Source organism: Micromonospora rosaria, from assembly GCF_001567585.1.
GTDB lineage: Bacteria > Actinomycetota > Actinomycetes > Mycobacteriales > Micromonosporaceae > Micromonospora > Micromonospora rosaria.
The window spans coordinates 1-57,671 of record NZ_LRQV01000018.1 but is presented as its reverse complement, the minus strand read 5'-3'; the positions used below and the strand labels follow the sequence as shown (position 1 = coordinate 57,671).

At 74.5% G+C, this 57,671-nt stretch carries 46 protein-coding genes and 1 riboswitch (1 of these 47 running past the window's edge); of the genes, 20 read left to right on the top strand and 26 right to left on the bottom strand.

All coding sequences use genetic code 11. From position 1 onward, the window contains the following. The 5 genes from AWW66_RS08095 to AWW66_RS08075 all read right to left on the bottom strand — a co-directional run. On the bottom strand, positions 1 to 737 hold the 5' portion of the coding sequence (locus AWW66_RS08095; protein WP_245648020.1) for a creatininase family protein. Its footprint begins 106 nt before the window's first position; the window shows 737 of its 843 coding nt (coding positions 1–737); it begins with the start codon at positions 735 to 737; its stop codon lies beyond the left edge, outside the window. Next, a complete protein-coding gene (locus tag AWW66_RS08090) occupies positions 734 to 2,521 on the bottom strand; it encodes an ABC transporter permease (RefSeq protein ID WP_067362115.1) in 1,788 nt (595 codons plus the stop codon). Before AWW66_RS08090 ends, AWW66_RS08095 begins: the two co-directional genes overlap by 4 nt. Further along, complete coding sequence (locus tag AWW66_RS08085) at positions 2,518 to 3,591, bottom strand: ABC transporter ATP-binding protein (protein ID WP_067362051.1); 1,074 nt, start codon at positions 3,589 to 3,591, stop codon at positions 2,518 to 2,520. Before AWW66_RS08085 ends, AWW66_RS08090 begins: the two co-directional genes overlap by 4 nt. Before the next feature lie 147 nt (positions 3,592 to 3,738). After that, positions 3,739 to 4,794, bottom strand: coding sequence for an extracellular solute-binding protein (locus tag AWW66_RS08080; protein ID WP_067362048.1), 1,056 nt, complete (start codon positions 4,792 to 4,794; stop codon positions 3,739 to 3,741). A gap of 48 nt (positions 4,795 to 4,842) precedes the next feature. Beyond that, entirely contained in the window at positions 4,843 to 6,006 is a 1,164-nt protein-coding gene (locus AWW66_RS08075) for an ROK family protein (protein WP_245648018.1), read from the bottom strand. 401 nt (positions 6,007 to 6,407) lie between these two features. Between AWW66_RS08075 and AWW66_RS08070 the strand changes: the two genes are divergently transcribed. Then, the gene (locus tag AWW66_RS08070; RefSeq protein ID WP_067362045.1) at positions 6,408 to 9,122 is read left to right on the top strand and encodes a sugar-binding protein; all 2,715 of its coding nucleotides are present in this window, start codon (positions 6,408 to 6,410) and stop codon (positions 9,120 to 9,122) included. A gap of 100 nt (positions 9,123 to 9,222) precedes the next feature. Here AWW66_RS08070 and AWW66_RS08065 read toward each other — a convergent pair whose 3' ends face one another. From AWW66_RS08065 to AWW66_RS08050, 4 genes are all read right to left on the bottom strand, one after another. Then, complete coding sequence (locus AWW66_RS08065) at positions 9,223 to 11,508, bottom strand: hypothetical protein (protein WP_067362042.1); 2,286 nt, start codon at positions 11,506 to 11,508, stop codon at positions 9,223 to 9,225. Continuing rightward, positions 11,505 to 12,512 carry a glycosyltransferase family 2 protein gene (locus AWW66_RS08060; protein WP_281179573.1) on the bottom strand — a complete coding sequence of 336 codons (1,008 nt, stop codon included), beginning with the start codon at positions 12,510 to 12,512 and terminating at the stop codon, positions 11,505 to 11,507. Before AWW66_RS08060 ends, AWW66_RS08065 begins: the two co-directional genes overlap by 4 nt. A 93-nt stretch (positions 12,513 to 12,605) precedes the next feature. Continuing rightward, positions 12,606 to 14,384, bottom strand: coding sequence for a glycoside hydrolase family 3 protein (locus AWW66_RS08055; protein ID WP_083978317.1), 1,779 nt, complete (start codon positions 14,382 to 14,384; stop codon positions 12,606 to 12,608). 102 nt (positions 14,385 to 14,486) lie between these two features. Then, the gene (locus tag AWW66_RS08050; RefSeq protein ID WP_067362039.1) at positions 14,487 to 14,978 is read right to left on the bottom strand and encodes a DUF3145 domain-containing protein; all 492 of its coding nucleotides are present in this window, start codon (positions 14,976 to 14,978) and stop codon (positions 14,487 to 14,489) included. A 329-nt stretch (positions 14,979 to 15,307) separates the two neighbouring features. Here AWW66_RS08050 and AWW66_RS08045 point away from each other — a divergent pair, with 329 nt between their 5' ends. The 6 genes from AWW66_RS08045 to surE all read left to right on the top strand — a co-directional run bounded on the left by AWW66_RS08045 (position 15,308) and on the right by surE (position 22,648). Beyond that, positions 15,308 to 15,637, top strand: coding sequence for a hypothetical protein (locus AWW66_RS08045; RefSeq protein WP_067362036.1), 330 nt, complete (start codon positions 15,308 to 15,310; stop codon positions 15,635 to 15,637). Between the two features lie 346 nt (positions 15,638 to 15,983). Further along, a complete protein-coding gene (locus AWW66_RS08040) occupies positions 15,984 to 18,101 on the top strand; it encodes a HelD family protein (protein ID WP_067362033.1) in 2,118 nt (705 codons plus the stop codon). Between the two features lie 305 nt (positions 18,102 to 18,406). Beyond that, positions 18,407 to 19,321: a cation diffusion facilitator family transporter gene (locus AWW66_RS08035; RefSeq protein WP_067362104.1), complete on the top strand. Its 915-nt coding sequence runs from the start codon at positions 18,407 to 18,409 to the stop codon at positions 19,319 to 19,321. A 154-nt stretch (positions 19,322 to 19,475) separates the two neighbouring features. Then, positions 19,476 to 19,608, top strand: a riboswitch (cyclic di-AMP (ydaO/yuaA leader). Between the two features lie 3 nt (positions 19,609 to 19,611). Continuing rightward, positions 19,612 to 20,733: a coiled-coil domain-containing protein gene (locus tag AWW66_RS08030; RefSeq protein ID WP_067362030.1), complete on the top strand. Its 1,122-nt coding sequence runs from the start codon at positions 19,612 to 19,614 to the stop codon at positions 20,731 to 20,733. 134 nt (positions 20,734 to 20,867) lie between these two features. Beyond that, positions 20,868 to 21,845 carry a PfkB family carbohydrate kinase gene (locus tag AWW66_RS08025; protein WP_067362101.1) on the top strand — a complete coding sequence of 326 codons (978 nt, stop codon included), beginning with the start codon at positions 20,868 to 20,870 and terminating at the stop codon, positions 21,843 to 21,845. Continuing rightward, positions 21,842 to 22,648, top strand: a complete 807-nt coding sequence (gene surE, locus AWW66_RS08020) for a 5'/3'-nucleotidase SurE (RefSeq protein ID WP_067362027.1) — start codon at positions 21,842 to 21,844, stop codon at positions 22,646 to 22,648. Before AWW66_RS08025 ends, surE begins: the two co-directional genes overlap by 4 nt. Positions 22,649 to 22,697: 49 nt before the next feature. On the opposite strand, the gene AWW66_RS08015 is transcribed toward surE, so the two are convergent. Continuing rightward, positions 22,698 to 23,060 carry an STAS domain-containing protein gene (locus tag AWW66_RS08015; protein WP_067362024.1) on the bottom strand — a complete coding sequence of 121 codons (363 nt, stop codon included), beginning with the start codon at positions 23,058 to 23,060 and terminating at the stop codon, positions 22,698 to 22,700. 628 nt (positions 23,061 to 23,688) lie between these two features. On the opposite strand from AWW66_RS08015, the gene AWW66_RS33520 reads away from it, so the two are divergent. Together AWW66_RS33520 and AWW66_RS08010 are read left to right on the top strand one after the other, a co-directional pair. Next, positions 23,689 to 23,838, top strand: coding sequence for a hypothetical protein (locus AWW66_RS33520; protein WP_157527263.1), 150 nt, complete (start codon positions 23,689 to 23,691; stop codon positions 23,836 to 23,838). 159 nt (positions 23,839 to 23,997) lie between these two features. After that, the gene (locus AWW66_RS08010) at positions 23,998 to 24,405 is read left to right on the top strand and encodes a hypothetical protein (RefSeq protein WP_067362021.1); all 408 of its coding nucleotides are present in this window, start codon (positions 23,998 to 24,000) and stop codon (positions 24,403 to 24,405) included. A gap of 308 nt (positions 24,406 to 24,713) precedes the next feature. On the opposite strand, the gene AWW66_RS08005 is transcribed toward AWW66_RS08010, so the two are convergent. Further along, positions 24,714 to 25,790 carry a TetR/AcrR family transcriptional regulator gene (locus AWW66_RS08005; protein WP_067362097.1) on the bottom strand — a complete coding sequence of 359 codons (1,077 nt, stop codon included), beginning with the start codon at positions 25,788 to 25,790 and terminating at the stop codon, positions 24,714 to 24,716. A gap of 100 nt (positions 25,791 to 25,890) precedes the next feature. Between AWW66_RS08005 and AWW66_RS08000 the strand changes: the two genes are divergently transcribed. After that, positions 25,891 to 27,075 (top strand): cytochrome P450 family protein, encoded by a 1,185-nt coding sequence (locus AWW66_RS08000; protein WP_067362018.1) that lies wholly within the window; start codon positions 25,891 to 25,893, stop codon positions 27,073 to 27,075. 60 nt (positions 27,076 to 27,135) lie between these two features. On the opposite strand, the gene AWW66_RS35920 is transcribed toward AWW66_RS08000, so the two are convergent. The 3 genes from AWW66_RS35920 to AWW66_RS07990 all read right to left on the bottom strand — a co-directional run bounded on the left by AWW66_RS35920 (position 27,136) and on the right by AWW66_RS07990 (position 31,844). Then, entirely contained in the window at positions 27,136 to 27,444 is a 309-nt protein-coding gene (locus AWW66_RS35920) for a cellulose binding domain-containing protein (RefSeq protein WP_281179572.1), read from the bottom strand. Then, positions 27,411 to 29,870, bottom strand: a complete 2,460-nt coding sequence (locus tag AWW66_RS07995) for a WD40/YVTN/BNR-like repeat-containing protein (protein WP_281179571.1) — start codon at positions 29,868 to 29,870, stop codon at positions 27,411 to 27,413. The genes AWW66_RS35920 and AWW66_RS07995 overlap by 34 nt, the downstream gene beginning before the upstream one ends. A gap of 258 nt (positions 29,871 to 30,128) precedes the next feature. Continuing rightward, entirely contained in the window at positions 30,129 to 31,844 is a 1,716-nt protein-coding gene (locus AWW66_RS07990; protein WP_245648024.1) for a hypothetical protein, read from the bottom strand. Positions 31,845 to 32,212: 368 nt separating this feature from the next. On the opposite strand from AWW66_RS07990, the gene AWW66_RS07985 reads away from it, so the two are divergent. Further along, positions 32,213 to 32,761, top strand: coding sequence for a DsbA family protein (locus AWW66_RS07985; RefSeq protein ID WP_067362015.1), 549 nt, complete (start codon positions 32,213 to 32,215; stop codon positions 32,759 to 32,761). A 107-nt stretch (positions 32,762 to 32,868) separates the two neighbouring features. On the opposite strand, the gene AWW66_RS07980 is transcribed toward AWW66_RS07985, so the two are convergent. Continuing rightward, positions 32,869 to 35,760, bottom strand: coding sequence for a winged helix-turn-helix domain-containing protein (locus AWW66_RS07980; RefSeq protein WP_083978316.1), 2,892 nt, complete (start codon positions 35,758 to 35,760; stop codon positions 32,869 to 32,871). A gap of 183 nt (positions 35,761 to 35,943) precedes the next feature. Here AWW66_RS07980 and AWW66_RS07975 point away from each other — a divergent pair, with 183 nt between their 5' ends. From AWW66_RS07975 to serS, 5 genes are all read left to right on the top strand, one after another. Further along, a complete protein-coding gene (locus tag AWW66_RS07975; protein ID WP_067362009.1) occupies positions 35,944 to 36,405 on the top strand; it encodes a hypothetical protein in 462 nt (153 codons plus the stop codon). Further along, positions 36,405 to 37,589, top strand: a complete 1,185-nt coding sequence (locus tag AWW66_RS07970) for a zinc-binding dehydrogenase (RefSeq protein WP_067362005.1) — start codon at positions 36,405 to 36,407, stop codon at positions 37,587 to 37,589. Before AWW66_RS07975 ends, AWW66_RS07970 begins: the two co-directional genes overlap by 1 nt. 90 nt (positions 37,590 to 37,679) lie before the next feature. After that, positions 37,680 to 38,852 carry a saccharopine dehydrogenase family protein gene (locus tag AWW66_RS07965; protein ID WP_067362002.1) on the top strand — a complete coding sequence of 391 codons (1,173 nt, stop codon included), beginning with the start codon at positions 37,680 to 37,682 and terminating at the stop codon, positions 38,850 to 38,852. A gap of 149 nt (positions 38,853 to 39,001) precedes the next feature. Then, on the top strand, positions 39,002 to 40,171 hold the full coding sequence (locus AWW66_RS07960) for a DNA polymerase III subunit beta family protein (RefSeq protein WP_067362094.1): 1,170 nt from the start codon (positions 39,002 to 39,004) through the stop codon (positions 40,169 to 40,171). Positions 40,172 to 40,322: 151 nt separating this feature from the next. Further along, positions 40,323 to 41,606, top strand: a complete 1,284-nt coding sequence (serS, locus tag AWW66_RS07955) for a serine--tRNA ligase (protein ID WP_067361999.1) — start codon at positions 40,323 to 40,325, stop codon at positions 41,604 to 41,606. On the opposite strand, the gene AWW66_RS35915 is transcribed toward serS, so the two are convergent. From AWW66_RS35915 to AWW66_RS07935, 5 genes are read right to left on the bottom strand one after another with little or no spacing between them, the layout of a single operon-like run. Then, on the bottom strand, positions 41,593 to 41,718 hold the full coding sequence (locus AWW66_RS35915) for a hypothetical protein (RefSeq protein WP_281179570.1): 126 nt from the start codon (positions 41,716 to 41,718) through the stop codon (positions 41,593 to 41,595). The genes serS and AWW66_RS35915 overlap by 14 nt on opposite strands. Beyond that, positions 41,715 to 42,623 (bottom strand): cytochrome c biogenesis CcdA family protein, encoded by a 909-nt coding sequence (locus tag AWW66_RS07950; protein ID WP_157527261.1) that lies wholly within the window; start codon positions 42,621 to 42,623, stop codon positions 41,715 to 41,717. The genes AWW66_RS35915 and AWW66_RS07950 overlap by 4 nt, the downstream gene beginning before the upstream one ends. Before the next feature lie 10 nt (positions 42,624 to 42,633). After that, on the bottom strand, positions 42,634 to 43,194 hold the full coding sequence (locus tag AWW66_RS07945; protein WP_067361997.1) for a TlpA family protein disulfide reductase: 561 nt from the start codon (positions 43,192 to 43,194) through the stop codon (positions 42,634 to 42,636). Between the two features lie 17 nt (positions 43,195 to 43,211). Next, positions 43,212 to 44,675 carry an NADH-quinone oxidoreductase subunit NuoF family protein gene (locus AWW66_RS07940; RefSeq protein ID WP_067361994.1) on the bottom strand — a complete coding sequence of 488 codons (1,464 nt, stop codon included), beginning with the start codon at positions 44,673 to 44,675 and terminating at the stop codon, positions 43,212 to 43,214. 2 nt (positions 44,676 to 44,677) lie between these two features. After that, positions 44,678 to 46,180 (bottom strand): ferric reductase-like transmembrane domain-containing protein, encoded by a 1,503-nt coding sequence (locus AWW66_RS07935; RefSeq protein WP_083978315.1) that lies wholly within the window; start codon positions 46,178 to 46,180, stop codon positions 44,678 to 44,680. A 263-nt stretch (positions 46,181 to 46,443) separates the two neighbouring features. Between AWW66_RS07935 and AWW66_RS07930 the strand changes: the two genes are divergently transcribed. Then, positions 46,444 to 47,343, top strand: a complete 900-nt coding sequence (locus AWW66_RS07930) for a L,D-transpeptidase (RefSeq protein ID WP_067361988.1) — start codon at positions 46,444 to 46,446, stop codon at positions 47,341 to 47,343. 547 nt (positions 47,344 to 47,890) lie between these two features. Here the strand turns inward: AWW66_RS07930 and AWW66_RS07925 are convergent. Then, complete coding sequence (locus tag AWW66_RS07925; RefSeq protein WP_211271867.1) at positions 47,891 to 48,691, bottom strand: leucine-rich repeat domain-containing protein; 801 nt, start codon at positions 48,689 to 48,691, stop codon at positions 47,891 to 47,893. A 241-nt stretch (positions 48,692 to 48,932) separates the two neighbouring features. Between AWW66_RS07925 and AWW66_RS07920 the strand changes: the two genes are divergently transcribed. After that, positions 48,933 to 50,072 (top strand): site-2 protease family protein, encoded by a 1,140-nt coding sequence (locus AWW66_RS07920; protein WP_067361980.1) that lies wholly within the window; start codon positions 48,933 to 48,935, stop codon positions 50,070 to 50,072. Between the two features lie 36 nt (positions 50,073 to 50,108). Here AWW66_RS07920 and AWW66_RS07915 read toward each other — a convergent pair whose 3' ends face one another. After that, positions 50,109 to 51,416, bottom strand: a complete 1,308-nt coding sequence (locus AWW66_RS07915; RefSeq protein ID WP_083978314.1) for a D-arabinono-1,4-lactone oxidase — start codon at positions 51,414 to 51,416, stop codon at positions 50,109 to 50,111. Positions 51,417 to 51,482: 66 nt separating this feature from the next. Here AWW66_RS07915 and AWW66_RS32535 point away from each other — a divergent pair, with 66 nt between their 5' ends. Continuing rightward, positions 51,483 to 51,725 carry a hypothetical protein gene (locus AWW66_RS32535; RefSeq protein WP_211271866.1) on the top strand — a complete coding sequence of 81 codons (243 nt, stop codon included), beginning with the start codon at positions 51,483 to 51,485 and terminating at the stop codon, positions 51,723 to 51,725. 45 nt (positions 51,726 to 51,770) lie between these two features. On the opposite strand, the gene AWW66_RS07910 is transcribed toward AWW66_RS32535, so the two are convergent. Beyond that, positions 51,771 to 52,700: an LLM class F420-dependent oxidoreductase gene (locus AWW66_RS07910; protein WP_067361976.1), complete on the bottom strand. Its 930-nt coding sequence runs from the start codon at positions 52,698 to 52,700 to the stop codon at positions 51,771 to 51,773. A gap of 246 nt (positions 52,701 to 52,946) precedes the next feature. On the opposite strand from AWW66_RS07910, the gene AWW66_RS07905 reads away from it, so the two are divergent. After that, positions 52,947 to 54,827, top strand: a complete 1,881-nt coding sequence (locus AWW66_RS07905; RefSeq protein ID WP_067361973.1) for a carbohydrate-binding module family 20 domain-containing protein — start codon at positions 52,947 to 52,949, stop codon at positions 54,825 to 54,827. 112 nt (positions 54,828 to 54,939) lie between these two features. Here the strand turns inward: AWW66_RS07905 and AWW66_RS07900 are convergent, their stop codons facing one another. The 3 genes from AWW66_RS07900 to AWW66_RS07890 all read right to left on the bottom strand — a co-directional run. Then, complete coding sequence (locus AWW66_RS07900; RefSeq protein WP_067361970.1) at positions 54,940 to 55,977, bottom strand: hypothetical protein; 1,038 nt, start codon at positions 55,975 to 55,977, stop codon at positions 54,940 to 54,942. Continuing rightward, a complete protein-coding gene (locus AWW66_RS07895; RefSeq protein ID WP_067361967.1) occupies positions 55,977 to 56,246 on the bottom strand; it encodes a hypothetical protein in 270 nt (89 codons plus the stop codon). Before AWW66_RS07895 ends, AWW66_RS07900 begins: the two co-directional genes overlap by 1 nt. Positions 56,247 to 56,394: 148 nt before the next feature. Continuing rightward, positions 56,395 to 57,671 (bottom strand): amidohydrolase family protein (locus tag AWW66_RS07890; protein ID WP_157527259.1); only part of this gene is annotated, 1,277 nt, incomplete at its 5' end.

Sequence of the window (57,671 nt, the reverse complement as noted above, 5' to 3'; positions counted from 1 at the left end):
AGCCGGGCCCCGGCGACCTGCCGGACCCGGTCCCCGGCCGGCACGCTGGCCAGGGAGATGTGCCCGGACCAGCCCTGCCACGGGTCGGGCCGGGACTCCACCAGCACGTACGGGTGGGCCACCGGCAGCTTCGGCTTCGGCGGCAGGTCGGTGACCGCGTCGAGGCGTACCGCGTCGGGGTCGAACCCGAGCACCCCGGAGGTCTCGTACGCCCCGCCGTGGCCGCGCGAGGGCAGCTCGCCGTAGATCTCGCCGGTCTCCGTCGGGGTGACCAGCTGGAACCAGTTGACCAGCAGCAGGCTGGCCTGCCGGCGGCCGGAGACCCACTCCATGGCGGCCCGGACGGTGGACATGTTGGCGTCGTGGCCGTTGACGATCAGCAGCCGGCCGAACCCGGCGGCGACGATCCCCTCGATCACGTCGGCGAGGTAGCCGACGGCGATCTCCGGGCGGATCGCCACGGTGCCGGGCCAGGGCCGGGTCTGCCCGGGGCAGGCCGCGTACGGCACGGCGGGGAAGAGCACCCCGCGCGGGCCGCCGGGGCTGCGCCCGCTCTCGGCGGCGAAGCCCTCGGCGAGGATCAGGTCGGTGCCGAGCGGCAGGTGCGGGCCGTGCCACTCGACCGCCCCGACGGGCAGCACCGCGAAGTCCGCCCGCGCGGCGACCTCCGCCAGTTCGCCCCCGGGTACCCGGGTGACGGGCAGCAGTCCGCCGGCCTGCGGCCAGGTGGCGGTCACGCCGACCACCTCGCCGCTTCCCGGGACGCCGACCGGCCGTTCTGGAGCCGGCCGGAGATCACCATCACCACGAAGATCAGCACCACCTGGAGCATGCCGTACGCGGCGGCGGTGCCGATCTCGAACGAGTACATCCGGTTGTTGATCTCGACGGAGATCGGCGCGGTCTGCGAGGTGTAGATCAGCACCGAGGCGACGAACTCGCCGACCCCGTTGACGAAGGCGAGCAGCGCGCCGGCCGCCACGCCGGGCAGCATCAGCCGCAGGGTGACCGTGCCGAACGCCCGCCACCAGGAGGCGCCGAGGTTGCGGGCCGCCTCCTCCAGCGACGGGTCGATCTGGGCCAGCGTCGCCGAGCTGGAGCGGAACACCAGCGGCAGGAACCGCACGAAGTACGCCAGCGGCATGATCCAGAAGGTGCCGATCAGCACCTGCCCGAAGCTGAACGCGTTGCCGGTGCTGAACGCCGAGATCAGGTTGATCGCCACCACCGTGCCGGGCAGCGCCCAGGCCAGCATGACCGCCACGTCCAGCAGCGCCCGGCCCCGGAAGTCCAGCCGGCGCACCGCGTAGGCGATCAGCACGCCGACCACCACGCAGCCGACGGTCGCCAGCAGGCTCATCTGCAACGAGTTGAGGATCGGCTGGAACGCCTTCGGGTCAGAGAAGATCGTGACGAAGTTCTGCCAGGTGTACGCCGACGGGATCACCTCGGTGGTCCACGAGCCGTCCGCGCTGAACGCGACCAGGGCGATGGTGCCCACCGGGGCGAGCAGCACCACGGTGGCCAGGATCGAGGCGGCCAGCGCGGCCCACTTGCCGAACGGGTTGGTGATCTCCCGCCGGTGCGCGGCGACACCCTTGGACTGCGAGCGGTAGCTGCGCCGCCCCTCGTACCAGCGCATGCCGAGCAGGAACAGGATCGACACCACCGCCAGCACCGAGGCGTAGGCGGAGGCCATCGGCAGGTCGCCGTTGGTGCGGTTGATGTAGATCTGCATGGTCATCGTGCGGTCCACCCCGAACAGCAGCGGGGCGGTGTACGACGCCAGCGAGGTCATGAAGACCAGCAGGGACGCCGAGACCAGCGCCGGGGTGAGCATCGGCAGCAGCACCGTGCGCCAGACCCGTACCCGGCCCGCGCCGAGGTTGTAGGCGGCCTCCTCCACCGAGGGGTCCATCCCCGCCAGGGCGGCGGAGGCGGCCAGGTAGAAGAACGGGTACATGGTGAAGGTGTGCACCACCAGCACCCCGGCGATGCCGGTGAACGGCAGCACCGGGTTCTCGGTGCCGAAGAGCTGCTGGAGGCCGCGCGGCAGGATGCCGGTCTCGCTGTAGAGGAGCTGGAACGAGATCGCCCCGATCAGCGGGGGCAGCGCCGCCGGCACCAGGATGATCGCCTCGATCAGCCGGCGGCCGGGGAACTGGAAGCGCTTGAGCAGGAACGCCATCGCCACGCCGACGATGCCGCAGAGCAGCACGCTGGCCGCCGAGATGAGCAGGGAGGTGAGCAGCGAGGAGCGGGCCACCCCCTCGCCACTGAGGAACTCGGTGTAGTTGGCCACCCCGTCCACCCCGACGCTCTCGGCGAAGGTGGCGAACATGGGCTGGACGACGTACCCGAAGAGGATCAACGCCAGCGGGAAGACCAGCACGTACGGGAACCAGCGCGAGCTGGCGCCCCCGGAGAGCCGGTCGGCGAGGCGGGGCCGGCGGTCCCGCCCGGAGGGGGTCGGTTCCCCGGTGACCGGGGGGACGGTGGCGGCGGTCGGGGCGGCTGTCACGGTCGCACCACCCACATCCGCTCCCGGGTCAGCCGCAGCCCGACCTGGTCGCCGACGGCCAGCCCGGCCGGTACGTCGATCGCGGCCACCTGCACCGACTCGCCGGCCACGTCCACGATCAGGTTGGTGGCCATGCCGGTGAACTCCAGCTCGGTCACCCGGCCGGGCAGCGCCCCCGGCTCGGTGGTCGAGGTGAGGCCGATGTGCTCGGGGCGGACCGACACCAGCGCGGTCTCCCCGGCGCGCAGGCCGTGCCCGACCGGGGCGGCGACCACGGTCTCGCCGCCGTCGGGCAGCCCGACGGTCACGCTGTCGTCGGTGCCGCCGGTCACCGGCAGGGAGAGCACGTTGCTGCGGCCGATGAAGCGGGCCACGAAGGCGGTCGCCGGCCGGTGGTAGATCTCCCGGGGGGCGCCGATCTGCTGCACCCGGCCGGACTCCATCACCGCGATCCGGTCGGACATCGCCATCGCCTCGGCCTGGTCGTGGGTGACGTAGATGGCGGTCGTGCCGCTCTCCTTCTGGATCCGCCGGATCTCCGTGCGGGTCTCCTCGCGCAGCTTGGCGTCGAGGTTCGACAGCGGCTCGTCGAGCAGCAGGGTACGGGGCCGGATGACCAGGGCGCGGGCCAGCGCCACCCGCTGCTGCTGGCCGCCGGAGAGCTGGTCGATGCGCCGCCCGCCGTACCCGGCGAGGTGCACCTGGCCGAGCGCCTCCTCGACCCGCCGCCGCGCGTCGGCCCGGCCCACCTTGCGGATCTTCAGGCCGTACGCGACGTTCTGCGCGACGCTCATGTGCGGGAAGAGGGCGTAGTTCTGAAACACCATGCCGGTGTCGCGCTTGTTCGGCGGGCGCCGGGTGACGTCCTCCGCGCCGAACCTGATCCGCCCCGACGTGGGGAAGTAGAACCCGGCGACCATGCGCAGGGTGGTGGTCTTGCCGCAGCCGCTCGGGCCGAGCAGGGTGAAGAACTCACCAGCGGCGATGGTGATGTCGACGTCGTCGACGGCCGCGGTGTCGCCGGCGCGGGCGAACCGCTTGCTCACCGACTCCAGCGTGACATCGATCATGATGTCCTCCTTCGTGTGCTGCCGGCGACTGGAAGGAAGGGCACCTTCTTAACGCCTCCGGTCGAGAAGGTGCCCCTTCTCACGTGGTCAGGCCGTCGGATGACGCCGGGTGCGCGGCGGTCGGCCCCGCACCCGGCGTCGCTCCGGTCAGCCCTTGTTCTTGATCTGGCTGTTCCAGTGGTTGATCCACTCGGTCTCGTTCTTGGCGATGACGTCCCAGTCGACGTTCATCGGCTTGAGGTCGAGCTGGGCCAGCCACTCGGGCTGGTCGGCGATCTCCACGGCCGGGATCTGGTAGTAGTCCTTGGCCAGGTCGGCGCGGAGCGTGTCGTCGAAGAGGAACTCGATGAACTTCTGCGCGCCCTCGCTGTTGCCGCCCTTGACCGCGGCGAGGCCGTCGACCAGCACCGGGGCGCCGGAGGCCGGCATCACGAAGCCGAACGGCATGTTCGACTGGTTGGCCTGCAGCAGCACGTCCTGGAGGTTCCAGGCGCTGAGCACGCCCTGCTCCCGGGAGAGCTTCAGGTACAGGTCGGCCGGGTTGGCCGCGTACGAGCCGGTGTTGGCGTCGAGCCGCTTCAGCCAGTCGTACCCGGGCTGCGGGTTGCTGCCGTCGGGCGACAGGCGCTGGATCATCGAGGCGTAGATCGACCGCATGGTGCCGGACGCGGCCACGTCCCGGATGATGATCTTGTCTTTCCACTGCGGGTCGAGCAGGTCGTCCCAGTCCTTCGGCGCCTGCTCCGGGGTGAGCGCCTTGTTGTTGTACATGATCACCTCGGGGAGCAGGATCTCCCCGAACCAGCGACCCTCGGGGTCCTTGTACTGCGCGTCCATCTTCTCGGCGAAGGACGGCTGCCACGGCTCCAGCAGGTCCTCGGCCGCGCCGGAGGCCAGGCCCTGCTGGGTGCCGCCCCACCAGACGTCGGCCTGCGGGTTGGCCTTCTCGGCCCGGACCCGCTCCAGGATCTCCTGGGCGCCGATGTTGAGGATCTCGACCTTGCCCTGGTACTCGGGGTACTTCGCGGTGAACTTCTCCACGACGAAGTCGGCGACCTTCTTGTCGCGCGCGGTGTAGATGGTGATCTGCTCGGCGCCGCCGCCGTTGCCGCTGGCCGCGTCGTCCGAGTCGCCCGTGCCGCAGGCGGTGCCGGCGGCGAGCACGGTGGCGAGGGCTCCGGCGAGGAGAATCCGACGTCTCATGGGTGGTACCTCCGAGGGGAAAGGGGTCGTTCAGGGGCTGGGAAAGACTCAGGGGCTGGGCAGCAGGGCGGGCAGGCCGGCCGCCGCCGCGGCCAGGGCGTAGCTGACCGCGCCGTGCAGCACCGCCCGGTCGCCGAGCACCGCCCGGCGGACCTCGGTGGCGGCCGGCGCGGTCGCGGTGACCAGGGTCTGGAGGCGGTCGACGGCGGCGTCGTCGAGGTCGGCGGCGGCCCCGCTGAGCAGGACCCGGCCGGGGTCGATCACGCAGACGCAGGAGACGATCAGCCGGGACCAGGCGGCCAGCACCTCGTCGAGGTACGCCGCCGCCCGCCCGTCGGTGCGGGCCAGCTCGACCAGGGCGGCCACCGGCGCGTCCGGCCGCCGCCCGGGGGCCAGCGCGACGACCCGCTCGGCGACGGCGTTCTCCGACCAGCGGGCCTCGAACGGGCCGATCCCGTCGTGCCCCCGGTCGGCCGGGTCCAACGGCAGGAAACCGACCTCCCCGGCGGCCCCGCCGGAGCCCCGGCGCACCTGGCCGTCGAGGACCAGCCCGGCGCCGATGCCGTCGGCGACGTGCAGCAGGAGCAGGTCGGCGACGTCGCTGCCGGCCCCGGCGGCGTGCTCGCCGGCGGCCATCAGGTTCACGTCGTTGTCCACCACCACCGGCACCCCGAGGTGCCGCTGGACCGACTCCCCTATCGGCCGCCCCTCCACCAGCCCCACCGAGGGGGCCAGGCGGACCGCGCCGCCGGAGGAGACGCCGGGCGCCGCGATGGCGACCCCGCGCAGCGCCGGCAGGCCGTCGCCGGCCAGTTCGGGTACGGAGCGGCAGATGGTGTCGACGATGTCCCCGGCGAGACGGATGGTCCGGTGCGCGACGACCGTCCCGTCGCTGTCGGCGATCTCGCAACTGATCCGGGCCGGCTCCAGCGAGACGGCGGCGACCAGTTCGGCGCGGGGGTTGAACTCCAGCATGGCGCGGGGCCGGCCGGCGCGGGAGGTGCCGGGGCCGCGTTCGATCAGGTACCCCTCGGCGATCAGCTCCCGCACGAGGGGGGTGAGCGTGGCGGGGCTCAGCCCGGTGAGCTCGGTCAGCTCGGCGCGGGAGAGCACCCGCACCTGGCGGGCGGTGGAGATCACCGAGAGGCGCTTGATCTCCTTCGACCGCTCCCGGCTCACCGGGCTCGTTGGTGGCATCACCACGTCAGTCACACTTCCTTCCTACGGCGAACGAACTATCGAGTCAAGTAACGAATGGGTCTCGGATCTTCGCCAGCACGGCACTGAGCAGCGGAAACATCGAGGGAGGCCGAGCCCCAGCCCCGGAGGGCGGGAGGGTCAACCCACCGATCCGGCCGGGATTTATTTCTTCTGCGAATGAAGAAAAACGGAAAAGAGCATTGACGAGCGGCCTTGATCATCCCTAGCGTCACCGGGCGAAGGCCTTCCAGTGTGTACGGACTCCCGTACCGCTGCGTACCCGGCCGGGCGCTCCCACGCGGTGCGCCCGGCCGGTCCCGTCAGCGATCCGACCACCCCACCACGGCGGCTCGCGCCCTGCCGCGACCGTCCACCGTGGACGCTGATCGGACCTCGCACCCGGAAGGATCTGCATGCGAACACCGAGATTCCTCCTACCCGTGGCCCTGGCCCTGACCCTGGCCGCGACCCCCGGCACCGCCCTGGCCGCGCCGGCCGCCCAGGCCGAGCGTCCCCGCGACGCCGTCGACCTCGACGTGCTCTTCGTCAGCGCCCACCCCGACGACGAGGCCTCCAGCCTCGCCACCCTCGGCCAGTGGAAGGAGAAGCACGGCGTCAAGGCCGGCGTCGTCACCATCACCCGGGGCGAGGGCGGCGGCAACGCCATCGGCCTGGAGGAGGGCCCGCCGCTGGGCATCATCCGCGAGCGCGAGGAGCGCACCGCGATCGGCCGGGCCGGCGTCGAGCACCTCTACAACCTGGACCGGGTCGACTTCTGGTACACCGCCTCGGCGCCGCTGTCCGAGCAGATCTGGGGTCACGACGAGACCCTGGCCCAGATCGTGCGGATCATCCGGACCACCCGGCCCGAGATCATCATGACGATGAACCCGTCCCCCACCCCGGGCAACCACGGCAACCACCAGCAGGCCGCCCGGTTCGCCGCCGAGGCGTTCCACGCCGCCGCCGACCCGAAGGCCTTCCCGGAGCAGTTGCACCAGGAGGGGCTGAGCCTGTTCCGGCCGGCGAAGTTCCTGCGTACCGGGGGCACCGGCACCTCCTCGACCGGCCCGGGCTGCGCCACGAGCTTCCGCCCGACGGTCCCCACCGACCAGGTCTTCGGCATCTGGGAGGGCACCCCGAGCGCGTCCGGCAAGACCTGGGCGGAGATCGAGGTCGACGCCCGCCGGGACTACGTCACCCAGGGCTGGGCGAACACCGCCGCCGCCCCGACCAACCCGGCGAACATGCGCTGCGACTTCTACACCCTGGTCGACAGCCGGGTCCCGTACGACCCGACGGACACCTCGCCGGAGGCGATCCTGCGCGGCTCGGTCCTGCCGTCGGTCAAGGGCGGGCTGCGCCGGGGCACCGAGCTGTACCTGACCACCGACCGGTTCGACGTCGCCCCCGGCCAGACCATCGAGGTGACCGCCCACGTCCGGTCGGCCGCCGACCAGACGATCGAGGTGCCCCGGGTCGCGCTGCGCGCCCCGGACGGCTGGACCGTCCGTACCGTCACGGGCGTCGGCGCGTCCGTCCCGGCCGGCAAGGTCCGCAAGGCCGTCTTCAGCGTCACCGTGCCCGAGGGCGCCGACACCGGCGTGCAGAAGCTGCTCACCGCCACCCTGACCACCAAGGGCCAGGGCACCGGCACCACCGACGAGGCGGTCCGGGTGGTCGCCGACGTGCGGGGCACCCTGGAGGCGCTGCCCGAGGTGGGGCTGTTCCGCACCTGGGCCGCCGAGGGCGGGTACGGCCAGCTCGACACCCTGATCAAGCCGGTGCTCACCGTCGGCTCCGGCGGCAGCCGGGAGGTCACCGTCGACCTGCGCAACCACGGCACGACCCCGCAGAGCGGCACGGTCACCCTGGGCCTGCCGGAGGGCTTCACCGCCGACGCCGCCACGAAGAGCTACACCGACCTGGCGGCCGGCGCCACCGGCGCGGTCACCTTCACCGTGACCAACAGCGACGACACCCTGCCGACCGCGAACGAGGGTGGCGTCAACGGTGACTACGACCTGACCATCACCACCACCAGCAGCACCGGCAGCACCGTCGAGACCGGCGCGCTGGAGATCGTGCCGACCACCGAGATTCCGCACGCCGGCCACAACCACGCGGTGGACGGGGTGGCGAGCGAGGGCGAGTACCCGGGCGAGGAGCTGGACTTCTCCCGGATCTGGGAGGGGCAGGCGGTCACCCCCGCCGACGCCTCGGCCAAGGGCCGCATCGCCTGGACCCAGGACGCGCTGAAGGTCTTCGTCGAGGTCACCGACGACGTGCTCGGCCGCAAGGTGGTCCCGCAGGACTGCAAGCGGCAGCGCCGGACCGACAGCATCGAGATCATCGTCGACCCGAAGGGGAACTCCTCGGACACCTCGACGGTGTTCAAGGCGGGCATCTTCCCGATCACCGACGACCCGGCCAACGGCAACCCGCCGTGCTGGCAGCGCGACGCCGACAACCGGCAGGGTCCGGGCGAGCAGACCGCACCCGGCATGCAGGTGGTCAGCAAGGTCAGCGAGCCGTACACCGGGTACACCATCGAGGCGAGCATCCCGTTCGACGTGCTGCCCGACGCGGTGGACCCGCAGCGGATGGGCTTCAACGTGCTGGTCTACGACTCCGACACGCAGGACCTGTCGTCGCAGTCCCGGCTCGGCTGGTCGACCTTCACCGGCGTCCGGGCCGACCCGTACCGGTACGGCCTGGCCACGCTGCCCGGGTACACCCCGCCGCAGCGGGAGCCGAGCGCCCCGGTCTTCCCGGACACCGCCGCGCGCAGCGTGCACAGCCCGCAGACCCTCGCCCAGTCGGCGCTGGACGGGGTGGCTCCGGCCGCGGTCCGGAAGCTGCCCGCCGGTGCCCTCACCGTGACCGGGGTCCGGACGGTCAGCGGCGGGATCGAGGTGACGGTGAGCGCCGACCGGCGCGGCACCGCGTACCTGTACGCCTGGGACGGTGACACCTCGCGCGGCAGCCGCAGCGTCGACCTGCGCACCGACCGCCCGGTCAACGTGCTGATCCCGGTGGACGGGGGCAACCCGGCCCGGGTGCTGGCCGCCTTCGAGGCCGGCAACGGCAGTGGCGCCCTGGCTCAGCAGGTGATCGTGCGCCGCTGACCCGGCACCGGGCGGGACGGTGGTGGCGGACGGGACCAGCCGCCGCCGTCCCGCCCGGCCGGTCCACGCCGCCCCCGCCGCCGGCGGGGGCGGCTGCGGTTCAGCGCAGCCGGTAGACGGCCATCCGGGTGGTGTCGTACCGCAGGTCGGCCAGCTCGGGCAGGTCCGGCGACTCCAGCTCCACCGAGCGGTCCACCACCAGCCAGCGCACCCCGTACCGGTCGCGCAGGTCGGCCAGGCCCGCCTCGGTGGGCGCGGTGAACGCGGCGTCGTTGGCGCGCAGCCGGTCGGGGTCCCAGAACGCCGCGTACGGGCCACCGGGCCGGCCCACCATCCGGGGCGCGAACGCCCACCCCTCCACCAGCACCGACCGTTCGGCGTACCCGCTGAGCCAGAACGAGCGGGCGTCGCACCACCGGTCGTCCACCACCCGCCAGCAGTGCACGTTGGTGGCGAGCACGTCCCCGGGCGCGCTGTGCGCCCGGACCCAGCGGGCCGCCTCCACCCGTGACGCCGGCATCGGCACCACCGCGTACGCCCCGCCGTTGGGGTAGGTGCGGGCCGCGGCGGCGTCCAGCACCAGGCCGGGGGCGCCGGCCACCAGGACGCCGGTGAGCAGCACCGCCCCGCCCCGACCGGCCAGCCCCGGCCAGCGGCCCACCAGCGCCGGCCAGCCCAGCGCCAGCAGCAGCGCCAGCAGGGTCAGCACCGCCGCCCAGACCAGCAGCGGCAGCACCCCGCCGTACCCCTGGGTCGGCCCGCTCGCCGGGAACCGCCACTGGTACGCGGTGAGCAGCACCGCGAAGCCGGCCGCCGCCCCGACGAGCAGCAGCCGCCCGCGCCGCGCCAGCCCGGCCCGGTCCACCACCTCCGCCCAGCCCCAGGCGGAGAGGATCACCCCGAAGGTGAACCCGGCCCGCAGGAAGTACTGGTTGCTGCTGCCCGGGTGGGCGACCAGCAGGTACACCGCCGGCCCGGCGAGCGCCCCGCCGAGCAGGAACACCTGCACCGGCTCCGGCCGCCAGCGGCGGTACCGCAGCACCGCCACCGCGCCGGCCAGCCGGAGCTGGAGGTTGAGCAGGAAGGCGACGAGGACCACCAGCCAGAGCAGCCCGGTCACCGCCGCCGGGCGGTCGACGCCGTCGCCGACGTACCCGCGCAGGCCGGCGAGGGGCTCGACGGTGACCCCGTGGCTGACGAAGGCGAAGAGCACAGCGGTGGCGAAGAGCTGCGCGGCCAGGGTCAGCCCGGCGGCGGCGAGCACCGCCCGGGGCAGCCGCCGCCGGGTCGCCGTCAGCACCACCGCGACCAGGCCGAGCGCGGCCAGCACCACCGGCACCGAACTGGCCTTCGCCCCGGTCGAGGCGGCCAGGAAACCCGCCGCGAGCGCCCACGCCCCCCGCCCCAGCGGCGGGACGGTCACCCCCCGGGCCCGGCCGACGACCTCCCCGAGGGCGGCGAGCAACGGCAGCAGCAGCACCCAGCTGTACGTCATCGACGGGCTGCCCCAGACGATGAAGGTGACCTGGGTGCCGAAGAGCTGCCGCAGGCCGTTCTCGTAGCCGAACTCGCCGACGGCGAACATCAGCACGGCGGCGGCCACCCCGGCGTACGGCCGGCCGGTGATCCGCCAGCCGACCACCGCGACCAGCACCACGGCCAGCGCGCAGAGCGCCGGTACGGCCAGCCGGAAGAAGACCGTGGGCAAATCGACGCCGCTGACCAGGCTGCTCGCCGCGAGGTGGGCGAAGCCGAACCAGTGGTAGTGCAGCGGCTCGCCGGCCACCTGCGGCACCTGCGGCGGCATCTGGTGGGTCGCCGCCCCGGCGATGGAGAGCTGGAACGCCAGGTCGATGTACTGCGCCTGACCCTCCTCGGTGGGCAGCACCGGGTTGACCCGCAGGAACGACTCGACCAGATAGAGAGTGAACCCGGCCAGCACCGCCGTCACCGACCAGGCCCAGCCGGCCGGCACCCGGGCGTACCCGGTCGGCCGCCAGTGCCGGCGCAGCCCGGGTACCGCCGCGAAGGGCAGCACCACGGCCAGCGGCCAGAGCCGCAGCCAGCCGGGCGCGCCGAGGCCGACGGTCACCGCCCAGGCGGCCAGTTCCAGCACCAGCCCGAACGCCGCCCCCATGGCCAGGTCCTCGACCAGGGTGTGCGGGCGGCGACGCAGCGCCCGGTAGACGAGGGTGCCGGGCAGGAGAACGGCCAGCAGCGCGTACCCGGTCCACCGGGCCAGCGCCACCGGCGGCGTGCCGGTGGCCAGCAGGGCGGTGGCGACCACGGCGTACCCGACGAGGGCCGGCGCCCAGCGGACCGGGCCGGGCCGGGGCCGGGCGGCGGTGGTCGGGCCGGGGGCGGCCCCGGTGGCGAGCGCGGTCACCGCAGGCTGTCGGCCAGCTCGACCGGGGAGCCGCTGGCCCGGTCACCGACGGTGTCGCCGGCCTGCTCGTCGGCGGTGTCGCCGGCGACCAGGTACGCGGGGCGGGCCTGCACGGCGGTGTAGATCCGGGCCACGTACTCCCCGAGCAGCCCCAGGCAGAGCAGTTGCACCGCGCCGAGGAAGAGCACCGCCACGTAGAGCGAGGGCCAGCCGGTCACCGTGGCCCCGGCGGCCCAGGCGGCCACCGCCACCACCAGCAGCACCCCGCAGACCGCCACCCCGGCCAGCCCAAGCCAGGTGGCGACGCGCAGCGGCGCGGCGGAGAAGCTGGTGACGCTCTCGGCGGCCAGCCCGGCCATCCGGGACAGCGGGTACTTGGTCCGCCCGGCGGCGCGTTCGGCCCGCTGGTAGGTGACCTCTCCGCTGGGGAAGCCCAGCCAGGGCACCACCAGCCGGAGCACCGGGGCCCGCTCGGGCAGGTCCCGCAGCGCCGCCACCACGGCCCGGCTGAGCAGCCGGAAGTCGCCGGCCTGGGCGGGCACCTGCTTGCCGACCAGCCGCCGCATCAGGCGGTAGTAGCCGGTCGCGGTCCAGCGTTTGAACACGGTGTCCCGGCTGCGGTCCGCGCGGACGCCGTAGACCACGTCCAGCCGCTCGGCGCGGGCCCGGCGCAGCATCTCCGGGATCACCTCGGGCGGGTCCTGGAGGTCGGCGTCGAGGCTGACCACGTACGCCCCCCGGGCCCGGAACACCCCGGCGAGCAGGGCCGCCTGGTGTCCACTGTTGCGGCGCAGCCGCAACACCCGTACCTGGGGCCAGTCCGCCCGCAGCCCGGTCAGCCGGGCCGGAGTGCCGTCGGTGCTGCCGTCATCCACCGCCACCACCTCGTACGGCTCGGCCAGTCCGTCCAGGGTGGCCCGCAGCCGGTGGGCGAGCAGCGGCAGCACACCCTCCTCGTTGAACATCGGGATCACCACGGAGAGCGTCGGCTCCGGTCCGGTCACGGCGCTCGCCCCCCGGTTCGGCTGGCTGGCGGACAGCCGAACGCTACCAGCGGGCCCGGCGTCGCGGCGGGTCCCGCGCCGGCCCCGCGCCGGTCAGTCGCCGCAGGTGGTGGCGGGCAGGCCGGCGACCTTCACCGGGGACCGTCCGGTCGGCTCCGCCTTGCCGGCCAGCACCCGGGCCAGCCCGGTCATCGACGCCCGGCTCGACGAGTACGTCGCCAACAGCACCGGGGACGTCGCCCGCGCCAGCAGGTACGGAGTGTCCATGGCGACCGTGACCGCCGCGCCGGAGCGCAGGTCAGCGGTCCCGTCGCCGTACCCGACCAGGTGCACCACCCGGCCGCCCCGGGGCACCACCTCGACCCCCGCCGCCGTCAGCGCCTCGGTGAGCACCCGCCGGGTGCCGTCCCGGCCGCCGGAGGAGGTGACGGTGACCGGGCCGAGCACGGGTGCCGGGCCGCACGGGCCGCGCAGCACGGTGACCGCGGCGGTGGCGAGCTTCTCGGCGGCCTGCCGGTGCGCCGGGGCGTTCAGCGTGTCGAGGGCCGGGGTGGGGCGGTCGGCCAGCCGGAACTTCATGGTGAGCACCCGGGTGGCCGCCTCGACCAGGCGGTCCCGGGGCAGCGATCCGTCGCGCAGCGCGGCCAGCAGCCCGTCGTACGCCTTGGTGACGTTCGGCGGCATCAGGATGAGGTCGTTGCCGGCGGTGAGCGCCCGGACCGCCGCCTCCCCCGGCGACCACTTCTGGGCCGGCGCCATGTTCATCCCGTCGGTGATCACCACGCCCTGGAAGCCGAGCTGGCCCCGGAGCACGTCGGTGAGGACCGTGCGGGAGAAGGTCGCGGCGGTGCCCGGGTCCACCGAGCGGACATCGAGGTGGGCGGACATCACGGCGAGCGCACCGGCGTCGATGCCGGCGGTGAACGGCGGCCAGGCCTCCTTCGCCAGCTTCGCCTTGCTCTGCCCGAGCACCGGCAGCTCCGTGTGCGAGTCGTCGGCGCTGTGCCCGTGGCCCGGGAAGTGCTTGACGGTGGCCCCGACCCCGGCCGACTGCAACCCCCGCACGGCCGCGCCGACCTGCTTCGCCGCCCGCTGCGGGTCGGCCCCGAAGGACCGCGAGCCGATCACCGTGCTGCGGCTGACCAGCACGTCGGCGACCGGGGCGAAGTCCAGGTTGATCCCCATCGCGGCCAGCTCGGTGCCGGCGGCCCGCCAGGCGGCCTCGGTCAGCGCCGGGTCGTTCGCGGCCCCGGCGGCCAGCGCGCTGGGCAGCAGGGTCACCCCCTGGGTGACCCGGGTGACCACGCCGTACTCCTGGTCGGTGCCGATGAGGAAGGGCGCCGCGCCGGCCGGCAGCTTCCCCGCCGCCGCGCGCAGCCCGTCGGTCAGCTCGCGGACCTGCTTCGGGTTGTCGACGTTGGTGGTGGCCTGGTTGCCGGCGGTGGGGTCGTCGGCGGTGAAGCCGACCAGGATCAGCCCGCCCAGCCGGTACTTGGCGATCATCTCGGCCGGGGTGTCGACGCCGGCCAGCGCGCGGTTGCCGGCCGCCGAGCCGGCGGAGACCGTGGTCGCCGAGTCGCCGTAGGCGTACGCCATCAGCACCTGCCCGACCAGGTCCTCGTCACCGAGCGTGGCGACCAGGTCGGCGGCCCGGCCGGCCGGGTCGGCGGCGGCGTCCGGGGTGGGGGTCGCCGCCGCCGACGACGAGGTCGGCTCCGGTGACGGGGCGGCAGGGCGGTGCCGCTCCCCCGCGCAGCCCGTGGCGAGCAGCAGCGTCAGGGCGACGAACGCGACCCCGAGGCGGCGGGGCAGGGCGGGGCGGGTGGCGGGCGGCGGGGTGGCGTGGCGCGGGGAGGTCGACACGCCACCCATCCCAACAGCTCATCCCTTATCGGGGCAAGTCACCCCCGGCACCGGGGACGCGGGTGAGCCGACCCCGGCGAGCACGGGGAACGCCCCACCGGGCGGGGCGACTCAGCCGACCCGGGTGAGCAGGGTCACCGGGGCCCCGTCCCCGGCGTGCCGGTACGGCTCCAGTTCGGCGTCCCAGGCGGTGCCGAGCGCCTTGTCGAGGGCGTGGGCCAGCCCCTCGGGGGCCCGGACGGTCGCCATGATGCTGCGCAGCCGGTCCTCGCCGAGCTGGATGTCCCCGGCGGCGCCGACGGTCGCCCGGAACAGCCCCCGGCCGGGCACGTGCATGAACCGCTCCCCGTCGGCCCCCGGACTCGGCTCCTCGGTCACCTCGAAACGGATCATGGGCCACTGCCGGAGGGCAGCAGCCAGTTCGGCGCCCGTCCCCGGGCGACCGGTCCACCCGCACTCGGCGCGCCGGGCGCCGGGGTCGACGGGCTGGGCTGTCCACTGCAGGTTGACCGGCGCGGCAAGGACGCGCGCGATCGCCCACTCGACGTGCGAGCACACGGCGAGCGGGGTCGAGTGGACGTATACGACGCCACGCGTTGGCACGGTGACCTCCCGGAGAGCGAGGTGCGTCTTCCCCTACGACCTCGCGTCCACCGAATGGTCTGCGAAGACATGATGACTGCTGTGACGGATGGTGCGCCAGGGAATCGGAAAATTCGCGGTCCGGAATAGTCCCACCCGACGGGGTGGTTACGCACGTTTGGGACAGGCCGTGGGGACCGTCCGGGGTCCACGGTCGTGTAGAGTTTCCTCGGCGGTTTATGCCGCCGCACATCTTCGGTGGGTCGAGGTCCGGGCTCCTCCCGGGCGTCACGCGCCGTAGCCCCCGGACGACGTCCCGTCCTCCCGTACGTCTCACAAGGAGCACCTCCGTGGCGAGCAACACCTCAAAGACCGCGCGCGCGTCCGTCCGGGCCGGCCAGGCTGGCCAGGGTGGCGCCCTCAGCGTGCTGGGCGAGTTCAAGTACCTCATCCCGCTCAACGGCGGCAAGCACGCCTACGTCCGGAACCTGACCAACGGCAAGACCGCGCACCTGCGGACCGACTCCGAGGCCTTCGTCGAGGAGATCCGCACGCTGGCCACCGCCGGCCACGCCGCCAAGATCCGCGCCGAGATCGCCACCCTCGCCGCCGCCCACCCGGGCCACGGCTGGGACGACACCGAGAAGCGCCTCGTCGAGGCCGGCGTCTTCGAGGGCTGAGCCCTCCCGGGGGCGTCCCCGCCCTCACCCGCACCGCCCCAGTACCGCCCGTCGGCCGCGCCGGCGGGCGGTACTGTCGTGCCCGTCCGGGGCGGGGACGCGCCCGGCTTCCGGCCACGGGGGCACGGCCCCGGCCCGGCGGGCGGCACACCGCGGAGGTGTTCCTGACGGGTGTCCCGCTCGGCCGCAGGACGTCCACCCACCGATGTCCCGGGTGTTCCGGGCCGCCGACCGGCAAGGCCGTGACATGCGCCGGGGGCGCTGCCCGTAGTCTCACCCGGTCGCCCGGCACACCGCCGGCGCGCCCACCGCGGCTCCGGCCGCCGTGCCACGGGAGCTTGCTGCGTTGACCGACCACACCAGCCTCGACCGGGAGATCGCCGTCGAGCAGCGGCAGCTTGACCGGGTGTACGCCCGGCTGGCCGAGCTGCGCCGGGCGGCGGCCCGCGCGGAGCGCGACGGGTACCGGCTGGCCCGGGTCGGCACCTTCGGCGCGCTTGTCGAACGGGACGCGATGGTGTTCCACGCCGCGCAGCGCCGGCACCTGCTCGACGCCGAGCACGAGGGGCTGGTCTTCGGCCGGCTGGACCTGCGCGAGGGCCAGACGCTGTACGTCGGGCGGCTCGGCGTCCGCGACGAGAACGCCGAGACGCTGGTGGTGGACTGGCGGGCCCCGGCGGCCGAGCCGTTCTACCGGGCCACCCCGGCGGCTCCGCTGGGCGTGATCCGGCGGCGGACGATCCAGTCGTCGGACGAGCGGGTCACCCGGATCGAGGACGACCTGCTCGACCCGTCCGCCGCCCCGGCGGAGATGACCGTGGTGGGCGACGGCGCGCTGCTGGCCAGCCTGTCGAAGGCGACCGGGCGCGGGATGCGGGACATCGTCGCCACCATCCAGCGCGAGCAGGACGAGGCGATCCGCTCCCCCGGCTCCGGGGTGACCATCGTGTCCGGCGGCCCCGGCACCGGCAAGACGGCGGTCGCCCTGCACCGGGCCGCGTACCTGCTCTACTCCGACCGCAACCGGTACGCCGGCGGCGGCATCCTGGTGGTCGGCCCCTCCTCGGTCTTCGTCGAGTACGTCGCGTCGGTCCTGCCGTCGCTGGGCGAGGAGAGCGCCACCCTGCGCTCGCTGGGCACGCTCTTCACCGGTCTGACCTCGACCCGGACCGACCCGCCGGACGTGGCGGCGGTCAAGGGGTCGCTGCGGATGCGCCGGGTGCTGGAACGGGCCGCCCGGGACGCGGTGCCGGACGGCCCGACCGAGCTGCGCCTGCTCTACCGGGGCGAGCTGCTCCGGTTGACCCGGGCGGAGCTGGACGCCATCCGGGACCGGGCGCTGCCCCGGGGCGCCCGCCGCAACGAGGTGCGCCGGGCCGGGTTCGACGGGATCTTCGCCGCGCTCTGGGCGCAGGCCCGCAAGCTGCGCGTCGGCCGACTGCCGGAGCAGCGGGCCTTCGAGGACGAGATCGCCGAGCGGCCGGAGTTCCGGGAGTTCCTCAAGGCCTGGTGGCCCCGCCTGCACCCGAGGCACGTGCTCGGCTGGCTGGCCCGGCCGGAGCGGCTACGCGGGTACGCGGGTGGGATCTTCTCCCGCGCGGAGATCCGGCTGCTCGACGCGGCCTGGCGCACCCTGGACACCGAGGGCCTGACCATCGCCGACATCGCCCTGCTGGACGAGCTGGACGCGCTGCTGGGCAAGCCGGTGCAGCCGGCCCGGCGCACGCGGGACCCGTACACGCTGGCCGGTGGGGTCCGCGAGCTGAGCACCCACGCCGACCGGCAGCGCGCCGCCCGGGCGGCGGCCCGGCAACGGCCGGAGGACTACCGGGAGTACGCCCACGTGGTGGTCGACGAGGCACAGGACGTCTCGCCGATGCAGTGGCGGATGATCGGCCGCCGGGGCCGGCTGGCGTCCTGGACGGTGGTCGGCGACCCCGCCCAGACGGCCTGGACGGGTGACCAGGCGGAGCTGTCCCGGGCCCGGGACCAGGCGTTGGGCCGGCGCAGGCAGCACCGGTTCACGTTGACCACCAACTACCGCAACCCGGCGGAGATCTTCGCGGTGGCGGCGGCGGAGATCCGCCGGGTCGACCCGGACCTGCCCCTGCCCACCGCCGTGCGCTCCACCGGGGTGGAGCCGGTGCGCCAGGTGGTGCCGGCGGCGGAGCTGGCGGCGGCGACCGTCGCGGCGGCGGAGGCGCTGCTGGCCGAGGTGCCGGGGACGGTCGGGGTGATCACGCCGGTGCCGCGCCGCGACGAGGTGGCCGGCTGGCTGGGCGAGCGGGGCGGGACCCGGCTCCAGGTGGTGACCAGCCTCCAGGCCAAGGGCATGGAGTACGACGGGGTGGTGCTGGTCGCGCCGGGCGAGATCCGGGCCGATCCGGGCTCCGGCGTCCGCACCCTGTACGTCGCGCTCTCCCGGGCCACCCAGCGCCTGATCACGCTCGACATCACCGGCTGAGCCACCGGCCCCGGCCCGCCCCGCGACCCGCCGGCCCGCCCGCCGACGGCCCACCTACCCACCCGCCCGCCGACGGCTCATCCACCGGCCGGTCCGAGCCCGCCGGCCCGCCGGGTGACCGGCGGGCTGACCGGCCGTGTCCCGGCGGGCTCGGCCCGGCGGGTCCGGTGGTCTGATCCGCCGTGTCGCACCCGGGCCGACCTGTCACCCATCGCTCACCGGCCGAATACCGACAGTTTACTTGCACACATAGCGATGTGAGCATATGTTGGACCGGGTCCGGACGACAGGCGGAGGGTGTGGACGTGGGCGCAGGGCATGATCACCAGGCCACGGTGGCGAACGCCGCACACCGGCACCGGGGGCGACTCTGGGCCGCGCTGGTCATCCTGGCCGCTTTCACGGTTGTGCAGACCGTGGGCGCCTTCGGCACCGGATCGCTGGCGCTGCTCTCCGACGCCGGGCACATGTTCACCGACGTCCTCGGCATCGGGCTGGCGCTGGCCGCGATCACCGCCACCCGCCGGGCCACCGCCGACCCGCAGCGCACCTTCGGCCTCTACCGCCTGGAGGTGCTCGCCGCCCTCGCCAACGCGCTGCTGCTCAGCGGGGTCGCGGTCTACGTGCTGATCGAGGCGGTCCGCCGGCTCGGCGAGCCACCGGAGGTGCTCACCGGCCCGATGCTCGTCGTGGCGCTGCTCGGCCTCTTCGCCAACGTGGTCGCCTTCGCGCTGCTGCGCAAGGGCGCCGAGGAGAGCATCAACCTGCGCGGCGCGTACCTGGAGGTCCTCGCCGACCTGCTCGGCTCGCTCGGCGTGATCGCCGCCGCGCTGGTGATCATGGTCACCGGCTGGTGGTGGGCCGACCCGCTGGTGGCGGTCGCCATCGGCGCCTTCATCCTCCCCCGGACCTGGCGGCTGGCCCGCGCCGCGCTGCGGATCCTGGTCCAGGCCGCCCCGGAGCACCTCCAGGTGACCGAGGTGCACGACCGACTCTCCGCCGTCCCCGGCGTGGCCGAGGTGCACGACCTGCACCTGTGGACCCTCACCTCGGGCATGGAGGTCGCCTCGGCGCACCTGACCACCACCCCCGGCGCCGAGGTCGGCACGGTCCTCGCCGCCGCCCGGACGGCCCTGCGCGAGGACTTCCACATCGAGCACGCCACGTTGCAGATCGAGCCCGGAGCGTCACCGGGGGCGTGCGGGGCGGTTGGTTGGTAATTAGCGCACCCTTAAATCTGGGCGTGTATTGTCCGGTTCATGCCGAGTTAACTGGTGTCCCTCCGGACGTCAGCGGTCACGGTGACTGCAGTAGTCACACCCGCACCGGTAGGCTCGGTCCCGGCCTCCGCCAGGCGGCGCCCACCGGCGCCTGCGGTGGCCGTCGCCTAATCGCCACGGTGGCGAGCCGGGGAACCACGTCCGTGGGGTGCATCCGCGTCAGCGCGGTAGGGATCTTCCGTCCCGAACCCGTCAGCTAACCCGGTCGGCGGCTGACGGAAGGACATGTCTTGGCAGTAGTGGCATCACCGCGACGTATCACCGCCCGGCTGGCGGCCGTGCTCGTCACCGCGCTCGCCGTCGGCACCGCCATCGCGCCGGTCACGCCGGCGTCCGCCGCCACCCGGGCCGGCCTGCTGGCCGCGCCGGACGACGACCCCGAGGGCGGCACCCCGGCCCTGCGCAACCAGCTCGAAGCGGCCAGCAAGGGTTGGCTCGACGCGAAGGCCAAGCTGGAGAAGTCGGCCAAGCGGCAGCAGGACCTCACCAGCCAGCTCAAGACCCTGGAGGCCGACCTGGCGGTCCGCACCGGCAAGGTCGGTGAGATCGCCCAGGTGGCGTACCGCACCGGCCGGCTCGGCGCGGCGAACGCCCTGCTCAACGCGAACTCGCCCGAGGGCTTCCTGGACCGCGCCGCCGCGCTCGACCAGGTCGCCGCCAGCGAGGAGCGGGAGCTGCGCAAGCTGCGCGAGACCCGCGACTCGTCCGCCCGCACCAAGCTCGCCCTCGACGGCGAGGTCCGCGAGCAGCGCAAGCAGGTCGCGACCATGGCCAAGCGCAAGGAGCAGGCCGAACAGGCCCTGGAGGCGTCCATCGCGCGGGATGCCCGCGAGGCGGAGGAGCGTCGCCGGCAGCAGGCGCAGCAACGCAGCAACGCCGGGTCCAGCGGGTCCAGCGGGCCGGGCGGGACGAGCACCAAGACCGCCAAGGCCGCGCCGCGCAACTCCGACGGCTCCTGGCCGCGCGAGTCGTGCAGCGTCAACGACCCGACCCCGGCCAACGGCTGCATCACCCCCCGCACGCTGCACGCGCTCAACCAGGCCAAGGCGGCCGGCTTCACCCGGTACGTCTCCTGCTACCGGCCGGGGGGCTCCGGTGAGCACCCCAAGGGCCGGGCCTGCGACTTCGCGGCGCAGAAGAACGGCTTCGGCGGCGACGCCACCGGCGGGGACCGGACGTACGGCAACAACCTGGCGGCGTACTACGTCCGCAACGCCGACCGGCTCGCCGTGCTGTACGTGATCTGGTACCGGCAGATCTGGCTGCCCAGCAGCGGCTGGAAGGCGTACAGCGGGGCGAAGGGTGACCCGTCCAGCGACCACACCAACCACGTGCACCTGTCGGTCTACTGACCGTACGCCGACCGCCCGGTGCCCGCCGTCACGGCGGGCACCGGGCGTTTTCGTCCGCGCCGGACCGTGCCCGCGACGCCGTACCGGGGGTTATCAGGTGAGCGACCCGGCGTGGAGGACGAGAGGTGGTCACGATGGACGGGCACGTGATGGTCTTCGCCCCGACCCCGCTGCTGACGGTCACCGTCGACCAGCCCGGTGACGAACCGGAACTGCACCTGCACCCCGGCGGGCAGGGGGTCTGGCAGGCCCGGATGATCTCCTCCCTCGGCGTGCCGGTGGTGCTCTGCGCCAGCATCGGCGGCGAGATCGGCCAGGTGCTGGAGCCGCTGCTGAGCAGCGAGGGGGTGGACCTGCGCACGGTACGCCGGCACTCCACCAACGGCGGGTACGTGCACGACCGCCGCGACGGCGTCCGGCACGAGGTCGTCGACGTACCCGGCCACGCGCTCACCCGCCACGAGCTGGACGAGCTGTACAACCTGGCGCTCGGCGAGGGGCTGCGCGCCCCGGTCAGCGTGCTCAGCGGCCCCAACCAGCCGTCCCTCGTGCCGCCGGAGGTGTACCGGCGGTTCGCCGCCGATCTGGGCGACAACGGCAGCCGGGTGGTGGTCGACCTCTCCGGGGAGCACCTCACCGCCGTCCTGGACAGCGGGGTCTTCTTCTGCAAGATCAGCCATGAGGAGCTGCTCCGCGACGGGCTGGCCCGCGACGACAGTACCGAGGAGCTGACCGGCGTGCTCTACGACCTGCACCACGCCGGCGCCCAGACGGTGCTGGTCAGCCGGGCCGACGAGCCGGCGCTGGCCCTGGTCGACGGGGAGGTGTTCGAGGTGGAGATGCCCCGCCTCCAGGCCGCCGACCCGCGCGGTGCGGGCGACTCGATGACCGCCGGGGTGGCGGCGGTGGTGGCCGTCGGCGGGGACATCCGGACCGCGATCCGCACCGGCGCGGCGGCCGGCGCGTTGAACGTCACCCGGCACGGGCTGGGCACCGGCCGGCTCGACTCGATCACCGGCCTGGTGGACCGGGTCCGCCTCGTCCCGGCCGGCTCCCGGCCGCAGGAGCGGACCACCCCGGACGACCTGGCCCACCGGGTGGTCGAGCGATGACGCTACGGGTACTGGTCACCAACGACGACGGCATCGCCGCCCCGGGCCTGGCCGAACTGGCCCGCGCGGCGGTGGACCGGGGGCTGGACGTGGTGGTGGCCGCGCCCCGGGAGGAGGCGAGCGGCAGCAGCGCCGCGATGACCGCCGTCGAGGAGGACGGCCAGGTCGTGGTCCACCACCAGAGCCTGCCGGACCTGCCCGGGGTGCCGGCGTTCGCGGTCGGCGGCTCCCCCGGCTTCATCACGCTGATCGCCCTGCACGGCGCGTTCGGGCCGGCGCCGGGCCTGGTGCTCGCCGGGATCAACCGGGGCGCGAACGCGGGCCGCGCGGTGCTGCACTCCGGCACAGTCGGCGCGGCGTTCACCGCCGCCGCCAACGGCTGCCGCGCCCTGGCCGTCTCCCTCGACGTGCTCTCGGCCGCCGACGCCACCGCCGGCAGCGGCGGGGCCGCGGTGGCCGCCGCCGCCCTGGTCCGGGACGCCGACCGGCACTGGGCGACGGCCGCCCGGGTGGCGCTGGACCTGCTGCCCCGGCTGACCGCCGCGCCGGTGGAGAGCGTGCTCAACGTCAACGTGCCGGACCTGCCACCCGACCGGCTGCGTGGGGTACGCCGGGGCGCGCTGTCCGCCTTCGGGCAGGTGCAGATGACGGTGGCGGAGGCCGGGCACGGCTTCGTCCGCACCTCGCTGGAGGAGCCGGGGCAGGCCGTGCAGCCCGGGAGCGACCTGGCCCTGCTCGCCGAGGGGTACGCCTCGGTCACCGCGATCCGTGCCGTCACCGAGGTGACCGACGTCGACCTGTGAACGCCCGCGCCGGTTCTCCGGTGTCCCGGGTCACCGTCGCGCCGGACGCTCAGGCGCCGGGCAGGACCTCCGGGGTGGGCGTGCCGGCGTAGTAGGGCTCCGGAGCCCCGAAGAGGCCGAGCAGCCCGGTGACCCAGAGTTGCCGGTGCACGAACCGGCTCGGCTCGGTGACGACGAGCTTGACGCCGCTCACCTCGGCGGTCTGGAAGCCGGCGACCATGGCGCTGATGCCGACGGAGTCGATGAAGGTGACGAGCCGCATGTTGAGCTCGATACGGGCGGGACGGCCCTTGGCGAGCACTTCCGTGATCGCCTCGCGCACCTCGTACGCGGTGTCCACGTCGATCTCACCCCGAGGGGCGATCTCGATGACACCACCGGAAAGAACCGACTTCACGATCGACAGGCTCACGCGAGCACCTCCACTCGCCCGTTGTCGGGCGCCTCATCAGTACGCGGGCCGCGACCGAGAGTATTCCTCCCACGGCCTCGGTCGCCACCCCTCGGGATGAGCAATTTGCGGATCGGGCACGGCATTCCGCCCTTGTCCGCACTTTTCGTCTTCTTGTCCACTGATCGGCTTCTTGTCCAACGATCGACCCCGGGTCGACGCGTCGCCGAACCAGAGTAACGGTCGACGCGACCGAGCGCCCACACCACCGTCACCGGCGTGGCCCCGCGCCGCACCGACCCCCGCGTCGTCGCACCGACCACGACCCACCGGCCGGGCGGTACGCACCCCCCGGGGCAGGCGGTCGCGGAGGGTGAAACCCCACAGTACGTGCCGCGCGACAACATACCCGACCGATGTGAATGTTCGTGGCCGGCGGGTGTCCCGATGCCGACAGGTGTCCGTCATCTCGCCGCCGGGCGCCGGCACCCCCGCACCGTCGGGTGCCCGGTGACCAGGGGATCGACGCCGCGCCCGGGGTGGATCCCCCCGACGGCCGGGGTGGATCGACGGGACAGCCTGGGACGGATTGACCGACCTGCCTAGCATCGGACCGTTCTCACCACCCGAGTCCGAGAGGAAGACCACCATGAGGAGACTCGCCACCCTGGCCGGGGCCGCCGCCGCGCTCGCCCTGATGCTGGCCTGCGCCATCGGCGGCGGCGCGGGGGACGACGACGATGATGACGACGACGAGGACTTCGCGGGCGCCCGGATCGCGGTGGTCGCCACCCGGTGAGCCGGGCCACCGCCCGGCCCGCCGGTGCGGACCCGGCGCCGACGACGGGTTTGCCGGCCGGCCGGGCTGGGCACTGGCGGGGTACGCGAACCCACGACCGCCGGACTGACGCCGTAATCCGAAGTGGCCCCGGCTTCGGCACCCGAGGAGGTAACCACGATGTTCGGAACCAACCTGCTGGAGCGCCGCAGCAAGCCTGAGCGGATCGCGGACGAGGCCTGGCAGCACCTGGTCTCGGCCGTGAACACCGCCGGGGACAGTGTCCGGGAGGCCGCCCGGTCGGCTCGCCGCAACGGCTCCGGGCTGGCCGACGACGCCACCGACCTGGTCGGATCGGCCGCGGACGAGGCCCGGCAGCGGGCCGTGCGCGCCTTCGACGCGCTCGCCGGCCGGCGGCCGGCGCTGCCCTGGGCGCTGCTGATCGGCGCGGCGCTGGCCGGTGCCGCCATCGGCTGGGCCGCCAGCTCGGCGGCCCGGGTGGCGGCGGCCCGGGACGGCCGGCCCGCCGACGACATCGAGTTCGTCGACGTGGACCGGCCGAACTCCCCGGTCGGCCTGGACAACTGACCCGACGACCCTGCGCCACCCGGCCCCGACCGCGCCCGTCAGCGGTCGGGGCCACGTCATACCCGGCGGGAAAACCCAGCAGCCAGGTCCGCAAGACCCCAGAGTCGTGCTCGGCGTTCCCGCCCCTCCCGTCCCCGGCACGCCCCGCACCGCCGCACGCCGCACCGCCCCACGGGCACGCACGCCGCACGGGGGGCACGGGCGCGCACGCCGCACCGCCGCACGGGGGCCGCGCGTGGCGTTAATAAGGGGCCCTTCCTCTACCGAATGCGTTAACAGGGGGCCCTTCCTTACCGGCGTCGGGTGGGTTAGCCGGTGGCGGGGACGGCGGCGGCGTGGGCGGCGCCGTGCCCGTCCGCGCGGGCGACGATCCGCCCGCCCCGTACCCGGACGGCGGCCTCGGTGGCGTCGCTCACCGCCGGGACGCCGGCCGCCGCGGCCACCGCCCCGGACTCGTCGCAGACCACCCGGACCCGGGGCCAGGCGTCCGGCGGCACCGACCGGCGCAGGCAGGTCCGCAGCTCGACCAGGGTGAGCCGGGCCAGGGGCAGCAGCTCCGCGGCCTGGCCGGTGACCAGGACGGCGGTGACCACGGCGGCCGGCGCCGCCCGGACGGCCTCCTCCACCGCGCCGAGCCGGTGCAGCCCGAGGACGGTGACCACCCCGTCGGCGTCCAGCCGCGCGGGCACCTCCCGGAGCAGGTCGGTGGCGGCCGGTGGGCGCCAGGGGTCGTCGGCCGGCCGGGCCCTCGGCACGTACGGCAGGTGGGGCGGGGCCCAGCGGTCGTCGAGGTCGAGATCCGCCAGGTGCGCGCAGGCGCGTACCACGTCGAAGGGGTCACCGAAGCCGGGTGCGGCGGCGGCCACCTGCCCCGCGCCGTGCAGCAGGGTGAGCGCAGTCTCGGCGGTCCGGACCCGACGGGCCGCCCGCGCCCCGGGCCGGCCGAACGGTTCCAGCGCCAGCCCGAGCAGGACGGCCGACAGCCTCGTCAGCTCCGCGTACGGCACCCGGGTGGCCTCGTCGGCGAGGATCTCCGGCATCAGGTCCCGGCCCAGCCGGGCCCCGTCGGCCTGCTCGTCCACGGCGAGCGGGAGCCGGGACAGCCAGGCGCGGGCGAACTCGGCGAGCACCTCGCCGGCCGTGGCGGTGGCCGGCGGCCGGGGCGGCTCGGGCACCTCCTGCGCGTCGGCGGCGAGCACCGCGAAGTACAGGGCCCGCTTGCCGGGGAAGTTCGAGTAGACCGCGCCCCGGGTCAGCTCGGCCCGCTCGGCGATGTCGTCGATCCGCGCGTCGCGGAAGCCCTGCTCGGTGAAGACCTGCCGGGCCGCCGCCAGCACCCGCGCCCGGTTGCGCTGCTGGAGCTGCGCCCTGGTGAGCCGCGCCATCGTCACCCCTGTTCCGGTGTTGCCCCTCCGCCGCAGTCAAGATATCTTCGCCATCCAGATGATGGCATCATCTGTTTTGCTCATTCGAGATGGAGGCGGCATGGCGGAGGTTCCCGAGATCGAGCTGACCGACCCGGCGGTGCTGAGCGATCCGGTCACCGCGTACCGGCGGGCCCGGGAGCGGTCCCCGGTGGCCCGGCTGGTCACCCCGGGCTTCGGCGCGATGTGGGCGGTGACCCGGCACGCCCCCGCCCGAGCCCTGCTCACCGATCCCCGGTTCGAGCTGCGGGCCGAGAGCTACCTCCGCCCGAGCGTGCCCGAGGCGTACCGGCCGTACCTGCGCACGATGGAGATCGACGGGCCGGAACACGGGCGACTGCGCCGGCTGGTCGCGCCCGCCTTCACCGCCCGGCGGGCCGCCGACCGGCGGACCCGGATCGAGGCGGTGGTGGCGGGCCTGCTCGACCAGGCCGCCCGGCAGGCCACCGAGGGCGTCGTCGACCTGGTCGAGCACCTGGCCCGACCGCTGCCGATGGCGGTGATCTGCGACCTGGTCGGCGTGCCGGAGGCGGACCGGCCGCAGTGGCGGGCCTTCGGCGCCGCGGTGGCCGCCGGCGACGGCCCGACGTTCGTCGCGGCGCTGCCGGCGATCATCGACAGCGCCCGGTCGGTGGTCGCCCAGCGCCGCGACGCGCCCGGCGACGACCTGGTCACCGACCTGATCCGGGTACGCGACGACGACGGTGACCGGCTCTCCGAGACCGAACTGGTCAGCCTCGTCTGGCACCTGGTGCTGGCCGGGCAGACCCCGGCGAACCTGCTCGCCAACGCGGTGGAGACGCTGCTCGCGCACCCGGAGCAGCTCGCCGCGCTGCGCGCGGAGCCCGACCTGATGCCCCGGGCGGTCGAGGAGCTGACCCGGTGGAGCCCACCGCAGATGCTGACCGTCCCCCGCTTCGCCACCGGGGACGTGACGATCGCCGGCGTACCGGTGCCGGCCGGGGAACCGGTCACCGTGGCGATCGTCGCGGCCAACCGCGACCCCGAGGTCTTCCCCGACCCGGACCGGCTGGACCTGGCCCGGGTACCGGACCGGAGCGCCCACCTCGGCTACGGCCACGGGCCGCACTTCTGCCTGGGCGCCGCGCTGGCCCGGGTGCAGACCGAGGTGGCGCTCGCCGCGCTGCTGCGCCGCAGCCCCGACCTGACCCTCGCCCCGGCGGGCGCGCACCGCGCCCCCGACCCCGGAACCTGGCGACTGCTCACCCTCCCCGTCCAGCTCTGAGGTGCAAGGAGGGGCCCCTTGTTAACACACGTGTGTTAACAAGGGGCCCCTCCTTGCACGCTAGCGGGGGGTGCAGGTGGGGGTGGGTGCCCCGTTGCTGCCGGTCCAGCTCGCGAGGAAACCGACGGTGGTGCTCGCCCCGGCGCCGAGCGCGCCGTTCCAGCCCGCGTCGCGGACCGTGACGGCGGCCCCGGTCTGGGTGTGCGTACCACCCCAGAGCTGGTTGATCTGCTGCCCGTTCGGGAAGGACCAGGTCACCGTCCAGCCGGCGACGGGCGTGCTGCCGCTGTTGCGGACCACCACCTCACCCTGGAAACCCCCGGTCCAGGAGCCGGTCACCCGGTAGGTGGCGGCACACCCGGTGCCCACCGGCGGGGTCGTCGGCGGAGTGGTGGGCGGCGTGGTCGGTGGGGTCGTCGGCGGAGTGGTGGGCGGGGTCGTCGGTGGCGTGGTGGGCGGGGTCGTGGGGGGGTGGTCGGCGGGGTGGTGGGGCCGCCCTGCCGGTCGGCGACCAGGATGCCCCGGCCGTTGGTGCCCAGGTAGACCCGGCCGTAGACCCGGGGGTCGCCGGTCAGCGCCTCGCCCGCGTTGCCGTACTGGTGCTGGTCGTCGTTGATCCGCACCCAGCTCGCCCCGACGGTGTCCGAACGGTAGACGCCGTGCTGGCCGTCCACGGTGCCGAAGAGGAACAGCGCCGGGTGCGTCTGCCCCGGAGCCGCCTTGCCGAAGCCCACGTTGTACCCGTGGCTGACCGTGCTGATCTTGGTGAAGCTGGCCCCGGAGTTGGTGGACCGCCACAGCCCACCCGGGCCGGCCAGCCACAGGTGACCCTCCTGGCCGGGCAGCGCCTTGAACTTGACGTCGGTGGTGGGCAGCCCGGTCGCCGCCGAGGCGGTGAAGCTGGCCCCGCCGTTGGTGCTGACGTAGAGCGTGCCGCCCGAGAAGGCGTAGAACGTGTTCGGGTTGACCCGGTCGGACTCGATGGTCGCGTTCGCCGGCACCCCGGTGGACGCGGTCCACGAGGTGCCGAAGCCGACCGAGTGGACCACCCGCTGGCCGGCGTCCCCCGGGGCCCAGACGAACCGGCTGCCGTCGGCCGCCGCGGCGACCGTACCGCCGCTGTTGATCCCCGAGGGCTCGCTGCCCTGGAACCAGTTCGACCCGCCGTCGGTGGAGAAGGCGACGTGGCTGTCGTTGGGGCGGTCGGCGTCGGTGAAGTTGCCGGCCCGGACCATCACCGACGGGTTCGCCTCGGCGTAGTCCAGGCTGGTGCTGCTGGTGAAGACCGGCTGGGTGAACATCTTCGCCGGCACCGCGTCGAGGTTGTCGTGACGGAAGCCGCCGATGTCACCGAGCGCGCTGACCAGCGGCGCCCCGGACGGGGGGCTGACCAGGTCGAGCACGGCGGTCTCCTCCAGCCCCTTCACCATCGGCGTGATGGTGAGCTGGCCACCGGTGTCCCACTTCGTCAGGTCGGTGCTGCCGTAGATGGTCGCGCCGGTGCCGTACAGGAACCGGTCGGAGTCGTGCGGGTCGATCTCCACCGACTCGTTCATCCAGCCCAGCTTCGGGGTCTCCTCCGGCGGCTGCGGGTTGGCCCCGAAGGTCAGCCACGGCACCGAGGAGATGTCCATCGTGTACTTCTTGACCCGCTCGGGGTAGCTGCCCCAGTCCCAGATCCGGCTCCAGGTCGCGCCGCCGTCGGTGGTCCGCCAGAAGATCGCGTCCGGCCACCAGGAGATCTGGGTGGCCACGATCAGCGTGTTCGGGTTCTGCCGGTCGATGGTCAGGCCGGAGTAGCCGAAGTACGTGTCGGCGCTGCTGGACGGCATCGGGCTGATCTGCGTCCAGGTGCCGGTGGCGCGGGTGAACTTCCACACGTCACCCTTGGCCCCGTCGTACGGGCCGCCGGTGTCGCTGGTGGCGATGTAGAGGTGACCGCCGACGTGGTCGACGACGCCCTTCTTCGCCAGGTACCCGGTGGGCTGACCGGGGATCCGCTCCCAGGTGGTACCGCCGTTGGTGCTGCGGTACACCGGGTTCTGCTTGTCGGCCACCCCGACGTAGATGGTCTGCGTGGTGTTCCCCGCCGTACCCGTGCTCTTGTCGAAGCTCACCCAGGTCAGGCCCTGGTTCTGGCTCTGGTAGCCGCTGCTGTCGTTCGGGTCGGCGACGTAGTTGCCGACGTTGGGGAAGTTCGTCACCTTCGCCCAGGTCACCCCGGAGTCGGTGCTGCGCCACAGGCCGTTGCCGCCCTCGGCGGCGAAGTAGACGGTGCTGTTGCGGTTGGGGTCCACGGCGAGCCGCTCCCCCATGCCCCGGCCGGGCATGTTGCCGCCGACCTTGAACGGCAGCTCGGTGGCCTGCCAGGTGGCGCCCTTGTTGGTGGAGCGCAGGATCGCCCCGTTGTTCGGGTCCCAGTCGTTGGTGTACATGCCGACGGCGGCGTACACGCGGCTGGTCTGCACCGGGTCGGTGGCGACGCTCAGCACGCCGTTCCAGCCCCACTTGTCGTAGCCCACCCAGTCCAGCAGCGGCGTCCACGACTGGGCGGCCTGCTCCCAGCGGTACAACCCGCCGATGTCGGTGCGGGCGTAGATCAGGTTCTTCTCGGTGGGGTTGAAGACGATGCCGGGAACGAAGCCACCGCCGTCGATCCGGACGTTCTTCCAGGTGTACGGCTCCGACGCGGCGGCGACGGCCGGCGCGACGGGAGCCACGGTGAGCTGTACGGCCACGATCGCCGTGGCCGCGGCCAGCGCGGATACGACCGCGCCGGCGAGACTTCTCCGCATCTGCGGTTCCTCTCGGATGTGCCCGTGGGGGAGGACGGGACGGCACGCGACGCCGACGGTCGGCAAACGACCGTGCCCGGAGCGACATCGAGGGTCGTGCGGTGTGCGGGGAGGCTGCCCTGGCATCCCCGCCGGCATGCTGGCTCCCGCTGCCGAGGAAGGAAATCACCCTAACCGATGAGTTCAGGCCATGTGAAGCGCTTCGACAGTCGACGGAGCCGAGGGCCCGCCCCGGTCGGGCCCGGGACCGGGACGGGCTCAGTCCAGGTGGTACACCACCCCGTCGGGGTGATCCTCGCGGTGCACGCCGGGCGCGGTGACCGGGCGTTGCGCCACGTCCTGCCACGGGGTGCCGACCACGTACCCGTGCAGCACCACCACCGTGCGCACCCCCGCCGCCCGCAACTCGGCCACCGCGGCCGGGTCCGGGAACGACACGCTCGCCGCGCGGAGCCGGTCCTGGCTGGGCGGGACGAACGAGGCCCCGCCGTTGACCAGGCGCGGGAACCCGTCGGTCGACCAGAGCATGACGTGGTACTCCCGGGTGCCCTCGCTGGGCAGCACCAGCGCCGGGCCGGTCAGCCCGCGCAGCACCGCCGGCTGCGCCGGCACCTCGGCGTGCGGGGTCCGGTTCACCCCCTCGACCAGCACCAGCAGCAGCGGGACGAGCAGCGCCAGCCGCGCCGGGCGCCGCCACCACGGGGCCGGCTGCGGATCGGTCTCCCGTACCGTCAGCGCCCCGGCGGCCAGGACCCCGAGCAGCAGCGTCGTCCAGATCACCAGCCGCCCCGGGGTCCGGATACCGTCCCAGCCGGGCGCGTGCTCGACCAACGTCACGTACCCGGGCTTGCCGTCGCCGAAGAGCGTGGTCCCCGAGGCCAGCGCCACGCTCACCACCACCCCGGCGGCCAGCGCCAGCCGGTACCGGACCGGCCAGGCGGAGAGGAACAGCCCGGCGGCGGCCAGCCCGACCAGCACCACCCCGGGCAACAGGGTCATCTCCCCGGCGAAGCCCAACTGCTCCCGGGCCACCGCGTGCCGCTCCCCCCACAGCCACGACTCGGGCGGGGCGGTGAGGAACCCGCGCAGCGGCGGGGAGAACATCGCGATCTGCTCGATGGTGCGCCGGCCCGACGGGTGCCGCGCCACCACCTCGAAGTAGGGCGCCGCCATCAGCAGGGTCACCGCGCCGAACGCCAGGCCACCCCCCAGGTCGGCCAGGAGCAGCCGGCGCGGGACCACCGGCCAGGTCTTTCGGCGTACCCGGGACAGCCCGTAGCCGGCCGCCGCGCCGAGGCAGAGCAGCGCCAGCGCGTACACGAACGGCAGGCCGATGCCGAAGCCGAGGCTGACCTGCCAGGCGGCGACCAGCCACCCGGCCACCGCCCAGCCCGGCCGGGCCCGCTCCGGCCGGTACCCGTCCCGCAGCGACCAGCCGTGCCCCCGGGCCAGCATGGCCAGCGCGAGGGCGATCCCGCCCATGCTGAGCACGTGCAGGTGCCCGGCCTGGGCCAGCTTCCACGGCGCGTACGCGAACGACGCCCCGGCCACCGCCGCCCCGGCCCGGCCCGCGCCCAACTGCCGCGACAGCGCGTACGCCCCGACGAAGGCCAGCGCGTGCACCAGCACGTAGAGCAGGTTGTACCGGACGACGGCGGCCTCCGGACCGGAGCCGACCATCCCGAACAGGGCGTACCCGAGCAGCGTGTCCGAGTACGCGTAGGTGTACGGCTCGGGGAAGAACGTGTTCGAGTGCCAGAGCTGCCACGGCTGGGTCAGCAGGGCGTGCCCGCCCCAGCCGATCTGCCAGGCCTGCAGGGTCGGATCACCGGTGTCCTGCGGGATCGTGGTGGCCGGATGGCGCATGGTGGGCCAGGTCAGCAGCACCGCCAAGGCGATACTGCCGAGCACCACGAGGGTCCACTCGTGCCGCACGAGGCGGACCAGGGCGCCCCCACGGGCCGCCCACCCCACCGGCCGCCGCCCGACCGGCGCCGACGTCGCCCCGGCGGGGGCCGCCGGCGCATCCGCCGGGGCCGGTGCCGCCTCGCCCGGAACCGGCCTCGCGCCGGCCGGGGCCGGTTCCGCGTCGGCCGGGGCCGGTGTCGCGTCGGCTGCGGCATCGGCCGACGTCGTGGCGGACACGGAGGTATCCGGCGTGTCCGCCACCGGTTCCTGCTGCTGGGTACCCATCATCCACCCTCGTCACCGACTGTCGTCGACCGGTAGCCGGGCCATGATGACCTATCGAAGGCGGTGATGTCACTCCCGTCCCACCGCCGGCCGCCGGCCCACCCGGAGCGGGTGAGCTGACCTCACCCGCTCCGGGGAACGCTGCGCCCATGGCCACACCGTTGCAGGTCGAACCCCGGCTGCGTGCGCCGGTCACCGGCGAGGACCACGTCCGGGGCCCGCAGGACGCCCCGGTCACCCTGATCCAGTACGGCGACTTCCAGTGCCCGTTCTGCGGTGCGGCGTACCACAACCTCACCGATCTGCTCGGGCAGCGCGGTGAGACGGTCCGACTGGTGTACCGACACTTCCCGGTCGTCAACATCCACCCGTACGCCGAGCACGCCGCCGAGGTGGCCGAGGCCGCCGCCCGGCGGGACCGGTTCTGGCCGATGCACGACTGGCTCTTCGAGCACCAGGACCAACTGGACCCGGTGCACCTGTCGCTCGGCGTGGAGCAGCTCGGCCTGCCGGTCGACGAGGTGGACGCGGAGGTCACCGGGCACGCCCACGCCGACCGGGTCCGGCGGGACTTCGTCGGCGGGATCCGCAGCGGCGTCTCCGCCGTGCCGGCCCTGTTCGTCAACGGCGTCCCGTACGACGGCGGCTACGACCTGCCCGACCTGCTCACCGCCGCCGACCGCGCCGCCGAGGTGTAAGGAAGGGCCCCTTGTTAACGCATTCGGTAGTAAAGGGGCCCCTTCCTAACCGCTGAGGCCCGGGTGGCCCAGGTCGCTCAGGGCGGCTCGGGGGCGGCCCGGGTGGCTCAGATCAGGTGCAGGTCGCGGGCCCGGCGGACGGCCTCCCGACGCCGGGTCGCGTCCAGTTTGCGGTAGATGTTGCGGACGTGCGTCTTGACCGTGTTGACCGACACGGAGAGCTCACCGGCGATCTCCACGTTGGACAGGATGCTCTGCAGGTACCGCAGGATGGTCAGCTCCCGTTCGGTGAGCGGCTCGGCCAGCCCCGGCACCGGTTCCGCCGGTGCCCGACCGGCCGGCGCGTCCACCGCCTGGAGCAGGTCGGTGACGGTCGCCCAGTGCGCCGTGCCGCTGTCCAGGTGCCCGGCGAGCAGGTCCCGCACCCCGGGCACGGCCTGGGTGAAGACCCGCCGGTACCCCTGCGGCGCGGCCAGGTCGAGCAGCCGTTCCAGCAGCCGGCCGGCCCGCCGCTCGTCGCCGCCGGCCCGCGCCAGGACGGCGTCCAGCAGCCCGGCGTCGAGGCGTACCGGCAGCGGCAGCCGCTCGGCGTCCGGACCGTCCCAGGCGGGCAGCGCGCGGGCGGCGGCCCGCTGGTCGCCCGCCAGCACCTCCATCCGGGCCAACGCGACCGCCGGCTCCGCCGCCCCGCCCGCCGAGCCGGTCGGAACCGCCGCACCGGCCGGGACGACCCGACCGGGCGGGGCCGGGCCGCTGGACGAGGTGGCGGGTGGCGGGTCGCTCAGCAGGTGCCGGGCCCCGGCCAGGTCGCCCCGGGCGACGAGCAGGTCGGCCTCGGCGGCGAGCAGCCGGTCGGTCAGCTCGCGGGCGGCGGGCAGCGCGGCGACCCGCTGCCGGGCCTCGGTGAGCACCCGGTACGCGGCGGTGAACTCCCCGGCGTCGCGCAGCAGCGGTACCCGGCACAGCGCGACGATCGCGCCGACCGCCGGTTCGTGGGCGGCCGGTCCGGCGAGGGCCAGGTTCGCCTCGACCTCGTCGGGCAGGTCCCGGTGCAGGGCCACCACGGCCAGGGCGAGGTACCCGTGGGCGCAGTCCTCCAGGCAGGCCCAGCCCTGACAGGCCGGCATGGCGAGGACCTCCCGGGCGGCGTGTTCGGCGGCCACCAGGTCACCACCGACCGCGCGGAGCAGGGCGACCCGGCTGGCGCAGACCAGTTCGGTCCGCCCCCGCCCGCCCGCGCGGGCCGCCGCCAGCGCCGGGAGCAGGTGCTCCAGCGCCCCCGTCAGGTCCCCGTCGGCGAGGTCGACCAGCCCGCGCGCCGTCCCGGCCACGGCCCGCCCGTCGACGTCGACGGTGGTGGTGGCCGACGCGGGGGCGGAGAGGTCGGGTTCGCTTCCGGGACGGGTGGGGTCGTCGCCGGGAGGGGTGGCGTCGAGCAGGCGGTCGGCCAGGGCCCGGGTCGCCCGGTGGTCGCCGGCCCGCCGGGCCAGGGTCAGCTCCAGCACGGTGGCCAGCCGCAGGTACCGGGCCCGGTGCGGCGGCGGCAGGCTCCGGGCCAGCTCGGTGGCGGCCCGCAGGTGCCCGCTGGCGGCGGTCGCGTCGGCGGCGGCGGCGCGCTCGACCGCGAGGGCGAGCACGAGGTCCGGGTACCCGTGCCGGGCCTCGGGCGGCGGGGCGGCCGGCGGCGGGGTGGCCGGCAGGTCCCGGTCGTAGGGGATCAGCTCCGGCCAGTCGGTGGCGAGCAGCGCGGCGGCCCGGTCCCACTCCCCCGCCGCCAGCGCGTGCCGCAGCGCGTCGGCCGGGCGTCCGTGCCCGGCGTACCAGCCGGCGGCCCGCCGGTGCAGGTCGCGGACCGCGTCGTCGCCGAGCCCGGCCAGTTCGGCGCGGAGCAGGTCGGCCAGCAGCGGGTGGCAGCGGTACCAGGGCGGGCTGCTGTCGTCGTGACGCAGGAAGCCGCCGTCGCGGGCCAGGACGGCCAGCACCCGGTCGGCGTCGGGGCGGTCGGTCAACGCGCCGGCCAGGTCGGCCCGGACCGCCGCCGTGACGGCGCACCGGCGCAGGGTGTCCCGGTCGGCGGGGTCGAGCCCGTCGAGCAGTTCGGCCCGCAGGTACCCGGCGACGTCGGGATGGTCCCCGCCGAACCGGCGCACCCAGCGGGCCGGGTCGGGCTGGCCGCGTGCCGCCAGGGCGGCGAAGCGCAGCGCGGCCGGCCATCCGCCGGTACGGTCCCGCAGCCGGGGCACGGCCGACGCCGGCAGGTGCGCCCCGTGCGCGACGAGCAGGTCGGCGACCTCGTCGTCGGTGAAGGCGAGCTGATCGGGGCCGATCTCGGTCAGCTCCCCGGCCAGCCGCAGCCGGTGCAGGGCCGCCGGCAGGTCGCCGCGCGCCCCGATCACCAGCCGCAACCGGCCGTCGGCGTACCGGACCAGGAACTCCAGCCCGGCCAGCGCACCCGGCTCGGTGATCCGGTGCAGGTCGTCCAGGATCAGCAGGACCGGAGCCTCGGCGGCGGCGAGCGTCGCGGCCAGGGCTTCGAGCTGCGCGGTCCCCGGGGGCCCCGCCCCACCGGCCGGCACCGGGCCGGACGATGCGCCGGCCAAGTCCGGCAGGGGCGCTCCCCCGGCCGGCACCGGACCGGGCACCGCACCGGCCGGGTCCGGCAGGAAAGCCCCACCGGCGGGCTCCGGGCCGGGCGCTGTGGCGGTCCCGGTGGCCGCGTGCAGGACGCGGGTCAGGTACGCCCAGAACCGGTCCCCGGTGTCGCCGGTCTCCACCGACAGCCAGCCGGGGCCGGCCGGCTCCGGGGCCGCGCGGGCCCAGGAGGCGAGCAGCGTGGTCTTGCCGAAGCCGGCCGGGGCCGAGACCAGGGTGACCGTGCCCGTGCTCCCCTCGTCCAGCCGGGCCAGCAGGCGCGGGCGCACCAGCAGCGGCGCGGGCGGTGGGGGCGGGGTGAGCCGGGACGCCAACAGGGGCGGTGTGCTGTGCTGCTCCTCCGGCATCCGACCCTCCCCAGGGACCCGCGTCGCCCGTGCGGCCAGGCGGGATACCCGCCGGGGCCGGCTTCACCCCTTCGGGGGGAGCCCTCCTCACCCGGGTCCGGCCGATGCTGGGGGCACCCGGGCGAGGCGGAGACCGTCTCGCCCGGCACTGCGACCGGGACGACCGGAGGGCAGGAGGGACGGATGGGACGCAACACCCGTACCGGGATCATGATCGTGGTGGCGGCGAGCGGGGTGGCGGCCGGACGCGCCCTGGTCGGCGCGGGCCGGCGGCACTCCCGCCGGTCGGTCACCGCGACCGGGGCGGGCCGCTGGCAGGTGGTGACGGTGAACCGCCCGCCCGCCGAGGTCCTGCCGGGCGGGCTCTGGCCGGAGCCGCTGCGCCGGCTCGACGGGGCGGTGGAGGTCCAGGTCGGGACGGCGCCGGGGGCGCGCGGCACCGAACTGGCGGCCCGGCTGCGCGCCGACGGCCCACCCCTGCCCGGCCTGGCCGCGCATCTGCTCGGCGACGACCCCGCGCTGCTGGTCCGCCGGGCGTTGCGGCAGGTGAAGCAGCTCGCCGAGACCGGTGAGGTGCTGCGGGCGGACGTCGGACCGCCGGACCGGCCCGGGGACGGCGGGGGCTTCCTCCCGGAGGTGCCGTGATGCGGGCGTTGTGCTGGGTGGGCGGCGACGGGCTGGCGGTCCGCGAGGTGCCGGAGCCCCGGCTGCGCAACACCCAGGACGCCATCGTCCGGGTCTCCCGCAGCGCCACCTGCGGGGCCGACCTGCCGCTGCTGTCGCCCGGCGACGCGGGGCTGGGCGTCGGTGACGTGCTCGGCCACGAGTTCCTCGGCGAGGTGGTCGAGGTGGGCCCGGAGGTCCGCCGGCACCGGGTGGGCGACCGGGTGGTGGTCTGCTCCGTGGTCTCCTGCGGCCGGTGCTGGTACTGCCGGCGCGGGCTCTACTCCTGTTGCGACAACGGCGGCAGCACCGAGCCGATGGTCGCCGAGCCGCCGTGGGGTGAGCCGGCCGGCGGCTGCTACGGGCACCCCCGGTCGGCCGGCGGCTTCGCCGGCAGCCACGCCGAGTACGTCCGGGTGCCGTACGCCGACGTCGGCGCGTTCCCGGTGCCGGACGCGGTCAGTGACGACCGGGCGGTCTTCGCCTCGGACGCGGCACCGACCGGCTGGCTCGGCGCGGACCTCGGCGGGGTGGGACCCGGTGACGTGGTGGCGGTCTGGGGCGCGGGCGCGGTCGGGCAGCTCACCGCGCTGGCCGCGCTGCTGCGCGGTGCGGAGCGGGTGATCGTGGTCGACCGGCACGACGAGCGGCTGCGGATGGCCGAGCGGGACATCGGCGTGGAGACCCTGCACTACGGGCGCACCGACATCCCCGCCGAGCTGCGCGAACGTACCGGCGGGCGGGGGCCGGACGTGTGCGTGGAGGCGGCCGGGGCGGGCGACGGCGGCACCGAGGCGCGCGGGTTCGGGCAACGGCTCCTCGGCGGGGCCCGACCCACCGGTAGCTCCCTCGCGGTCCGCGAGGCGGTGCACGCCTGCCGCAAGGGCGGCACGGTCGCGGTGCTCGGCGCGGGCCCCGGCTTCGTGGACGCGTTCCCGCTCGGCGCGGTGCTGCACAAGGGGCTGACCGTGCGCGGCGCGCGCCAGCACGGGCAGCGGTACATCCCGATGCTGCTCAAGCTGATGGCCCGCGACGAGATCCGGGCCGAACGCCTGGCCACCCACCGGCTGCCGCTGGAGGAGGGGCCCCGGGGCTACGCCCTGTTCCGGGAGCGGGCCGACGGCTGCGTCCGGGTGGTCTTCAGCCCGCAGGAGCGGGCCGGGTGACCGGACCGGACCCGACGCCCCGGCTCACGACCGCCTGACTCCGACGGCCGTCGCCGCGCACGGATCCGGGGTGGGTGGCAGAGTGGGTCGATGCGCGACGACCGACCGTACGACCTCGTCCTGTTCGGCGCGACCGGGTTCACCGGGGGACTCACCGCCGAGTACCTCGCCCGGCACGCCCCGGCCGACCTGCGGTGGGCACTGGCCGGCCGCAACCCGGAGAAGCTGGCCCGGGTCCGGGACCGGCTGGTCGGTGTCGAGCCCCGGCTGGCCGGGCTGGCGCTGCTCACCGCCGACGTGACCGACGAGGAGGCGCTGCGGACCGTCGCCGGGAGCACCCGGGTCCTCGCCACCACGGTCGGCCCGTACGTGCAGCACGGTGACCCGCTGGTCGCCGCCTGCGCCCGGGCCGGCACGGACTACCTGGACATCACCGGGGAACCGGAGTTCGTCGACCTGACGTACCTGCGCCACCACGCCGAGGCGGTCCGTACCGGGGCCCGGCTGGTGCACGCCTGCGGCTTCGACTCGGTCCCGCACGACCTGGGGGTCTGGTTCACCGTCCGGCACCTGCCGACCGACGTGCCGATCACCGTCGACGGGTACGTCCGGGCCGGTGGGCGGTTCTCCGCCGGCACGTACCACTCGGCGCTGACCGCCTTTTCCCGCGCCGGGGAGGCGAGCCGGGTGGCGCGGGAACGGCGCGCGGTCGAACCCCGCCCCACCGACCGGCGGGTCCGGGCGGTACCCGGGCCGGTCGGCCGGTCGGCGGAGACCGGCGGCTGGGCGGTGCCGCTGCCCACGATCGACCCGCAGGTGGTCCGCCGCTCGGCGGCGGCCCGCCCGGAGTACGGCCCGGACTTCCGCTACCGGCACTTCGCCGCGGTGAAACGGCTGCCCACCGTGCTGGCCGGCGCGGCCGGCCTCGGCGGGCTGGCCGCCCTGGTGCGGGTACCGCCCGCCCGGCGGTGGCTGCTCGGTCGGCTCGCCTCCGGGCAGGGGCCGACCCCCGAGCAGCGGGCGAAGTCCTGGTTCCGGGTCCGGTTCGTGGGCGCCGGCGGTGGCCGCCGGGTGGTGACCGAGGTGTCCGGCGGCGACCCCGGGTACGACGAGACGGCGAAGATGCTCGCCGAGTCGGCGCTCTGCCTCGCCCTCGACGACCTGCCGGCCACCGCCGGCCAGGTCACCCCGGTCACCGCGATGGGCGACGCCCTGCTCCACCGCCTCACCCGCGCCGGCCTCACCTTCCGCGTCCTGGAGTAAGGAAGGGCCCCCTGTTAACGCTTTCGGTAGAGGAAGGGCCCCTTCCTAACACCCGGCGGCGGAGCGTGCCGGTCGACGGGTTGACCCTCGACCTGGTCGAGGTGGCAGGATCCCTGGCCGTGGAGAGCTCCCCGGCCGGGCACGGCGACCTGCGCAGCATCGGCGAACTGGCCCGGACCAGCGGCCTGAGCGTCAGCGCCCTGCGCTTCTACGACCGCTCCGGGGTCCTGCCGCCGGCCCTGGTCGACCCGGTCACCGGGTACCGCTGGTACACCGAGGAGCAGGTGCTGCCGGCCCGGCTGGTGGCCGGCCTGCGCCGGGTGGGGATGCCGCTGGCCGGGATCGCCGCCGTGCTGCGGCACCGGGACGAGCCGGCCGCCGTGCGCGGGCTGCTCGACGCCCACCTGCGCCGGCTGGAGGACGGGCTGGCCGACGCCCGCCACGAACTCTCCCGGGTACGGTCCCTGCTGGAGCCGGCGCCGGCACCGGCGGCCACCCGGCTGGTGCTGCGCCGGGTCGACCTGGCCGCCGCCCTGGACGCGGTCCGCTTCGCCGTGGGGATGGACCCCGACCTGCCGATGCTCGGCGCGGTGCTGTTCGACGTCGACCCCCACGGGGTACGGCTGGTCGCCACCGACCGGTACCGGATGGCGTTCGGCCGTGCTCCGGCCCGGGTGACCGGCCCGGCGGTCCGCGCCCCGGTCCCGGTCGCCGCCGTCGACGCCCTCCGCAGCCTGCTCACCGGCCCGCCGGCCGGGGCGGCCGGCCCACCGCGCGCAGACGCCGGCCCGTCGGCCGGAGACGCCCGCACGCCGCCCGGGGAGGGCTCCGCCGGCGGCACCGTCACGGTCGACCTCGACGCCGGGGTGGTCACCGCCGCCGTCGCCGGCCAGCGGGTCCGCGCGGAGGTGCCGGCGGACGACTTCCCCGACTACCGCCGGCTGCTGCGGCGGACCGTCGACGACCGCCCGGTCCGACGGGTACCGGTGGACGTGCCCACCCTGCGGGCGGCGCTGCGCACCGCGCCCACGGTGCTGCGCGAGCACGCGGGGACGGCCCACCGGGTGACCGTGCTCGGGCTGCACGACCGGGACGGGTTACGCCCGCTCGGCCCGGGGGAGCTGACCCCGGAGGGGCCGGCCGCCGACGGGCCGGGACCGCTGCGGGTCGGGGTGAACGGCGGGTACCTGCTCGACGCGCTGGACGCCGCCGGGGCCCGGCAACTGGTGCTGGAGCTGGACGGGCCGATCGGCCCGCTGGCGATACGTCGCCCCGACGACCCGGACGTCTTCTCGGTCCTCATGCCGATCCGCCTCTGACCACCGCCCGCGCCGGTTCCGCCACTGACCGGCCCGGCCGGGAGACCCGGTGGACGGGGGCACCGCTCCACCGCCAGCGGCGCGAGCCGGCGGCGACGGTAGCATTCGGGGGTTCCCACCTGACGGGCCGGACGGAGGCGTACGGAGCAGCATGCTCGACATGGAGTTGATCCGGAAGGATCGCGAGGCGGTGGCGACCGCGCTGGCCAAGCGGCTGGATCCGGCCGAGGTCACTCGGGCGCTGGACGAGATCGGGCAGCTCGACCGGGAGCGGCGGAGCCTGATCACCGAGATCGACGCCGAGCGGCAGCGCCGCAAGGCGGAGGCGCGGGCGTACGCCGCCGCGAAGCGGGCCGGCACCGAGCCGGAGGTCTCCGCGCCGGAGGCGGGTCGCAAGCAGGTCGCCGAGCTGGAGTCCCAGCTCGACGAGGTGCAGTCCCGGCTGCGCGACCGGATGAGCGAGCTGCCGAACCTGCCGGCCGAGGACGTCGTCCCCGGCGGCAAGGAGGCCAACCGGGTGGTCAAGGTCTTCGGTGAGCCGCCGGCCATCGAGAAGGTACGCGACCACGTCGAGTTGAGCCGGGCGTTGGGCCTGGTCGACTACGAGCGGGGGGTGAAGCTCGGCGGCTCCGGCTTCTGGATCTACACCGGCACCGGGGCCCGGCTGGAGTGGGCGCTGGTCACCTGGTTCGTCGAGCGGCACCTCGCCGCCGGGTACGAGTTCCTCCTGCCGCCGCACCTGCTGCTCAACTCGGCCGGGTACGCCGCCGGGCAGTTCCCGAAGTTCTACGACGACGTGTACCACCTCGACGCCGACAGCGCCCCGCGCGGGCAGTTCCTGCTGCCCACCTCGGAGACGGCGATCCTCGGCGCGTACCAGGACGAGATCCTGGAGACCGCGAAGCTGCCGCTGAAGGCGTTCGCGTACACCCCCTGTTACCGGCGGGAGTCGGCCGGGTCGCACTCCGACGAGCGCGGCACCGTCCGGGGCCACCAGTTCAACAAGGTGGAGATCTTCCAGTTCACCCTGCCCGAGCAGGCCGACGCGGCGCTGGAGGAGATGCTGGCGCACGCGGAGGGCCTGGTCGAGGCGCTCGGCCTGCACTACCGGCGCAGCCTGCTCGCGGCGGGCGACGCCAGCGCCTCGATGAAGAAGACCCTCGACATCGAGGTGTGGATGCCGAGCACCGGCAAGTACAAGGAGGTCTCGTCGGTCTCCTGGGCCGGCGACTACCAGGCCCGCCGGGCCGCCATCCGCTACCGGGAGCCGGGCGGCAAGCAGACCCGCTTCGTGCACACCCTCAACGGGTCGGCGCTGGCCACCAGCCGCCTCTTCCCGGCGATCCTGGAGCAGTTCCAGCAACCCGACGGCTCGGTGCTGGTGCCCGAGGTGCTCCGCGACCGGGTCGGCACCGACCGCCTCACCCCCCGCTGACGGCCCGCCCCGCCCCGACACCCGCCGCCGGGCCGCCACCGATCCCGGTGGCGGCCCGGCGTTCGTCGGTGTCCCCGGTGGACGTGGTGCCGTCGACCGGCAGGCCCGTCACCGGACGTGACGGTCCGCCGCACCGTCCGGGCGGCCCCTCGACCCGCTCACCGACCTGGCCCGGCGCAGGGCGGCCAGCGCCAGGAGGGCCCCGAGCAGCGCCGCCAGGACGACCGGACCGGCGGCGTCGAGGCCGGTGACCAGGGCTCGCTGGAGGCGGGCGGCGACGGCCACCACCGGGTCGCCGAGCGCGTCGCGCCGGCCGGCGGCGAGCCGGATCTCGTACCAGCCGTACCAGGCGACGTAGCCGCCGGCGAGGAGCAGTACCGCGCCGCTGAGCCGGGGTACCACCGCGCCGGCGCCACGGATCCGGGCCACCAGGTGACCCCGGAGCATCGCGACGGCGAGCGCGGTCACCGCCACGACCAGGCCCATCCCGATCGCGTACGCGACGAAGAGGGCCAGGCCGCGCAGCGCGGAACCGGCCTGGACGCTGGTCACCACGATCGCCAGGAACGGGGCGATCGCGCAGGTCAGCGAGGCCAGCGCGGAGGCCATGCCGAAGAGCACCATGGACGGCCAGGAGCGGGTCAGGCGCGGGGCCCGGGTGAGCCCAAGTGGGGCCGGCAGCCCGCGACCGGCGAGCAACCAGCAGCCCAGCCCGACCAGGAGCAGGCCGAGTCCGACGGTGAACCAGGGCAGCCGGGGCCGTAGCCACCCGGTCAGCGGCGCGAGCGCCAGGCCGACCGCGCCGAAGACCAGGACGTACCCGGTGGTCAGCGCGGCGGCGGCGGTCAGGGCGCGGCCGACCGCGCCGCGCCCGGCGGAGCCGCAACCCGCGCCACCGCCCGGACTATGCGGGTCGGCCACCAGCAACGACAGGTACGCCGGCAGCAGCGCGAAGCCGCACGGGTTGACCGCGCCGAGCATCCCGGCGGTCAGCGACAGCAGCAGCGGGGCGGTCACGCCGCGCCGCTCAGCCGGCGAGTTGGGCGAGCCGCCGGGTGAACGCCTCCCCGTCGAGGAAGCCCTGGTAGATCACCCGCCCGTTCCGGTCGATGAGGACGAAGGTGCTCTGCTCGACCACCTCGAACCGCCGCCAGATCGCCCCCTCCCGGTCGTCCAGCGTCGGTACCCGCGACAACTCGAACTCGGTGACGAAGTCCCGGATGGCCTGCCGCTCGCCGAGGCCGGCGACGCCGATCACCGGGACCGTGTCGCGGTAGGCGGGTGCCACCTCGGCGACCGTCCACGCCTGACTGGCACAGGTGGCGCACCACGGGGCCCAGAACCAGAGCACCACCGGACGCCCGGCCAGTCCGGCCGCGGAGAACGGCGTACCGTCCAGGGTGCGCCCGGTGAACCGGAGCGTCTCCGGGGCCGGCGCGGCGCTGGCCGACGCCCCGGCGGGGGCCGGCTCGGCGCCGGTGGACTGGGTCACGCCGACCGGCCGGGGCGACGCCCCACCGTCGGCGCAGGACGCCGTGCCGAGCAGGGCGACGGCCAGCACGACCGCGGTGACGGCTCGCGTGCGCATCCGTGGGCTCCTCTCCGCTACGTGGCCTTGACCAGCCGCAGCGCGAGTTCCGGGCAGACCTTGACCGCCTTCTGGGCGCCCTCCCGCAGCCAGGTCGGCACCGGGGTGGGCGGGAAGGCGGGGTAACCGTTGGCGTCGAGCCGGATGAAGTCCGGTACGACGTGTGCGCAGAGCCCGTGGCCGTCGCAGCGGGACCAGTCCAGGGTCAACTTCTGGGGGTTGCCGTCGGGTGCCCCGGGCAGCCCCATCACGCCCTTGACCCGCCGGCCGCACCCCTCCCCGGTGGTGTGCAGCCGCAGGTCGTCGGCGAAGACCTCCATCGCGGAGAGGGCGAAGCGGGCCGTACCGTCGGGGTGGCTGCACGCGCCGCGCCCCTTCACGTCGCCGGCCGCCGCCCGGACGATCTCGACCGGGGCGCTCCCGGAGACGGCGAGGTCGACCGCGCGGGCCAGGTCGGGCAGGCCCATCTTGCACGGCCCGCACTGGCCGGCCGACTCGCCGGCCAGGTAGCGGACCACCTGCGCCGCCTCGCCCAGCGGGCAGGTGTCCTTGCCGAGCGGGACGATGATCCCGGCGCCCAGGGTGCCGCCGACGGCGGCGAGTCCCTTGCGGGACACCTCCGCCATGTCCGCCGCCGCCGACGTGATCCACTTGCCGTGGTAGCCGCCCATCAGGATGCCCGGCCCCTCCGGCACCTCGCACAGGTCGAGGATCTCCCGCAGCGGGGTGCCGGCCGCGCACTCCACCACGGCCTGCCGGGCCGCCGCGCCGGTGACGGTGAGCAGCACCGTGCCCGGTTCGTCGTCGGTGCCGAGCGCGGCGTACTCGTACGGGCCGAGCCGGGCGGCGACGGCGAGTTGGGCGTACGTCTCGGCGTTGGAGAGCAGGGTGGGCAGCCCGTTCACGCCCGAGTCGCTGGAGCGCTTCTTGGTGCCGGGCGGGATGTGCGGCAGCCCGTTGATCCCGTTGACCAGGGCACCGCCCTCGCCGGAGATGAACCGGTGCGGCACGGTGACGATGCTGGTGTCGACCGGCATCGGGCGCTCCTCCAGCGCCAGGGTCAGCGACTCCCGGCCGATGTCGTCGTCGGCCACCCCGATGACGATCTCCTCGGCGTCCAACGCGTACGCGGCCAGCGCCGCGCCGTCGAGGATCAGGTGCGGGGCCCGGGTGAGCAGCACCTTGTCCTTCCAGCTCGCCGGCTCCCCCTCGGTGGCGTTGACCACCACCACGGGCGAGAGGTCCTGCCGTTCGCAGGACTCCAGCACAGCCCGCAGCTTCTTCGCGAGCGGGAATCCCGCCCCGCCCTTGCCCTTGAGCTGGATGGCCTCGGCCAGGCCCAGCAGGTTCGCCGGCTCCATCGGGCCGATCGGGCCGTGCACCTGCTCGTGGGCGTACAGGTCGAGCCGGCCGAACTCGGCGAACCCGGCGGTCAGCCGGGGTTCCCCGACGCACGCCACCGGGGGCACCGTGGTCCGCATCGTCACTTCGCCTCACCCCGCAGCCCGGCCCAGTACGCGCCGTCCACCGCGTCGGCGGTGGCCCGTCGACGGCCCTTCGACCGGTTGTCACCAGCGGCCCGGCGGGCCCGCCGGGAGGCGAGGTCGACCAGGGTCGGGGTGTCGTCGACCGGCAGGTCGTCGGCGACGTACCGGCCCGGCGGACGCCAGTAGTCGGGGACCTCGTCCGGGACCTCGTCCTCGGCGCTGTGCCGGCCACCGCCGCTGCGCGGTGCGAGGGCGCCCCCGCCGCTGCGCGGCGCGAGGGAGCCACCGTCGCTTCGCGGCGCACTGGAGATCGGCTCGCGGGGGCCGGCGGAGACCGGGTCGACGGGCGCGGCGGAGACGGGGTCGGCCGACTCCCAGCGGCGGGGGCTGTCCCACGGCTCCTCGGGTCCATCGGCGGTGGCCGGCGGGGCGGAGTAGCGCGACCGGGCCTCGACCCGGGGCCGGGACCGCCGGGAGGTCACCTCGACCTCGGCCTCGTCCCGGCGTCGCCGGGTGGGCCGTTCGTCGTCGCGCCGGGCCGCCGGGGCGAGGTCGTCCTCGTCCCGCCGCCGACGTGCCGGCTCCTCGTCGCGCCGCCGGCCGGGGCGGACGGGTTCGCGCAGGGTGCCGGGCTCGGGGACCACCGGTACCGTGAACCGGTCCGGATCGCCACGGCGCGCGCCGGGCGCGGTGGCCCAGCCGCCGGTGGTGGTCTCGGCCCAGCCATTGGCCCGGGTTCCGCGCCCCCGGCCCGACCGGCTCTCCTCCTTCTCGGCGCTGTCGCCCCGGCGGCCGGTCAGGTTGCCCAGCAGCGACCGGCCGATGCCCTGGTCGACCGGCTTGCCGGCCATCGCCTTGTTCAGCGCGGCGGCCTGGCTCTGCTCGCGGCTGCGCTTGCCGAGGGTCACGGAGAGCCGGACGAAGAGCGCCACCACCACCAGCAGCACGCAGACGAGGTAGCTCAGGTTGACCCAGGTGGCCGCCGGGCGGCCGGCGTTGAGCCCGTGGATCAGCGCGAAGGGCCAGGACACGTACGCCGTCGAGTGCAGGGCGCGCCAGAGCCACTTCGGACCGGTACCGGCGAACCGGGCCCGGATGAGGCCGGTCCAGAGCACGCTGACCATCATGAAGGAGGCCACCGTGCCGAGCCCGACGTAGAGGCCCCGACCGCCGACGAACGGGACGAGGACGTCGGTCGGCCCGGCCCGGCCGATGGCGATCTTGGTGATGACGTGGAAGACCAGACCCGCCACGCCGATGATGCCGGTGGCCCGGTGCGCGGACTGCAACAGCACCCGGTGCGGGATCTGCAACACCAGCCGGTCGGTGGCGAGCAGCCCCATCATCACGGTGAGGCTCAACGCGACCAGGGCCACCACCCCGGCGAAGTAGTCGGTGAAGAAGAAGGAGTACGCGTAGACCGCCTGCCCGAGGCTGGTGAGCATCGTGACGGCCCAGAGGAGGGCGAGCGCCGAGCCGATCAGCAGCACGATCGTCATCGGCGAGCGCGTCCTCCCCCCTCGGCTGCTGCTCATGGTGCGGACGCTCGTGGCCTTCTGCTTCTGCTGTGCCCGGGCCATCGCTCCCCGATCGTCTAACGGCGGCGCACCGCCGGCCGACCCTGCTCCCCCATCGAGTACGGCCGGGCGGCACGAGCGGATCACCCCGGCCCCGGAATTTTTCCGCCGGCCGGTCGAACCGGTACGCCCCGAAACTCGTGTACGCCCGCCGGCCCGGCGTTTTGTGTGCTTTAAGTAGATTCATGAGGTACCTGGGATTCCGCAGACCGGGGCGGCTCGGCACCGTGCTGGCGGTACCGGCGCTCGTGGTGGCCGCCCTGCTCGCCGGGCTGGCCCTGACCCGGGGGACGGCACCGCCGGTCACCACCCCACCCACGACCGTCCCGTCCACCCGGTCACCGTCCGCGCCGCCCCCGTCGGGCGACGCCGTCGAGGCCGTACCGGAGGCGGCGCCCGCCCCCGACGACCTGCCGGTGGTGGACTACGACCCGGCCCCCGCCGGGTTCCCGGCCGACCCGGACACGATGGAGGTCACCCCGCTCACCGAGGGGCTGCGCCCGACCCGCCGGCTCGCCGCGTACGACGCCCCCGGCGGGCGACCGCTTGCCTTCCTCGACCCGACCATCCGGGGCGTCGAGCTGACCCTGCCGGTCGCGCAGCGCCGGACCGGCTGGGTGGCGGTGCTGCTGCCCTCGGCGAACCGCCGGCTCGCCTGGCTGCCGGCGGGCGGCTGGACCACCACCGACCTGCGCGACCAGATCGTGGTGGAACGGCGGGCACACCGGCTGACCTGGTACCGCGACGGCGTCGCCCGCCGGTCCTGGCCGGTCAGCCTCGGCCGGCGCGGCCAGGAGACCCCGCTGGGGCGTACCTTCGTCCTCGGCCGGACCACCCCCACCGGGGCGGTGTACGGCGGGGTGGACATCTACGCCCTCGGCTCGATCCCCGACGACCTGGACGCGGTGCCGGCCAGCCTGCGCGGCGCGCACATCGGCATCCACAGTTGGCACCACGACGGCGAACTGGGCCGCAGCACCACCAACGGCTGCGTCCGGCTGACCCGCAGCGCCCAACGCCTGCTCCTGGCCGAGGTACCGCCGGGCAGCCCCGTGGTCGTCGTCGACACCCTCTCCGCCGCCTGATCCGGGTCCGTCTCACCCGGGCAGCGCCCTCGTCCGCCCTCCAGGTATCGCGGCTACTCCCTGTCGAGCTGAATCGTCTGCGCCATCACCGCCTCTCCCGCCGCCCCGGGCCCCTACACCGGCCGGCCGGCGACAGCCTTCTTCTGTGTGGTCTCGGGCGCGATGGTGCGGACTACGTCCTTGTTGTTGCGGGGCAGTCGTGAGGGCGGGACGCGGCCCGGGATCGGCGGCCGTGTTGGTGCACACCGCAGGCTTGTCGGTGTACTGCCCCACGGTTCCTTTCGAGCTGCCCTCATAGAAGGGGCAGGGCTCGGCACGCCGGTGAGAGCGGAGAACGTGCGACGTGGGCGTCAGCGAGGCCGGCCCGGGCGTCAGTCGAGCGCGGTGTGCACGCACACTGTCGGATTAACCCCTCGCCGGCGGTCGACCCGAGGTCGTCCTCACCCTGAAAAGCAACTGACGACGGCCCGCAGCCACGTTCACGACGCAGCCACCCCACTCACCGGCTGCGTCGACCGTATCGTCACTTACCGAGCCGCCATCTGAGTCAGTCGCTGTCGAACGGCTGCACGATCTTCGGGCCGCCGGTGTGCGGCGCCGGGACGTACCCGGGGTACGGCTCGGGTAGTGCCGCCACGCAGGCTGCGGAGCAGGCGTTGACCAGTAACGGCAGGACGTCGGTGCCGACGCAGCGGGAGATCCAGACCTGGCGAAGCTCGGCCCGGACCGGCCCGTCGCAGACGCTGCAGGTTCGCACGGCGTCGGCACCCCACTCGGCCGGATCGAGCGTACCGAGATCCGCCTCCCCGGTGACGGTCACCGGCCGCAGCCTCGGGAACGGCGGCCGGAACTTGACGTTGCCGTAGAGAACGCGGGTGCTCACCCTGCTGTCGGCCAGTTTCGTGCACCTGGTCAGCTCGTACGGGTACCAGTGCAGTCGGTGGGACGTGTAGGGATCGAACTTCTCAAGGCTCGTCATGGCCCCGATCTCGGGCGGCAGGCGGACCAGGTTCGTGCCGTAGAGCACCAGGTGCGTGACGGCGGTCAGCTTCGCGATCGTCGGCGGTAGCGTGACGATCTGCCGCCTCTCGGCGGCGCTCAGCTCCACGAACGGCCTGAACACCGGCCGGCCGTCCGCCGCCGCCTCGTCGATCAGCGCCAGCAGATGCTGCCAGCCCGCCGCCTCGGTGTCCTGCCGATCCCCGTGGAAGGAGACAACCTCGGGCCGGGTCGCCACCGAATAGCCGACGCACCGGCAATGATCGCGAGCAGGCCCGTCCCCGGCGGGTCCGACCGCATCCGCGAACCGGTTCGGAAACAGCTGCGGCGTGCTCTGCTTGCGTTCCACGCGCCGAGCGTACTGAGATCCCCCATGTGGTCCGCCCGCCGAGCCCTGCCCCGTCCATGGGTGCAGGTCGACAGGAGCCGCAGGGCACCACACCGAGAAGCCTGCGGTGCGCCACCGACGCAGCCGCCGACGCCTGTCGAACTGATGACGCACACGACTCAGCTCGACACGGCCCGAGCGGGCATCCTGCCGACACCCCGCCCGCGAGCATGGCGGGGCCGGAAACGGGTACCAGCGGGGCATGAGGGCGAGCTTCCGGATCGGTCGGGTCGCCGGCGTACCGGTCGGGGTCAACTGGAGCGTCCTGGTCATCTTCGCGCTGATCGCCTGGGCCCTGTCGGCCAGCCAGTTCCCCCAGGTGTACCCGGGCCGGCCCGGCTGGGCGTACCTGCTCGCCGGGTTGAGCGCGGCGGTGGTGTTCTTCCTCGGCCTGCTCGCCCACGAGGTGTCCCACGCCGTGGTGGCCAAGCGCAACGGGCTGGAGGTGGAGGGGATCACGCTCTGGCTCTTCGGTGGCGTGGCCGAGTTGCGCGGCGAGGCGAAGGACCCGGGGGCCGAGCTGCGCATCGCCGGGGTGGGGCCGCTGGTCAGCCTGCTGCTCGGGCTCTTCTTCGGCGGCATCGCGCTGGCCGTCGCGGTCACCGGGGAGCGGGGGCTGCTGCTCGGCGCGCTCTCCTGGCTCGCCGGGATCAACGTCCTGCTGGCGGTCTTCAACATCCTGCCGGCGGCCCCGCTCGACGGTGGGCGGCTGCTGCGGGCGGCGGTGTGGAAGGCGACCGGGGACCGGACGAAGGGCTCGGTGGTGGCCGCCCGCGCCGGGTGGGTCCTCGGGGTGGCGCTGATCGGCCTCGGGCTCTGGCGGTTCCTGGTGGGCGCCGGGGTCGGCGGGCTCTGGCTGGCGCTGATCGGCTGGTTCCTGATCGGGGCGGCCGGCCTGGAGGAGCGGCAGGCCCGGCTGGGCAGCGCGCTGCGCGGGGTACGGGTCGGTGACGTGATGACCGCGCAGCCGCAGACCGCCTCCGGGGAGATGACCGTGGCGGACTTCGTCGACCACTACCTCTTCGCGTACCGGCACACCGCGCTGCCGCTGGTCGAGCAGGGTCGGCCGGTCGGCCTGGTCACCCTGGACCGGGTCCGCGGGGTGTCACCCGACCAGCGGGGTACGACCCGGCTGGCCGAGGTGGCCTGCCGCGCCGACGACCTGGTGCTGGCCCGGCCGGAGGAGGAGCTGACCGACCTGCTCCCCCGGCTGAGCAGGTGCGCCGACGGCCGGGCGCTGGTGGTCACCGGTGACCAGTTGGTCGGCATCGTCTCGCCCACCGACATCAGCCGCGCGGTGCAGCGCGGAACGCTACGCGACCAGGCCACCTCCGGCCGCTGAGCCCGGCCGACCACCCCTGCTCCCCACCGGGCGGGCTCAGCGGGGGAAGAGGTGGTCCAGGAGGTCGGTACGGAAGGTGCCGGTGGGGTCGAGCCGGGCCAGCAGGGCGGCGAAGTCGCCCCAGCGCGGGTAGGTCGCGGCGATCGAGGCGGGATCAAGGCGGAAGACCTTCCCCCAGTGCGGGCGCGGCCCGAACGGGGCGAGCCGGCGTTCCACCTCGGCCACCACCGGGGCCACCGCGACCGGGTCACCGATCCAGGTGAAGTGCACCGCGACGCTGTCCCGGCCGTGGTTGGGGCTGAGCCAGAGCTCGTCCGCCGCGACCGTCCGCAGCTCGCAGACCTGGAGCACGGCGGCGATCCGGTCGGCGACCGGGTCCAGCGCGGCCAGCGCCCCGGCCGCCGCCGCGCGGGGCAGGTGGTACTCCGACTGGAGTTCGTCGCCGTTGCTCGGGGTGAAGCCGAGCCGGAAGTGGGGCAGCCGCTCGTGCCACGGGCCCGGCTCGCCGAGCTGCGCCGTGCAGTTCTCCGCCGGCATCCCCGGCACCGGATGCCGGGGGCCGTCGGCCGCCGTCGTGCCCAGCCAGTCCGGCGGGGGCGCCGGCTGCGCCGCGAGCTGCTTGCGCCACACCTGGCCGAAGCGCGGCGAGCGCCAGTCGGTGAACGCGCTGACGCTGTACGCCGCCGACAGCGCCGCGTCGAGCGCGTCCCGGGGCAGGTCGTGGTGGACGTACTGGCGCACCTCGAAGGTGGGCACCACGTCCAGGGTGACCTCGGTGACCACGCCGAGCGCGCCGAGGCCGACCACCATGCCGGCGAACTCGTCGCCGCCGGTGTGCCGGTCCATCCGCAGCAGGTCCCCGTCGTCGGTGACCAGCTCCAGCCCGGTCACGGCGGTGGCCAGGTTGCCGTTGGCCGGGCCGGAGCCGTGGGTACCGGTGGCGACCGCCCCGGCGACCGAGATGTGCGGCAGCGAGGCGAGGTTCGCCAGCGCGTACCCCTGCGCGTGCAGGCTGGTCGCCACGTCGCCGTAGCGCAGCGCGGCGGCCACGGTGACGGTACGTCGCTCGGGGTCCAGCCGGAGCGTCGGCGGCAGGCCGGCCAGGGTGACCAGGTCCCCGGCGGTGTCGCCGAGGGTGTTGAACGAGTGTCCGCTGCCGACCGCGCGCAGCCGGGTGCTGCCGGCGACCAGGCGGCGCAGCTCGTCGAGCGAGGTCGGGCGATGGTACCGCCGGGCGGTGTAGCGGACGTTGCCCGCCCAGTTGCGTCGCGGTACGCCGTCGGACCGGCCGTCCTGCGCCGCGGTGACGTCCGGTGGGGTCTGCTCCGGGGGAGTCGTCGCCATCCCGGCGACGATACCGGCCGCCGGCCGGCCACGGTTGCCCGCGCGGGAACGGGGAACAGTACGACGATGAGCAGTTACCGCGACCCCACCCTGCGGGGCGACGTCCACCCGTCCGAAGAGGAGATCGACCCGACCGGGATCGGCCCGCTGCCGTCGAGCGCGCCACCCGGGCCGGCGTACCGGGACGACACCGAGCCCGCGCCCGTGCCGGGACCGCCTCCGGCGCCGGTACCCGCGCCCTCCCCCACTCCCCCGCCGGGGCCACCCGGCCCGCCGCCGCGCGCCGGGGCGGCCCGGCCGGGTGGTTAGGAAGGGGCCCTTCCTCTACAGAATGCGTTAACAGGGGGCCCTTCCTTACACCTGGGGCAGGACCTCGGCGGCGACGAGTTCGAGGTGGTCCAGGTCGGCCAGGTCGAGGATCTGAAGGTAGATCCGCTGGCTGCCGGCCTCGGCGTACCGGCCGATCCGCTCGACGATCTCGGCGGGGGTGCCGGCGAGGCCGTTGGCGCGCAGTTCGGCCGGCTCCCGGCCGATGGCGGCGGCCCGCCGGGCGATCTCCTCCTCGGTCCGCCCACAGCAGACCACCAGCGCGTTGGACCAGGTCAGCTCCTTGGCGTCGCGGCCGATCGCGGCGCAGGCGGCGCGGACCCGGCCGAACTGGGCGACGGTGTCCTCGACGGAGACGAAGGGCAGGTTGAACTCGTCGGCGTACCGGGCGGCCAGGCGCGGGGTCCGCTTCGGGCCCATGCCGCCGAGCAGGATCGGCGGGCGGGGCCGCTGCACCGGCTTGGGCAGCGCGGGTGAGGCGGTCACCGGGTAGTACCGGCCGGCGTGGTCGAAGGTCTGCCCGGCGGGGGTGGTCCAGAGCCCGGTGATGACCGCGAGCTGCTCCTCCAGCCGGTCGAAGCGTTCCGCGAGGGGCGGAAAAGGGATCCCGTACGCGGTGTGCTCCTCGGCGTACCAGCCGGTGCCGATGCCCAGCTCGACCCGGCCGCCGCTCATCGCGTCGACCTGGGCGACGGCGATGGCGAGCGGGCCGGGCAGCCGGAAGGTGGCCGCGGTCATCAGGGTGCCGAGCCGGATGCGGCTGGTGTCGCGGGCCAGGCCGGCCAGGGTGATCCAGGCGTCGGTGGGCCCGGGGTCCCCGCTGACGGAGCCCATCTTCAGGTAGTGGTCGGAACGGAAGAACGCGCCGTACCCGGCGTCCTCGGCGCAGCGGGCCACGGCGAGCAACTGGTCGTAGCTGGCGCCCTGCTGGGGCTCGGTGAAGATCCGCAGTTCCATGAGCCGAGCATAGGGAGACGCGCGCGACCGCGCCTCCGGACACCCGGGAAGACGGCATTCGCAAAGTCTTGCAGGAGCTTGCAGCCCTGGCAACAGCGATGCCATCAGGCGGTTACTCGGAAATCCGTAGTTCACAATCACCCGCATCACTGTTACGGTCTCGGCAACCCGCAACTTCTTGCGCAACTTGCAGGAAACCTTGCCGTTGCCTGTCCGCGGCATCCCTCCGTCCCCCGAGGAGTGTGGATGAGACTTCCCCGACCGAAGGTCGCCGTACCGGCCGCCGCCCTGGCCGCCACGATGGTGGCGGCCACCCTGACCGCCCTCACCGCCGGACCGCCGGCCGTCGCGCAGACCGCCGCCACCCAGGCCAACGGCGACTCGATCGTGCACCTGTTCCAGTGGCGCTGGAGTTCGGTGGCGCAGGAGTGCGAGACCACCCTCGGCCCCAACGGCTGGGGCGGCGTGCAGGTCTCCCCGCCGCAGGAGCACGTGGTGCTGCCCACCGCGGAGGGCGCCACCTACCCGTGGTGGCAGGACTACCAGCCGGTGTCGTACCGGGTGGACCAGACCCGGCGCGGCACGAAGGCCGAGTTCGTCGACATGGTCCAGCGGTGCCGGGACCAGGGCGTCAAGATCTACGTGGACATGGTGCTCAACCACATGACCGGCACCGGCTCGGTGGGCAGCGGTCCGGGCAGCGCGGGCACCGTCTACAGCAAGTACGAGTACCCCAACCTGTTCAACGACGGCTCCGGGGACAGCTACCGGTACGCCGACTTCGGCCCCTGCTACCGCACCATCAGCAACTGGGGCAACAAGGCCGAGGTGCAGGACTGCGAACTGCTCGCCCTGGCCGACCTGAACACCGCCGACCCGGAGGTCCGCCGCAAGGTCGCCAAGTACATGAACTCGGTGATCGACCTCGGCGTCGCCGGGTTCCGGGTGGACGCGGCCAAGCACGTGCAGGAGTCGCACCTGGCCGACATCATCAGCCGGCTCAAGGACGTCCCGGTCTTCGGCGGCAAGCCGGACCTGTTCCACGAGGTGTACGGCGACGGCACCATCCCCTACACCGCCTACGCCCCGTACGGCGGGGTGACCAACTTCGACTACCAGCGCTCGGTCGCCTCGGCGTTCCGCGACGGCAACATCGCCCAGCTCGGGAACATGCCGAACTACGGCGGGCTCACCGCCAGCCAGGCGGTCGTGTTCATCGACAACCACGACACCCAGCGCGAGAACCCCACGCTGACCTACAAGAGCGGGGCCCGGTACTACCTGGCCGACTCGTTCATGATGGCCCACCCGTACGGCCGGCCGCAGTTGATGTCCAGCTACGCCTTCGGGTCGGTGCACGGGCAGGGGCCGCCGAGCAGCGGCAACGGCACCACCAACGCCACCAACTGCGCCAGCTCCGAGTGGATCTGCGAGCACCGCAACGAGCAGGTCGCCGGGATGCCCAGCTTCCGCAACGCGGTCGCCGGCACCGGCATCAGCAACCAGGTCACCGACGGCAACGGCCGGCTCGCCTTCGCCCGGGGCAACCGGGGGTACGCGGCCTTCAACGCCACCGGCAGCGCGTGGAGCCGGTCGTTCAGCACCAACCTGCCCAACGGCACGTACTGCAACGTCGCCCGGGGCACCTTCAACCCCGGCACGAAGGCCTGCACCGGCGGCACGATCACGGTCACCGGCGGCAGCTTCACCACCAGCATCCCCGCCGACCGGGGCGTGGCGCTGCACGTCAACGCCCGTACCGACGGCACGACGCCGACCCCCACCGCCACGCCGACGCCGACCCCCACGGCGACCCCGACGGCCACCCCCACCCCGACCGTCCCGGCCGGCGCCACCCGCTTCACGGTGACCGCCACCACCACCTGGGGCCAGGAGGTCTACGTGGTCGGCTCGATCCCGCAGCTCGGCAACTGGAACCCGGGCAGCGGCGTCAAGCTCAGCACCGGCACCAGCACCTACCCGAGCTGGACCGGCACGGTGGACCTGCCGGCCGGCACCTCGTTCGAGTGGAAGCTCGTGAAGATCGGCAACGGCCAGACCGTCTGGGAGAACGGCGCGAACCGGGTCTCCACCGCCGGCGGCACCATCACCGGCACCTGGCGCTGAGGTGTAAGGCTCAGGTGTAAGGAAGGGCCCCTTGTTAACGCCTACGGTAGAGAAGGTCACCCCTCTCACCCTCGGGCTGTTAATAAGGGGCCCTTCCTTCTCAGCGGGCGGGTCAGGCGTACGGAGGGCGGAGGTAGGCGGCGCGCAGTGCGGCCAGGCCGGTCGACGTCGGGGTGAGTGTGCCCCAGCCGGAGTTGAAGTAGTTGGTCCGGACGATCTGCGGGCCGCCCTCCGCGTTGAGCTGGGCGACGGCGGCCGGGACGGTGGCGATCCAGGCGGCCTGGTCGGGAATCTCCGCCGCCCGGACGCCCCACTCGGCGATCAGGGCGGGCCGGGACCGGGCCACCGGCCCCAGGTCGGCCACCACCCAGTCCTTGGTACGGCGGAACCGGGCCAGGGCGGTGTGCGCGGGGTCGGTGGCGTAGGCGTTCCACTGGAGGAAGTCGAGCCGGCTCATCAGCGACTCCGGGTGCAGCCGCCGGTACGCGGTGCGGTCCCAGCCCCCGACGCCGAGCGAGAAGGTCGTCCCGGCCGGCAGGTGCCGGGCCCGGAACCAGTCCACGACGTAGCGCATCGCGCTCACCGCGCGGGCGTCGGCCTGCGCCCAGGTGTACCCGACCCCGCCCTCCGTCGTGCCGAACTCGTGGTCGGTGTCCAGCTCCGAGGCGAGTTGGAGGTTCACCCCGAAACCCAGGGTCCGGTACTGGGACAGCGCGCGGGCCAGCAGGCCGTCACACTGGCCGGCGAGGACCTGACCGTACCCGTACGCCCTCGGCCAGGTGGTGCCCGGCCGCTGCTGGATGGTCATGTTCGGGGCCGGCACCGGGTAGGTGGCCCCGTCCACGGTGACGGTCTGCGGCCCGGCGTCCGGGGCGCCGTAGTGCTTCAGCTCCAGCACCATGTTGAGCCGGACGCCCTGCCGGCCCAGCGTGACCAGCCAGGGCTTCTGCCAGCCGGGGAAGACGTACCCGTCGGCGAGGCTGCGGTACTGGGTCAGCGAGCGGATGTTGCTCCCCGCGAGGTCGGCGGTGGGGTCGGCGTTGCCGGAGAGGTAGTAGCCGCCGAGCACCGGGGCGAGGACGGCGTAGTCGACGTGGGCGGTGGCGGTCCGCCCGGCGCTGTCGCGCACCGCCACGGTGACCCGGGGCATCAGGCCACCGCCTGGTGGACGGCGGTGGCCCCGTCGTCGGACAGCCGGCTCCAGACCCGGCCGGAGTCGTCGGTGACGGTGACGGTCAGCGGCTCGAAGCCGGTGGTGACGCTCACCGGCGCGCTGCTGCGGCCGGCGGCGTCGGTGACCACCACGGTGACGGTCACCGGTTGGCCGTCCGGGTGGCCGTAGACCACGGTCAGCAGCATCGGTTCGCCGGAGACGTACCTGGACTTGTGCAACGTGGCGGTGACGGTGGGTGTGGCCATCCCCGCCTCCCTTCTTCCGGCCGGTCGGCACGACCGGCGGCGCCGGATGGGAGACCGGGTCCGCCCCGGGTGGGGGTGGAACCCGGTTTCACCTGGTACAACGACCGGCGGCCGGCTCCTGCCGGTCAACCATCGGACCCCGTCGCCGTCAGCCAGCCGGTTGCGCGGCGGCGCGCAGGATCCGGTCGCGGGACCGGTGGACGTCGGCGCGGAGCCGGTCCAGGTCGACGTCCAGCACCCGGCCGTCCCACTTGCGGACCTGGCCGGCGACGAACACGGCGGTGACGTTGCGGGCGTCGCTGCCCAGCACGAGCGTGCCGACCGGGTCGTTGAGCGGCATGGTGTTCAGCTCGTCCGCCCCCACCACCAGCAGGTCGGCCTGCCGGCCCGGGGTCAGCGACCCGGTGACGTCGCCCAGCCCGTTGGTCCGGGCCCCCTGCCGGGTGGCGAAGTCGAGCACGTCGGCGGCGCGCAGCCGGGGGCGCGCCGGGCCGGAGCCGTACCCGGCCTCGACGGCCCGCATCCGCTGGATGGCGTACAGCGCACGCATCTGGGTGACCATGTCGCTGGCCAGCGCCACCTCCACGTCGATGCTCAGCCCGGGACGGATGCCGACCGCGAGGGCCTCGTCCACGGCGGGCACCGCGTTCTCCAGCCCGAGCTGCGGTTCCGAGGTGGGGGCCAGGGAGACCGTGGTGCCGGTGTCGGCCATCGCCCGCCACGCCGCACCGGTCAGCCCGGTGCAGTGGATCAGGGTGACGTCGGGTCCGAGCAGGTTGTCCCGGGCCCAGCCGAGGATCGCCGCCGACGACGTGGCCCCGAAGACGGCGTCGACGCTGACCCCGATCCCCAGCTCCCCGGCGAGCCGGGCCAGCTCCGGCCGGTACGCCAGGTCCGGGCCGGCGATCTCGTCGGTGGCCAGCGCGGCCAGCCGGACCGTCAGCAGCGGATGGTCGCCGTACCGGTCGACCAGCCGGGCGAGGTCGGCCGGCCACTGCCGGTCCCACTCGCCGAAGTGCGGCCCCATCGCCGCGTGCACGCCCCGGATTCCGGTGTCGAGCAACGCCTGGACGGCCCCGTCGGAGTGCGCCGCCGAGCGCGAGTTGTGCGAGAAGTCGAGCAGGCAGGTGATGCCGCAGTCGAGGGCGGTGAGCGCGGCCAGCCGGGTGCCGACGTACATGTCCTCGGGGGTGTAGGCGGGGGCGTACCCGGCCAGGGTGGTGCCGAGGTAGGCGCCGAGGTCGTCCACGTCCGGCGTGATCCGGCGCAACTGCCCCTGCCAGGCGTGCCGGTGGGTGTCGACGAACCCGGGCGCGACGATGTCGCCGGTGACGTCGACGACGAGCGCGCCCTCGGTAGCGGCCCCGGGCCGCGCGCCGCCCGTCGTGGCCCCGGACCACAGGTCGGTGCCGACGGCGGCCCCGG

Excerpts from the sequence above, each read along its gene's own strand:
- AWW66_RS07975 (WP_067362009.1), top strand. The coding sequence starts at position 35,944 with ATGGGACGCAACACCCGTACCGGGATCATGATCGTGGTGGCGGCGAGC.
- AWW66_RS08085 (WP_067362051.1), bottom strand. The coding sequence starts at position 3,591 with ATGATCGATGTCACGCTGGAGTCGGTGAGCAAGCGGTTCGCCCGCGCC.
- AWW66_RS07920 (WP_067361980.1), top strand. The coding sequence starts at position 48,933 with ATGAGGGCGAGCTTCCGGATCGGTCGGGTCGCCGGCGTACCGGTCGGG.
- AWW66_RS07945 (WP_067361997.1), bottom strand. The coding sequence starts at position 43,194 with ATGCGCACGCGAGCCGTCACCGCGGTCGTGCTGGCCGTCGCCCTGCTC.
- AWW66_RS07985 (WP_067362015.1), top strand. The coding sequence starts at position 32,213 with ATGGCCACACCGTTGCAGGTCGAACCCCGGCTGCGTGCGCCGGTCACC.
- serS (WP_067361999.1), top strand. The coding sequence starts at position 40,323 with ATGCTCGACATGGAGTTGATCCGGAAGGATCGCGAGGCGGTGGCGACC.
- AWW66_RS08080 (WP_067362048.1), bottom strand. The coding sequence starts at position 4,794 with ATGAGACGTCGGATTCTCCTCGCCGGAGCCCTCGCCACCGTGCTCGCC.
- AWW66_RS07910 (WP_067361976.1), bottom strand. The coding sequence starts at position 52,700 with ATGGAACTGCGGATCTTCACCGAGCCCCAGCAGGGCGCCAGCTACGAC.
- AWW66_RS07940 (WP_067361994.1), bottom strand. The coding sequence starts at position 44,675 with ATGCGGACCACGGTGCCCCCGGTGGCGTGCGTCGGGGAACCCCGGCTG.
- AWW66_RS07895 (WP_067361967.1), bottom strand. The coding sequence starts at position 56,246 with ATGGCCACACCCACCGTCACCGCCACGTTGCACAAGTCCAGGTACGTC.
- AWW66_RS07965 (WP_067362002.1), top strand. The coding sequence starts at position 37,680 with ATGCGCGACGACCGACCGTACGACCTCGTCCTGTTCGGCGCGACCGGG.
- AWW66_RS07995 (WP_281179571.1), bottom strand. The coding sequence starts at position 29,870 with ATGCGGAGAAGTCTCGCCGGCGCGGTCGTATCCGCGCTGGCCGCGGCC.
- AWW66_RS07930 (WP_067361988.1), top strand. The coding sequence starts at position 46,444 with ATGAGGTACCTGGGATTCCGCAGACCGGGGCGGCTCGGCACCGTGCTG.
- AWW66_RS08055 (WP_083978317.1), bottom strand. The coding sequence starts at position 14,384 with ATGGGTGGCGTGTCGACCTCCCCGCGCCACGCCACCCCGCCGCCCGCC.
- AWW66_RS07970 (WP_067362005.1), top strand. The coding sequence starts at position 36,405 with ATGCGGGCGTTGTGCTGGGTGGGCGGCGACGGGCTGGCGGTCCGCGAG.
- AWW66_RS08025 (WP_067362101.1), top strand. The coding sequence starts at position 20,868 with ATGGACGGGCACGTGATGGTCTTCGCCCCGACCCCGCTGCTGACGGTC.
- AWW66_RS07980 (WP_083978316.1), bottom strand. The coding sequence starts at position 35,760 with ATGCCGGAGGAGCAGCACAGCACACCGCCCCTGTTGGCGTCCCGGCTC.
- AWW66_RS08070 (WP_067362045.1), top strand. The coding sequence starts at position 6,408 with ATGCGAACACCGAGATTCCTCCTACCCGTGGCCCTGGCCCTGACCCTG.
- AWW66_RS07935 (WP_083978315.1), bottom strand. The coding sequence starts at position 46,180 with ATGACGATCGTGCTGCTGATCGGCTCGGCGCTCGCCCTCCTCTGGGCC.
- surE (WP_067362027.1), top strand. The coding sequence starts at position 21,842 with ATGACGCTACGGGTACTGGTCACCAACGACGACGGCATCGCCGCCCCG.
- AWW66_RS07905 (WP_067361973.1), top strand. The coding sequence starts at position 52,947 with ATGAGACTTCCCCGACCGAAGGTCGCCGTACCGGCCGCCGCCCTGGCC.
- AWW66_RS08005 (WP_067362097.1), bottom strand. The coding sequence starts at position 25,790 with ATGGCGCGGCTCACCAGGGCGCAGCTCCAGCAGCGCAACCGGGCGCGG.
- AWW66_RS32535 (WP_211271866.1), top strand. The coding sequence starts at position 51,483 with ATGAGCAGTTACCGCGACCCCACCCTGCGGGGCGACGTCCACCCGTCC.
- AWW66_RS07900 (WP_067361970.1), bottom strand. The coding sequence starts at position 55,977 with ATGCCCCGGGTCACCGTGGCGGTGCGCGACAGCGCCGGGCGGACCGCC.
- AWW66_RS08000 (WP_067362018.1), top strand. The coding sequence starts at position 25,891 with ATGGCGGAGGTTCCCGAGATCGAGCTGACCGACCCGGCGGTGCTGAGC.
- AWW66_RS07915 (WP_083978314.1), bottom strand. The coding sequence starts at position 51,416 with ATGGCGACGACTCCCCCGGAGCAGACCCCACCGGACGTCACCGCGGCG.
- AWW66_RS08010 (WP_067362021.1), top strand. The coding sequence starts at position 23,998 with ATGTTCGGAACCAACCTGCTGGAGCGCCGCAGCAAGCCTGAGCGGATC.
- AWW66_RS33520 (WP_157527263.1), top strand. The coding sequence starts at position 23,689 with ATGAGGAGACTCGCCACCCTGGCCGGGGCCGCCGCCGCGCTCGCCCTG.